We start from the raw sequence: 57,671 nt of genomic DNA, 5'->3' as shown, positions 1-57,671 counted from the left end.
GATAAAATGGCAGGACGTCACGGTAACAAAGGTATTGTTGCCCGTATAGTTCGCCAGGAAGATATGCCGTTCCTTGAAGATGGTACACCTGTTGATATCGTATTGAACCCACTTGGGGTACCTTCACGTATGAACATTGGGCAGATCTATGAGACTGTACTTGGATGGGCCGGACAAAAATTGGGTAGAAAATATGCTACTCCAATCTTTGATGGTGCGACTATTGATCAGATCAATGAACTGACAGATGAAGCGGGAATTCCAAGATTCGGTCATACCTATCTTTATGATGGTGGTACCGGAGATCGATTTGACCAGCCTGCAACTGTTGGGGTGATTTACATGCTTAAGTTGGGCCACATGATTGATGATAAGATGCACGCTCGTTCTATTGGGCCTTACTCATTGATCACGCAGCAGCCACTTGGTGGTAAAGCCCAGTTTGGAGGTCAGCGTTTTGGAGAGATGGAAGTTTGGGCGCTTGAAGCTTATGGTGCTTCTGCAACCCTTCGTGAAATCTTAACTGTGAAGTCTGATGATGTAATAGGAAGAGCCAAAACTTATGAAGCCATTGTAAAAGGTGAGCCAATGCCAGAACCTGGACTACCTGAATCTTTCAACGTATTGATGCACGAATTGAAAGGTCTGGGATTAGATATTAGATTAGAAGAATAAAAAAAGTCACCAGTGGGCAGTAAACAGTGTCCGGTATGTTTTTGCTGAATGCTGTTTACTGAATACTGATTACTACATAAAAAGTATTATGGCTAGAAATAATGATAAGAATACAGTACAGAGGTTTAACAAGATCTCTATAGGTTTAGCTTCTCCTGAGTCGATTCTTGCCGAATCACGCGGGGAGGTCCTAAAGCCTGAAACTATCAATTATCGTACGCACAAACCCGAGAGGGATGGGCTTTTCTGTGAGCGTATTTTTGGTCCTGTAAAGGATTATGAGTGTGCCTGCGGAAAGTACAAAAGGATTCGCTACAAAGGGATCGTGTGTGATAGATGTGGTGTAGAGGTGACTGAAAAGAAAGTGCGTAGAGATCGCGTGGGGCATATCAACCTTGTGGTTCCTGTGGCACACATCTGGTACTTCCGTTCTTTACCAAACAAAATTGGTTACCTGTTAGGTCTTCCTTCCAAGAAGTTAGACATGATTATTTACTACGAGAGATACGTGGTAATTCAGCCGGGTATTGCCAAGAATGAAGATGGATCGCCGTTGAAGAAGATGGATTTCCTTACCGAAGAAGAGTACTTGAACATTCTCGATACCCTTCCGCAGGAAAACCTTTACCTGGATGAAAGCGACCCGAATAAATTTATCGCTAAAATGGGTGCAGAATGTCTTATCGATATCCTGCAGCGCATTGACCTTGATTCCCTTTCTTATGAGTTGAGGCATAAAGCGAACAACGAAACTTCCAAGCAGCGTAAAACTGAAGCTCTTAAGAGACTTCAGGTGGTGGAAGCACTTCGTGATGCAAATAAGAACCGCGAAAACCGTCCTGAGTGGATGATCATGAAAGTAATTCCAATTATTCCGCCGGAATTGCGTCCGTTGGTGCCGCTTGATGGAGGGCGTTTCGCGACTTCAGATCTTAACGACCTTTATCGTCGTGTGATTATCCGTAACAACCGTTTGAAGAGATTGATGGAGATCAAAGCTCCTGAAGTGATCCTTCGTAACGAGAAGCGTATGCTTCAGGAATCTGTAGATTCTTTGTTTGATAACACCCGTAAATCTTCCGCAGTAAAAACTGATTCCAACAGGCCGTTGAAATCCCTTTCTGATTCCTTAAAAGGAAAACAGGGGCGTTTCCGTCAAAACCTGCTTGGTAAGCGTGTAGATTATTCGGCACGTTCGGTAATTGTTGTGGGGCCTGAACTAAAGTTCTACGAATGTGGTCTTCCAAAAGACATGGCAGCCGAGCTGTACAAACCTTTTGTGATTAGAAAACTGATCGAAAGAGGTATTGTTAAGACCGTAAAGTCTGCCAAGAAAATTATAGATAAGAAAGAACCTGTTGTTTGGGATATTCTTGAGAACGTGTTGAAAGGGCACCCTGTGTTGCTAAACCGGGCCCCAACCCTTCACAGGCTTGGTATCCAGGCATTCCAGCCTAAACTTATTGAAGGTAAGGCGATCCAGTTACACCCATTGGCGTGTACTGCATTCAACGCCGACTTTGATGGGGATCAAATGGCGGTTCACCTTCCGCTAGGCCCAGAGGCTATCCTCGAGGCTCAGCTGTTAATGTTAGGTTCTCACAACATCCTTAACCCGGCTAACGGTTCTCCTGTAACTGTTCCTTCTCAGGATATGGTGCTTGGTCTTTATTATATGACCAAGTCAAGGAAATCTACCGAAGAAAGGCCGGTAAAAGGGGAAGGCCTTACTTTCTATTCTCCCGAAGAGGTGGTTATTGCTTACAACCAGAAAATGGTTGAACTTAATGCCATTATCAAGATAAGGACAAAAGATTTCAATGAAGCCGGAGAACTTGTGTACCAGATCATTGAAACAACCGTGGGAAGAGTATTGTTTAACCAGGCAGTACCCGAAAAAGCCGGATATATCAATGAAGTACTTACTAAAAAGTCGCTTCGTGATATCATCGGAAACATCCTGAAAGTGACAAGTGTTCCTGAAACTGCCGAATTCCTTGATGCTATTAAGGAAATGGGTTATGGTTACGCTTATCGCGGTGGTCTTTCCTTCAGCCTTGGAGATATCATCATTCCTGCAGAGAAGCAGAGCATGATCGATGAAGCCAACCAGCAGGTAGAAGGTATTATTGGCAACTATAACATGGGTCTTATCACAAACAACGAACGTTATAACCAGGTTATTGATATCTGGACTTCAACGAACGCCGGCTTAACGGAATTGGCCATGAAGCGTATTCGTGAAGACCAGCAGGGATTTAACTCTGTGTTTATGATGCTTGACTCCGGTGCGAGGGGATCTAAAGAACAGATCCGTCAGTTAACCGGTATGCGTGGATTGATGGCCAAGCCTAAAAAATCTACTTCAGGAGGTGGTGAAATTATCGAGAACCCTATTCTTTCTAACTTTAAGGAAGGTCTTTCGATTCTTGAATACTTTATCTCTACTCACGGTGCCCGTAAAGGTCTTGCCGATACGGCTCTTAAAACTGCCGATGCAGGTTACCTAACCCGTCGTTTGGTTGACGTGTCTCAGGATGTGATCATTAACGAAGAAGATTGTGGTACTTTAAGGGGTGTAGACGTAGCACCATTGAAGAAGAACGAAGAGATTGTAGAATCACTTGGAGAGCGTATTCTTGGTAGAACAGCACTTCACGATGTGTACAATCCTTTAACCAACGAATTGCTTGTAGCTTCGGGGGTTGAGATTGACGAAGAGATCGTGAAGAAGATCACCGATGCGCCAATTGAAAGCGTAGAAGTGAGGTCTGCACTTACCTGTGAGGCCAAAAAAGGTATTTGTGTGAAATGTTACGGCCGTAACCTGGCTACCAATAAAACGGTACAAAAAGGTGAAGCGGTTGGAGTTGTAGCTGCCCAGTCTATTGGAGAGCCGGGTACCCAGCTTACCCTTCGTACCTTCCACGTGGGTGGTATTGCAGGAAACATTTCTGAAGAGAATAAATTGATCGCGAAGTTCCCCGGTATTGCAGAGATCGAAGACCTTAAAACTGTTACAGGAGAAGCTCCTGATGGTAGTGAGGCCGAGATCGTGATCTCCAGAACTTCAGAATTGAAATTAAAAGATGAGAAATCCGGAATCGTACTTAGTACAAGTAACATTCCTTATGGATCTCAAATTTTCATAAAGAACGGAGACAAAGTTTCCAAAGACGATATAGTTTGCCAGTGGGATCCTTATAACGGGGTGATCATTTCAGAATTTGCCGGTAAGATCAAGTATGAGAATATCGAGCAGGGGGTGACTTACCAGGTAGAGATCGATGAGCAGACCGGATTCCAGGAAAAAGTAATTTCTGAAAGCCGTAACAAAAAGCTCATCCCAACGCTACAGATCCTTGGAAAGAAAGACGAGGTAATTCGTTCTTACAACCTTCCTGTTGGAGCCCACCTTATGGTAGACAACGATGAGAAAATTGGTGTAGGTAAGATTCTTGTGAAAATTCCACGTAAATCTTCCAAGTCTGGGGATATTACGGGAGGTCTTCCAAGGGTAACCGAGCTTTTCGAAGCCCGTAACCCATCGAACCCTGCCGTTGTAAGTGAGATTGACGGAGTTGTTTCCTTCGGAAAGATCAAACGTGGTAACCGCGAGATCATTATCGAATCTAAACTTGGAGAAGTTAAGAAGTATCTTGTGAAGCTTTCTAACCAGATCCTTGTTCAGGAGAATGACTACGTACGTGCCGGAATGCCACTTTCTGACGGATCTGTAACTCCTGAAGACATTCTTGCAATTAAAGGCCCAAGTGCTGTACAACAGTACCTTGTGAACGAAGTTCAGGAAGTTTATAGACTACAGGGAGTGAAGATCAACGATAAGCACTTTGAGGTAGTTGTAAGACAGATGATGCGTAAAGTAAGAATCGTAGATCCGGGTGATACTATCTTCCTTGAAAACCAATTGGTGCACAAGGATGACTTCACCGAGGAGAACGATGAGATCTTTGGAATGAAAGTGGTTGAAGACGCCGGAGATTCAGAGAACCTGAAACCGGGGCAACTTGTTACTCCACGTGAGTTGAGGGATGAGAATTCTATCCTTAGAAGAGAGGACAAGAATCTTGTTACTGCAAGGGAAGTAATTCCTGCAACAGCAACTCCGGTACTACAGGGTATTACCCGTGCGTCACTGCAAACCAAGTCATTTATTTCTGCGGCATCCTTCCAGGAAACTACGAAAGTACTTAACGAAGCAGCTGTAAGTGGTAAGGTTGATGAACTCGAAGGACTAAAAGAAAATGTTATTGTTGGTCACAGAATCCCTGCCGGTACAGGTCTTCGTGAGTACGAACATATCATTGTTGGTTCTAAAGAAGAATTTGACGAAATGCTTGAGAAAAAGCAGGAAGTAAATTATAACTAAGAAAAAGGCCGCGAAAGCGGCCTTTTTTTATATAAAAGAGTGGGCCTCACAGGTTTTTAAAAACTGTGAGGTCTTTTTATTTTCCTTACTTTTATACTGAACTAAAAAAGAACCGATGAGCGACGAAAACAACAATCCTAAAAAGCCCAAGAAAGGGCAGATCAACATAGAACTTGATGAAAAAGTAGCCGAAGGCACTTACTCCAATCTTGCCATAATCAACCACTCTGTTTCTGAATTTGTGGTCGATTTTGTGAGTATCATGCCCGGTACCCCAAAGAGTAAGGTGAAATCACGAATTATTTTGACTCCGCAGCACGCAAAGAGATTGCTAAAGGCCTTGGCCGATAACGTGCAGCGTTTTGAAAATGCCCACGGCGAAATTAAAGATTACGACCAGCCAAATATCCCGCTGAATTTTGGTCCTACCGGGCAGGCGTAAAACCTCAACAACATTTAATGCGGGTGCATCCTGTTCAGGTTCACCCGCATATCCTCTGCTGTACTTACCGTTTCTTGACGGGCTGTGTCCTTCCTTTTCTGCCTTGCCCAACTTCCATTTTTTTAATTAACAGCTTTAAAGATGTGCTTTTGTGATTAAATTTTTATAGATTCATTCTGTATCTACAATAAAGTCTTCATTTTGATGTTAAATTATTATGGAAAACCTCAAAAGTCTTCATATTAAACCTGGAAATTTAAATGGCAGATCGTATTAAAACTTATTCAGAATTTTATCAGTTTTACCTTACAGAACATCAAAACAAAACCAGCCGCATTTTACATTTTACAGGTACTTTCCTGGTCTTTGTACTGCTCCTTCTTGCTGTTCTTAACGGCTGGGGCTGGGAATGGCTCTTTCTTCCCCTGGTAGGTTACGGTTTTGCCTGGGTGGGCCATGCCTTTTTTGAGAAGAACAAACCGGCAACCTTTAAATACCCTTTTTGGAGCCTTATATCCGATTTTAAATTGTTTTTCGAAATTCTCTTCGGAAGTAAAAGTTTTGACTCCCGAAAAGATTAACATGAACAAAACTATTCTGTTCATCATCCTGTTGTTGCTCACTTTTTGTGCCTATGGGCAGGAAAGATCCCTGCTGAAGGGCAGAATATTAATCCCCGATGCCGAAATTTCTTCCATCAACATTATCAACCTCACCAGTAAACAGGGAACAACAAACAAAGCCAATGGTACATTTGAAATAGAAGTAAAAACCGGCGATACCCTGTTGTTTTCTTCGGTTCAGTATGAAGTACTGGAAATGCTAATCACAGAAGAGCTGCTGAAAATGGCATTTTTGACAGTGCATCTGGAGGAGAAAATCGATGAACTGGCCGAAGTCAATATCAGTAACATTAGTCTTAGTGGCAATCTTGCGACCGATCTCAAAGATATTCCCACGCTAACCCAGGCCGATATAGGTTTCCCAATGAATGATGTTTTGCCGCCTACCTCCATCGAAAGAAAACTAATTACGGCTTCCTCAGGCTTTGATGGATTTTTGAATACCCTGAATGGAAAGATAAAAATGCTGAAAAAGGCTGCAGCCTGGGAAGATCTTGAGCAAATGGTGACTGCCGGGGCAAACGCACTCCCGGTTTCCTTTTTTAAGGAGCTTTCAATTCCAGAAAATCGCATTCGCGATTTCGTTTATTTCTGTGCAGAAGATCCAGATTTTGAGTCCTACCTCCCCGGAGATATGCGACTGGAACTTATGCAGTTTTATAAGCAAAAGGCACCGAAATTTATAGAAGAAAAGCTGCTTGATAATTCAAATATAATGGGTGATTAGATGAGGACTTTGCTATTTCTGGTGTTGGCTACTGTCTGTTTTTCCGTTTCGGGGCAGGAAAGATCCCTGCTGAAGGGCAGAATATTAATTCCCGATGCCGAAATTTCTTCCATCAACATCATCAACCTCACCAGTAAACAGGGAACAACAAACAAAGCCGATGGTACATTTGAAATAGAAGTAAAAACCGGCGATACCCTATTGTTTTCTTCGGTTCAGTATGAAGTACTGGAAATGATAATCACAGAAGAGGTGCTGAAAATGGCATTTTTGACAGTGCATCTGGAGGAGAAAGTAGACGAGCTTTCCGAAGTGAACATCAGCGATATCGACCTTAGCGGAAACCTCTCTACAGATCTGGCAAATATCCCAACCCTCACGCAGGCCGATCTTGGTTTTCCCATGAGCGATACCCCGCGTCCCACATCTATTGAACGGAAGTTGAAAACAGCCTCAAACGTGAGCACCACTTCAAAATATAATCCCCCCGGAAATATCAACGTGAGTCTCGACGGAATAATAAACCGGTTGAATGGAAAAATGCGGAAACTTGAGATGGCCGCTGCGAATGAAGACCTTTCCCAGCTGGTAGATGCCGGAGTGGCTGCCATGCCTGCATCCTTTTTTACCTACCTTTCTATTCCTGAAGATCACATCAGGGACTTTGTATATTTTTGTGCTGAAGATGCCGGTTTTAGCACCTATTTGCCAGAACACATGAGACTGGAACTAACGGCTTTTTATCAGAAGAAAGCACCGCAATACCTGAAGGAGCGGATGGCTAAATAAAAAATACCTTCCGAAAATGCCATTTTCGGAAGGTATTTTGTCAGACTAAATATTCAATACTAAATTAGAATTCCGAAGTAAAATGGAATTTCACATTAGGGTATTTTTGCTGTGCCATTTGTAGTGAAAAGGCAGAATCGGCAAGAAAAACGAGCTGTCCCTGTTTATCCTGGGCCAGGAATTTTTGTTTTACCCTTTTAAAATCTTTGAATTCTTCACTTTTAGGGTCTTTTGGTTCTACCCAGCAGGCCTTGTGTACATTCAGGTTCTCATAAGTACATTTTGCTCCGTACTCGTGCTCAAGGCGGTACTGAATCACTTCAAACTGCAGGGCTCCCACGGTACCAATCACTTTTCGGCCATTGAGCTCCAGCGTAAATAGCTGGGCCACCCCTTCGTCCATAAGCTGGTCAATTCCCTTTTCCAGTTGCTTGGATTTCATAGGATCGGCGTTGTTGATGTAGCGGAAATGTTCCGGGGAAAAACTCGGAATGCCTTTATATTGTAGTTCTTCGCCTTCAGTTAAAGTGTCACCAATCTTAAAGTTCCCGGTGTCGTGAAGCCCCACAATATCCCCGGGATATGAAACATCTACAATTTCTTTTCTTTCAGCAAAAAAGGCATTTGGGCTCGAGAATTTCAGCTTTTTGTTGTGGCGCACGTGCAGGTATGGCGTGTTTCTTTCAAACTTTCCCGATACGATCTTCACAAAGGCCAGCCTGTCGCGGTGTTTGGGATCCATATTCGCATGGATCTTAAAAACGAATCCTGTGAAATTATCTTCGGAAGGTTCCACTTTTCTAATATCGCTGTCCTTTGGGCGGGGAGGAGGGGCTATGCTTATAAAACAATCCAGCAGCTCGCGCACTCCAAAGTTGTTCAACGCCGACCCAAAGAAAACAGGCTGAAGGTTACCCGCCAGGTAAGCTTCTTTGTCAAAATCGGGGTAAACACCATGTACAAGTTCAAGCTCATCCCTTAAAGTGCCGGCGGCCTTTTCGCCAATCAGGTTATCAAGTTCGCTGGATTCGAGGTCCGAAATCTCAACGGTTTCTTCAATATCCCTTCTGGGGTCGCCCGTAAACAGATTGACGTTTTGCTCCCAAATGTTGTAAATACCTTTAAAATCGTAACCCATCCCAATTGGGAAACTCAGTGGAGTTACGGTAAGGTTGAGTTTTTGCTCAATTTCATCGAGAAGTTCAAAAGCATCTTTTCCTTCCCGGTCTAGTTTGTTGATGAACACGATCATGGGGATGTTGCGCATTCGGCAAACTTCCACAAGTTTTTCGGTTTGTTCCTCGACACCTTTTGCAACGTCAATAACAACAATTACACTGTCTACGGCAGTAAGGGTGCGAAAAGTATCTTCAGCAAAATCTTTGTGCCCCGGCGTATCGAGTATGTTGATCTTGTTCTTTTTGTATTCAAAAGCAAGTACCGAAGTGGCCACCGAAATTCCTCTTTGCCGTTCAATCTCCATAAAATCGCTGGTTGCCCCTTTCTTGATCTTATTCGATTTTACTGCACCCGCTTCCTGTATCGCGCCTCCAAACAGCAACAGTTTTTCGGTTAGGGTGGTTTTACCAGCATCGGGGTGGGAAATGATCCCAAAGGTCCTTCTTCTCTTGATTTCTTCTGAAAATTTCATACTTGTATTTAAGACTGCAAAGATAATTATTTGATCGTGAAATTAATGCTCTCGGCTATCTCTCGTTTTACTTCTTTTCTGAAGGCTGAAAAAAGGGATTTCCCGACTGATTTTGTACATTTGAAGCTCAAATTTTGCAATGAAAGAAGAACAAGTTATCCTGGTGAATGAAAAAGATGAGCAAATTGGGCTCATGCCGAAGATGGAAGCCCATGAAAAGGCTTTGCTGCACCGGGCTTTTTCTGTCTTTGTATTTAATGACAAGAACGAGCTCATGATACAGCAACGCGCACTGGGAAAATATCATTCCCCCGGGTTGTGGACGAACACCTGTTGCAGTCACCAGCGCGAAGGAGAATCTAATATTGAAGCAGGGAAGCGGCGTTTACAGGAAGAAATGGGGTTTTCAACAGAATTGAAGGATACCATCTCCTTTATCTATAAAGCTCCTTTTGACAACGGGCTTACCGAACATGAATTTGACCATATTCTGGTAGGGCATTACAACGGGGAACCCGATTTAAACCCTGAAGAAGCTCATGCTTACAAGTGGGTTTCTCTTGAAGATCTGAAGCGGGATATGAAGGAACATCCTGAGATTTATACGGCCTGGTTCAAGATCATCTTTGACAAATACTACAAGCACATCCAGCAATGAGGGTAACTGTAAACAGGAAGGCACATTTTAATGCGGCGCACAGGCTGCATAGAAAAGACTGGGATGATGAGAAGAACCGCCGTGTCTTTGGGAAGTGCAGTAATCCGCATTACCATGGGCATAATTATGAACTGGTGGTGGCTGTTACAGGGGAGATCAATCAGGAAACAGGATTTGTTATGGATCTCAAAAACCTGAAGCAGCTTATCTACGAGAAAATTGAAGTGCCTTTTGATCATAAGAACCTGAATATTGAAGTTCCGGAATTCAAAGACTTAAACCCCACTGCCGAAAATATTGCTATTGTAATATGGAAGAAGCTGCGCTTGGAGCTGGAGCCACACCTGGATCTTGAGGTCACTTTGTATGAAACCCCCAGGAACTACGTTACTTACAGGGGGGAATAATTTTTTTCAAAAAACTGTGTTTTGAATTGAGAAATAGTGTAAATTCGCAGCTGAAAATTACGCGAAAGATGGCGAATAGAAGAACATTAAAAAGGGATATGAATTATGTTTTTGGTGACATAATTGAGGCAGCTTACCTGCACCAGATCACTCATCCCGAAGAAGATCCTGCAAACTCTGAAAAAATTGTTGATGAAGCAATTTCAGATTTTGACCAATTGATAGGGAAAATGAACCAAAAAAATGTTGAGAACAAAAAACAACATTTTAGAGGAATTGAAAAGGAATTTGAGGCTAAGGCCAAAATCCTTGTTGAAAAAATAAACGCTTTATAATAATAAGGCACTCGCCGATGTAGCTCAGCTGGCTAGAGCAGCTGATTTGTAATCAGCAGGTCGTGGGTTCGAGTCCCTCCATCGGCTCTAAAACCTCCCTTTTCGGGAGGTTTTTTTATTTTATGGAAAAAGGGCCCGCGAAGTTTGTCAGGGGCGCGCCGTCTATAGCAGTCGCTCACCGGCCCAGGCTCCTTCGGGAAGGAAGGAGATTTTTTGAATTTCAGTTAATTAAATCTGCTAAACCAGAATTGCTTCAGCAAAAAAACTCTTCAAAAAGGCATTTTTGAAGCCTGCCGGTATCTTTTCAGTTAAAACCATAGCATACCTTTACATCCACCTCACTGGAGAGGCGGATATAAAGGTATAGTTTTTAAATTGCCTGATTGGCGGGAAAGTAGCGGAATTACTTTCTGTATTGTTCGGCAGTGAGTTGGGCAATCTGAACAATTACTTCCACCGCTTTTTGCATGCTTTCTACGGGAACATATTCGTATTTTCCGTGGAAATTATGTCCGCCGGCAAAGATGTTGGGGCAGGGCAGGCCTTTGAAGCTAAGCTGTGCGCCGTCTGTTCCCCCGCGAATTGGCTTTATAATGGGAGTAACATCTACCCGTTTCATGGCTTCTTCAGCAATATCCACAATATGCATTACGGGTTCTACTTTTTCCCTCATATTGTAGTACTGGTCTTTGATCTCCACGGTTACACAATCCCTTTCGTACTGGCTGCAAATTTCTGTGGCTAGGTCTTTCATCATCTCCTTGCGGGCTTCAAAATGCTCCCGGTCGTGATCGCGAATAATGTAGTGAAGCGTGGTTTCTTCCACATCTCCTTCCATCCCGTTGAGGTGGAAAAATCCCTGCCTGTCTTCGGTATGTTCGGGAGTTTCAAGGCGCGGCAGGGAGTTGATAAAATCCATGGCAATGTACATGCTGTTGATCAGCTTGTCTTTGGCGTAGCCCGGGTGTACACTTTTTCCGCTTATTTTAACCACAGCGCCGGCTGCGTTGAAATTCTCGAATTCAAGTTCCCCAACCTGGCTGCCGTCCATGGTGTATGCCCATTCGGCTCCAAATTTATCAACATCAAATTTATGGGCGCCCCGACCAATCTCTTCATCGGGCGTAAAACAAACACGGATCTTTCCATGCTTCACCTGCGGATTGTTAAGGAGGTATTTCATAGCTTCCATGATCTCGGTGATCCCGGCCTTGTCATCGGCTCCCAATAGGGTGGTGCCATCGGTAGTGATGAGAGTTTGCCCCTCATACTGCAACAGGTCGCTAAAATATTCGGGGGAGAGGATGATGTTCTTCTCTTTATTCAGCACAATGTCCTTTCCATCGTAATTTTCGATGATCTGCGGATTCACATTGGTTCCGGAGAAATCGGGCGTGGTATCAAAATGAGCCACAAAGCCTACTACCGGCACCTCATGTTCAAGGTTTGAAGGAAGGCTGGCCATTACGTAGGCGTGTTCATCTATACTCACTTCCTGCATTCCCATAGCCTCCAACTCTTCTTTCAGTTTATTGGCCAAATCCCACTGTTTTTTGGTACTGGGAGTTGCCTCACTGGTTTCGTCACTCTGGGTATCTATCTTTACATAGCTTAAAAAGCGGTCAATAATTTCCTGCTTATTTGTCATTTTTGAGGTAGTTTTCCCAAAAATAGCGATATAAAAAGTAGGTTCAAAACCTTTTCTCTTTTCAGGCTTTTTTATGCAGCTTTGTGTTAATTTTGTCTAAAACCCACTTCATGTATCAAAAGATCATTCGGCCGCTGCTTTTTAATATTGATCCTGAAAAAATCCATTATTTCACTTTTTCAACACTTCGGAAGTTATTTCTTCTTCCGGGGAGCCAGAAGCTGGTGCGCAAAAAATTTGTGGTTGAAGATAAGAGGCTGGAGCGGGAAGTTTTCGGTATTAAATTCCCGAATCCGGTGGGGCTGGCTGCCGGGTTTGATAAGGATGCAAAGCTCTATAAGGAGCTGAGTAATTTTGGTTTCGGATTTATTGAAATTGGAACCCTAACCCCTAAACCCCAGCCTGGAAATGAGAAGAAAAGGCTTTTCAGGTTAAAAGAAGACAAAGCCATTATCAATAGAATGGGCTTCAATAACGGCGGAGTAGCAGAAGCGGTGGAAAGACTGAAAAAGAACAAGGGTGTTCTTATTGGCGGAAATATTGGCAAAAATAAAGTGACGCCAAACGAGAAAGCTGTGGATGATTATTTGATCTGCTATAATGCCCTTTTTGAGCATGTAGATTATTTCGTGGTCAACGTAAGTTCTCCAAACACGCCAAACTTAAGGGAGCTGCAGGATAAGGAACCACTAACTAAGTTGCTCAACAGCCTGCAGCAGGAAAGTTTAAGGCGGCCTGTGCAAAAACCTATCCTGCTTAAAATTGCACCCGATCTTACCGATTCACAATTGCTGGATATCATAGATATTGTCAGGGATACCGGAATTGCGGGAGTAATAGCTACAAATACTACCATTTCCAGGGAAGGACTTACTTCTTCAGAAAAGGACGAGACCGGAGGCTTAAGCGGAAAACCTCTTACAAAACGTGCAACAGAGGTGATTCGCTTCTTATCTGAAAAAAGTAAAAAAGCTTTTCCGATTATTGGCGTTGGAGGAATTATGTCTCCCGAAGATGCGATTGAAAAACTTGAAGCCGGGGCCTCTTTGGTGCAGCTTTATACCGGATTTATTTATGAAGGCCCTCAGTTGGTGAAGGAGATCAACGAAGAAATTCTAAACCGCAGTAAGTGACGGCCCAATTAATCCCTTTTCTTACTGCCTCAATCCTGCTCACCCTGTCGCCAGGCCCCGATATTATTTACGTACTGGTGCAGGGCATGACCAACGGAAAAAAACACGGAATTGTCACTGCCCTGGGGCTTGTAAGCGGAATTATAATTCATACCAGTCTCGTTGCCTTCGGGGTTTCAGCAATTATTAAGCAGTCAGAAAATCTGTTTCTTCTAATTAAAATTTTGGGTGCGGCTTACTTGTTTTATCTGGCCTGGCAGGTGTATAAAAGTGAAGCTGCGATTAGCCTGAAGGAAGGTGCAAACCTGCCAAAAAAGAAATTTGCTTCCCTCTTTAAAAAGGGATTTTTAATGAATGTTTTAAACCCGAAAGTCGCAATCTTCTTTCTTGCTTTTTTTCCCGGCTTTCTTTGGGACCCCAATACAAATACCCTGCTGCAGTTTTACATTCTTGGTTTTCTATTTATGCTGCAGGCATTCCTCATCTTCTCAGCCGTGGCTATTCTCGCAGGAAAAATTTCTGTCTATCTTCAAAAGCATCCTGCCTCAGCCCATATTTTTAAATGGGTGCAGGTAATAGTTTTTGTGGGGATTGGTGTTTTTATATTAGTTTAGAGTAAAGAGTGCTTAGTATTGAATATTGAATATTTAAAATTGGGAAAGGGCTTTAGCCTTTAGCCGTTGGTAATTAGCTTTTTTGGGATAGATGGCGCAGATGTGTAACTGTGCCGGGGAATAGGACATTTTGGATCATTACAAATATTTCCATCGAACTACTTCTAATTTCGTAATTCTAAAATCTAACTTCTATATTTGACTCATGGGGAAATTAAAGATCATTGAATGTCCGCGAGACGCGATGCAGGGAATAAAAGACTTTATTCCTACAGACAAAAAAGTTCAGTACATCCAGTCTTTGCTGCGTTGCGGATTCGACACTATTGACTTCGGAAGTTTTGTTTCTCCCAAAGCCATCCCTCAAATGGCCGATACTGCCGAGGTTCTTTCCAAACTCGACCTTTCGAGAACACAAAGTAAACTGCTGGCCATAGTGGCAAATACCCGGGGCGCCCAGGATGCTTCTCAATATTCTGAAATAGACTATTTAGGCTATCCTTTTTCAATTTCTGAAAACTTCCAGATGCGAAATACCCATAAGACCATAGCCGAATCTGTTGAAACCCTGCAGGAGATCCTCAATATTGCCGATGCTTCGGGTAAAGAAGTGGTCGCATACCTTTCTATGGGTTTCGGAAATCCGTATGGGGATCCGTGGAATGTGGAAATTGTGGGCGAGTGGACCGAAAAACTTTCAGCTATGGGGGTGAAAATCCTCTCCCTGTCTGATACCATTGGTAGTTCTACGCCCGATATTATCACTTATCTTTTTTCAAATTTGATTCCGAAGTATCCAAAAATAGAATTTGGGGCACACCTTCATACCACTCCTGCAAAATGGTTTGAGAAGGTTGATGCGGCTTATAAATCGGGTTGCAAAAGGTTTGATGGTGCCATACAGGGCTTTGGTGGCTGCCCAATGGCAAAAGACGAGCTTACAGGAAACATGCCTACAGAAAAATTACTGTCTTACTTCACATCTAAAAAAGACGACACCGATATTAGGATGATGAGCTTTGAATCATCTCATAATGAAGCCACCAAAATATTTTCTGCTTATCATTAAGGGGAGTGGTTTTTCAAAATTTATCTCTATAATTGCAGTCTAAAATGCCATTTTTGAAGCGTAATTTTAGTTGCATTTTCATTGCCCTTTTGTCTTTCCTGAACGTTCATTCTTCGGTTTATGCTGAATGGCAACAGGAAAAGGATTCTGTTGCAATATACGTGGAGAAGGGGTTTGCTTTGCTTAATAATGATTTATCAAAAGCTCTAAAAATCCTTGATAGAGCAGATGCTTTGGCGGCAGCATCCAATGATCCTGGAGACAGGGCAGATGTAGCTTATGCTTACAGCTATGCGTACTATGTTAAGGGAACGTATGACCTTTCTCTTCAGCAGTATCTTAAAGCTTGGGAAATCTACCGTAAAACCGGGAATAAACTGGGAGAGGCAAAAAGCCTGGTGGGACAGGGGCTTATTCAGCAGGGGATCGACAGGAATGAAGAAGCCATAAAAATTTTTACTGAAGCCATTGAAGCTTACAAACAATCGGGAAATGCAGCCAGGGCTAATCCTGCCTATCTCAATATTGCCATTTCACAAATTGAAGTAAAGGAATATGAAAAAGCGCTGGCCAACCTTCAAACGGCGCTGGAACTTTCGAGAAAGACAGGGCGCATAGATGTAGAACATCTCGCTTTAAACCGCATGGCGCAAATAAATTTTTTCCGCGGAAAATATGACACTGCGAAAGAATTATATTTTAGGATCCTCAATCATGAAAACCCACCGAGTAACTGGGAAAGGTCTTTTGCTTATGCCGGCCTGGCTGAGGTCTATTCAGCAAAGGGAAATTATGTGCAGGCAGAAGAGGCGGGTATAAAGGCGCTGGGTTTTTCAAAAGACTTGGAATCTTTATGGGACCTGGAAAGGAATACCGGCATTTTATCACAGGTTTATAAAAATCAGGGGAAGACCAACGAAGCTCTTGAATACCTGGAGCTCAATCAAAAATACCGGGATTCACTTTACAATCAGACAAAATTACGGGCCATAAATTTGCTCCAGCTGGAGAGTAAAGAAGCCGAAAATCTAGTGCTTCAGTCTGAAAAAGCAGCTGTAGAAAAACAGCTTTTTACCAACAGGATATTTCTTGGTATCCTCGTACTGGCAGTTTTATTGTTATTGATCGTGGCTTTTATGTTTAGGAAGAACATAAGGCAAAAGGAGCAGTTTAATACCCAGTTGCAAAACAAGAACCAGACAATTTCTGAACAAAACCAGCTTATTTCCCGCCAAAATGAAGGGCTTTCGGAAATGAACGAGGCCAAAAACCGCCTTTTTTCAATCCTTTCTCATGACCTGCGTTCTCCATTGGCTTCTCTAGAGCAATTGCTGGGGCTTATTAAATCGGGTGATTTTACACCCGAGGAGCAGGCATCGCTACTCGATGAGATGCTAATGCAGGTTTCTGGAACTTCAGTCATGCTTCAAAATCTTCTGAATTGGGCCAATTCACAGCTGGAAGGCAGTAAGGTGAATCTCGAAGAGGTAGACCTTCCGCAGAAAGCCACAAAAATCGTCAAGGCCTATTATCTAATTGCGAAGCGTAAAAATATTGAGATCGTTCAGCAGCAAACAAAAAACCTGCCTCCTGTACTGGTAGACCGCGGCCATATTTCAATTGTTATGCACAACCTGTTGTCTAATGCTATAAAATTTACCCGGGAAGGGAGTAGAATTTACATCAGCTTTGAGGAGAGGGAAGAAACCGTACTTATGAAGATCCTTGACGGAGGAGAGGGTATAGCTCCTGAAAAGATTGAAGAGATCAAAAAATTCAACCAGCGCATGATTTCTGAAATTGGTACCAGAATGGAAACCGGTACCGGGATTGGACTTATGCTCGTAAAACATTTTTTGGCTATCAACCAGGCTTGTCTCGATATTAAAAGCTATCCCGGTAAGGGTGCAGAATTTATTGTAGCCTTCCGTAAGGCCTGAAAATGAATTAATCAAATATATTTCTCACATCTGTAGAAAAGAATGTATATTTGCACGCAATTAAATCTTAATTGCCATGATCGCACACACCTCCAGGATCCTGGGCGAAGGACTCACCTACGATGACGTACTCTTAGTCCCTGCCTTTTCAGAAATCCTTCCCCGCGAAGTTAGTATTCAATCCAAGTTTACCCGTAATATCGGGCTCAATGTGCCTATAGTTTCCGCAGCCATGGATACTGTGACCGAATCTCGTATGGCCATTGCCATTGCACGGGAAGGGGGAATTGGTGTTTTGCACAAAAATATGACAGCCGAAGAGCAGGCGCTTAAGGTTAGAAAAGTGAAGCGGGCCGAGAGCGGGATGATAATAGACCCTATCACACTTCCAATTACGGCCAGCGTAAAGGATGCCAAAGATAATATGCGCGAGCACAGCATTGGCGGGATTCCTATAGTTGATGAAAACGGAAAACTGATTGGGATCGTGACCAACAGGGATCTGCGGTTTGAAAAGAACAACAACAGGCCAATTTCTGAAGTAATGACTTCTGAAAACCTGGTGACTGTGGCCGAAGGTACTTCCCTTGAAGATGCCGAAGAGATCCTGCAGGAAAACAAGATCGAGAAACTTCCTGTTGTAAATGCCGACAATAAACTGGTTGGATTGATCACTTTCCGTGATATTACCAAGCTCACCCAAAAGCCCATTGCCAATAAAGATTCCTTCGGAAGGCTTCGCGTAGCCGCTGCCATAGGCGTTACCGGAGATGCAGTTGAAAGGGCCGAAGCTTTGGTGAAAGCAGGAGTGGATGCGATAGTGATTGACACGGCACACGGTCACACCAAAGGAGTGGTAACGGTACTTAAGGAGGTGAAAAAGAAATTCCCCGAGCTGGAAGTAGTGGTTGGGAACATTGCTACCGCCGAAGCTGCCAAATACCTTGTAGAGGCAGGCGCCGATGCGGTGAAAGTAGGAATTGGCCCGGGTTCTATCTGTACAACGCGGGTAGTTGCGGGGGTTGGTTTTCCACAATTCTCGGCCGTACTGGAAGTTGCAGCAGCCATTAAAGGCAGCGGGGTGCCTGTAATTGCCGATGGTGGAATTCGATATACCGGAGACATTCCCAAAGCTATAGCCGCCGGAGCCGATTGCGTGATGCTGGGCTCACTTTTGGCAGGTACCAAAGAATCGCCGGGAGAAACTATTATCTACGAAGGAAGAAAATTCAAGTCTTACCGCGGAATGGGTTCTGTAGAAGCTATGAAACAAGGCTCTAAAGACCGTTATTTCCAGGATGTGGAAGATGATATTAAAAAGCTGGTGCCGGAAGGTATTGTAGGCCGCGTGCCTTATAAAGGGGATCTCTATGAAAGTATCCACCAGTTTGTGGGAGGTTTGCGTGCCGGGATGGGCTACTGCGGGGCAAAAGATGTAGCCACCCTAAAGGAATCGGCTAAATTTATTAAGATCACGGCTTCGGGAATCAACGAAAGCCACCCGCATAACGTTACGATCACTAAAGAATCTCCTAATTACAGCAGATAATTCATAACTTCAGGAGTTTGTAGTTAAGAGTAAATAGCGGCAAAGCCAAAAAAAGGAGGGTCTCAAAAATGCCATTTTTGAGACCCTCCTTTTTTTAGTTGTGTCAATAACTGCAATGATTTCTTCAGTAATTAGCCTGCACGGCATTTACTTCTACACACAGGCCACTGAGCGCTGACCACGAAATTTATTCCTTCACTTCAATTCCTAAGATATTGATCACTTTTGTGGTGATGTCAAATTCTTCCGCAGAATAGGCCAGGTTATTTCCGCCTGCATGGAAGATCTGGGTATAATTTTCTGCCTGAATTACCTGTAACATGGCTGCATTTATCTTTTCGTAGAGCGGCTGTGTAAGTTCGTTCCTCTTGATCTGCATCATCACACCGGCTTTTTGACGGAAGCCTTTAATGTCATTTTCAAGGCTGATGATTTCAGTTTCTTTGGCTTTTTTATCTTCTTCAGAAAAAGTTGCGCTGTTTGCCTGGTAGTCTTTTACAAGAGTTTCGTACTTGGCGACATTAGATTCCAGGTCTTTTTGAAGATCGGCGTTGTAGGTTTTAAGGCCTTCGTTCACCTGGGTCATTTCGGGCATCTGATTTAAGATATAATCGGCATCTATGGTCCCTATTTTTGACTGGGCGAAGCCTGAAAGGCTAAGGAATGTAAAGCTTAAAACTAAAAGGTATTTTTTCATGATGTTGTTTTGGTTTTCGCAAATATAAAGGTGCAGAGGCATTTATGAAGATTTTAAGAAAATTATTTTTACTCAATCCTCATAAAGCTGTCCGCGATGAGGTTTTAAAGCGTCCCGAACAGGCGGCATTTCAGCCTTAGTCACCACCATAAAAGCAATGGCGTGAGTGTTAGATAATTTTTCGCTGCCCGAAATATCGAGGCTTAAGGTGTTTTTGTTAAGGAATTCCCGTAAATGCACTGCGTGGTGTTTAGCGGTAATTTCGGCATCAGGGCCGTGAAAATCCCAGATAAGTTTCAGTTTTTGGTCTTTAGACATGAGATGACATTTGGCTTCTTTGACTTTAGCATAGCGAAAGCCGGGCCAAAAGTAAAATTTTTGTGAATTTCTTTCGTTTTATCTGCAGGTTGGTATACTGTTTGGAATTCGTATTTTTGCGGACTCATAATATTTCAGATTAATTTGATTGTCAAAAAAGGACTTTTCTTTATACTTTTTTTAGGCTTTTTAACAGGAAGCTGCAACTTCCTGAATGAGCCCGAAGAAAAGGAGGTCATTGCCCGGGTAAATGATGCATATCTGTACAAAGATGATGTAGCCACATTGATCTCAGACAATACTTCAGCCGAAGACAGTACCCTTCTTGTAAATAATTTTATTACCCGCTGGGCCACACAAAAATTACTGCTGGACAGGGCACGGGTAAATCTGAGCAGTGAACAGCAGGCAGAATTTGACCGCCTGGTACAGAACTATAAAAACGAACTTTACGCAAAAGCCTATACCGATGCTATTGTTGCCCGCGAACTCGACACCAGTATTTCGAGAGAGGCTGCCGAGGCTTACTACCAGGAAAACGGGGGAAATTTTATTCTGAATGAGAACCTTGTTAAAGTGAGGTATATCAATATCACCAAGAACAACAAGGATTTTGAAACTATCAAGAAACGCTTTATAAGGTTTGACGAAGAAGACCGGCAGGCCTTGCTTAACATGGCCATACAGTTCAATTCGTATTCCCTTAATGATTCTGTTTGGGTAAAAACTAAACAGGTTTACGATAAAATTCGACCCTTAACGCCTCAGGACAATCCTGAATTCTTAAAAAACAAAAATTTTATGCAGCTTGAAGACTCATTAGGAGTATATTTGATCTCTGTTGAGGATGTTAAGCTGCGCAATGAACAGGCGCCTTTAGAGTATTCCTTGCCGGGCATAAAGCAGATCCTGCTGAATAAAAGAAAGCTGGATCTCATTAAAAAATTAGAAAAAGATATTACACAAGATGCTATTAAAAATGACGAATTTGAGATCTATAATTAAATCTTTGGGGGTGCTGTCCCTTATTTTGGGAAGTGCCGGCTTAAAAGCTCAGGAAGTAATCGTTACCGATAGTACCGCCATTGGTATTGAATCAGAAATAAAGGAAAAGATCAAGGACAGGACTGGCCGGTTTAAGGTAGACGGAGTTGCAGCCGTAATTGGCGATTTTGTCGTGCTTGAAAGTGATATCGATAAGATGTACCTCGAACTTCAAAGTCAGGGAGTTTCTACTGAAGATGTGACCAACTGCAATCTTGCGGGCCGTCTCATGGAAAATAAATTGTATGCGCACCACGCCATTCAGGACAGTATTATTGTTTCGGATGCAGAGATCAATGCAAACATAGACCAGCAGCTGGCTTACATGACCCAGCAGGTAGGTTCGCTTGAAAAAGTACTCGAATTCTATAAAAAAGATAATGAAGCTGAATTTAGAGCCGAGCTTTTTGAAATCAACAAACAAAACAGGCTTGCTTCCGAAATGCAACGTAAAATTGTTGATGCGGTAGAGATCACTCCTGAAGAGGTAAGGTCATTTTTTACGGAAATTCCCGAAGACGAGCGCCCGGTATTTGGAGATGAGGTGGAAATTGCACAGATTGTAGTGAAGCCGGAAATTCCGCAGGAAGAAAAAGATGAAATTATAGCAAGATTGAATGAAATGCGTGCAGATGTTTTAGATAACGGGGCAAGTTTTGCAACTAAGGCTGTACTTTATTCTCAGGATCCCGGTTCAAGATCATCGGGAGGTAAAATTACCCTCACCCGCCAGGATCCTTTTGTAAAAGAATTTAAGGATGCTGCATTTTCCCTGCAGGAAGGGGAAGTGAGCAAGCCATTCCAGACAGAATTTGGTTACCACATTCTTATGGTCGACAAAATTCGCGGGCAGCAGGTAGATGTGCGCCACATCCTTTTGATTCCTGATGTTACCGAAGAGACCAAGCAAAAAGCTTTTGATGAGATCGAAAATGTTAGGGAAAGGCTGAATAATGACGAAATTACATTTGCCGATGCTGCTAAAGAAGTTTCAGACGAAAAAGAGACTCGTGAGAATGGCGGGAAATTAATCAATCCTACCACCGGAGATACCAGATTTGAACTTACCAAAATTGACCCCTTACTTTATGAGCAGGTGGTAAACCTGGAAAAGGGAGAGGTTTCCAATATCATAACCGATCAGGATAACACAGGGCGCCCCTTTTACAAGATCATTACCGTTACTAACAGGTATAAAGAACACAAGGCAGATTACGCACAGGATTTTAACAAGATCAAGGAACTCGCCCTTAGGGATAAGCAGCTTGAAGCTATTGAAAAATGGCAGGAAGAGAAGATCAAGGAGACGTATGTTAAAGTGAACGGCGAATACAGGGATTGCGAATTCTCAAGCAACTGGCTTAAGAAGTAAATGACATTTTTGACAGGTATGACAGACGTTGAAGCAGTAGAACATCTGGTTAAGAAGCATCAGCAATTAAGGCAGGAAATCGCCAAGAGAATTGTGGGGCAGCAACAAGTGATTGACCAGATCCTTTTATCTGTTTTTTCAGGAGGTCATTCCCTGCTTATTGGAGTGCCGGGTCTTGCCAAGACCTTGATGGTTGATACCATAGCCCAGGCCCTTGGACTCAATTTTAAAAGGATACAGTTTACCCCCGATCTTATGCCCAGTGATATTCTGGGTTCCGAAATACTGGATGAGAACCGGCACTTTAAATTTATCAAAGGCCCGGTTTTTGGAAATATCATTCTTGCTGATGAGATTAACCGGACACCGCCAAAGACCCAGGCAGCCTTACTCGAAGCCATGCAGGAGCGGGCGGTAACCGTTGCCGGCCAGCATTACAAACTGGACCTGCCCTATTTTGTCCTGGCTACCCAAAACCCTATAGAGCAGGAGGGGACTTATCCGTTACCCGAAGCCCAGCTTGACCGGTTTATGTTTGCCATCAAACTTGAGTACCCTTCTTTTGAAGAAGAGATTGAAGTTGTGAAGAACACTACTTCAGATGAAGTAACAGAGATAAATCCGCTTTTTACGGCGCAGGAAATAGTCGATTTTCAGCATTTGATCCGCAGGGTTCCCGTTGCCGATAACGTAGTGGAATATGCCGTTGATTTGGTTGGGAAAACCCGTCCTGCCGGAGAAAGAGCGACTCCGCTTGTAAAGGAATACGTAGATTGGGGCGCCGGACCAAGAGCCTCTCAAAACCTCATTTTAGGGGCCAAAGCAAATGCAGCCGTGAAAGGTAAATTCTCACCCGATATTGAGGATGTACAGGCAGTGGCCTTCGGAATTTTAAGGCACAGGGTGATTAAAAATTACAAGGCTGAAGCTGAAGGCATTTCGGAAGAAGAGATCATAAAAAGCCTGTTTTAGTTTTTACTGAAACACCTTCAGGAACATTGCCTAAATCTGTTTTGTATTTTACACTTCATGAGGCTCTCATCTCTTTTATGGCATATTCTGGTTTAATTGGCACTTTCCGCATAAAAAAGCCGCGCCTGTAGGCTATGTTTTTTTTCAGAAGAGAAAAAAACAGCTTCATATTTACCATATTCTTATTTTTATGCTAATTTTATAGCATTAGCTTATTTTTCTATTTGGTTTTTTTATGAACCGATAAATTATCTTCAGGTAATTTTCAGGTTTGGTTATAATTTTTTAAATCGGGTAGGAATTCGTAATTTTGCAGCACTTCAGAATATTAATAAATTCAAGATATGGCATACGATATTGATATGATCAAGAAGGTATACAGCCAGATGGGTGAGCGTGTAAACGCCGCGCGTGAAGCTGTTGGTAAACCTTTAACCCTTTCAGAAAAAATTCTTTATTCTCACCTTTGGGATGGAAAACCTACTCAAAAGTTTACCCGGGGAAAAGATTATGTGGAGTTTGCGCCAGACAGGATTGCCTGCCAGGATGCAACCGCACAAATGGCTTTGCTGCAGTTTATGCAGGCAGGGAAGAAGAACGTTTCTGTTCCTACCACCGTTCATTGTGATCACCTGATCCAGGCAAAACTTGGGGCGCAGTTTGACCTGCCAAGCGCAAAGAAATCTAGTGATGAGGTTTTTGACTTTTTGGAATCTGTTTCAAACAAATACGGAATTGGTTTCTGGAAGCCTGGAGCTGGAATTATTCACCAGGTAGTGCTGGAGAATTACGCTTTTCCTGGAGGAATGATGATTGGAACCGATTCTCACACGGTGAATGCCGGGGGTCTAGGAATGGTTGCTATTGGTGTTGGTGGTGCAGATGCCGTAGACGTGATGGCAGGAATGGCATGGGAGCTAAAATTCCCAAAGCTCATTGGGGTTAAACTTACCGGAAAACTTTCGGGATGGACCTCTTCAAAAGATGTGATCTTAAAAGTAGCGGGTATACTTACTGTTAAAGGAGGTACCGGGGCTATTATTGAATATTTTGGAGAAGGTGCCGAATCTATGTCGGCTACCGGAAAAGGTACTATCTGTAATATGGGAGCTGAGGTTGGCGCAACTACTTCTACCTTTGGATATGACGAATCTATGGCAAGATACCTGCGTGCAACAAACCGTGCCGATGTTGCCGAAGCTGCCAATGAAGTGAAGGAGCACCTTACCGGAGATCCTGAAGTGTACGCAAATCCTGAACAATATTTTGATGAGGTGATTGAGATCAATCTTTCTGAACTTAAGCCTCACTTAAACGGTCCTTTTACGCCAGACCTTGCCACGCCAATTTCAGAAATGGCTGAAAAAGCCAAGGAAAATGACTGGCCAATCAATGTTGACTGGGGCTTAATAGGTTCATGTACCAACTCTTCTTACGAAGACCTTACCCGTGCCGCTTCTATCGCCAGGCAGGCAGTAGAGAAAAAGGTAAAGGCCAAGTCTGATTTTGGGATCAATCCTGGATCTGAACAAATTCGCTTTACTGCTGAAAGGGACGGATTACTGAAAATATTTGAAGATCTTGATGCCACTATCTTTACCAATGCCTGTGGGCCATGTATTGGACAATGGGACAGAAGTGACCGTAAAGGTGAAGAAAAGAATACCATTGTACATTCGTTCAACCGAAACTTTTCAAAAAGGGCAGATGGGAACCCAAATACTCATGCCTTTGTAGGATCACCAGAAATGGTGGCTGCAATTGCCATTTCCGGGAGATTAGATTTTGACCCTTCCAGAGATTCGCTTTTAAATGAAGACGGGGAATACGTGAAGCTTGATGAACCAACAGGGCTTGAGTTACCTCCAAAAGGATTTGATGTGGAAGACCCAGGTTATTTAGCTCCTACTGAAGATGGTTCTACTGTAGAGGTAAAAGTAAACCCCAATTCTGAAAGGTTGCAATTACTTGAGCCATTTGAGCCATGGGATGGTAAAAATTTAATGGGCGCGAAGCTTCTTATTAAAGCTCACGGAAAGTGTACAACAGACCATATTTCTATGGCTGGGCCATGGTTGCGTTTTAGAGGTCATCTTGACAACATTTCAAACAACTGTTTGATTGGTGCGGTGAACGCCTTTAATATGAAGACAAATTTTGTGAAAAACCAGATCACCGGAGAATATGACGGTGTGCCTGCTACACAGAGAAAGTACAAAGCAGCGGGCATTCCTACGGTAGTAGTGGGAGATCACAACTATGGAGAAGGGTCTTCCCGGGAGCATGCTGCAATGGAGCCAAGACACCTTGGGGTTAAGGTGGTGCTGGTGAAGTCTTTTGCACGAATTCACGAAACAAACCTGAAAAAACAGGGTATGTTGGGGATCACTTTTGCTAATGAAAGCGATTACGATCTTATCCAGGAAGATGATACTTTTAACTTCGTAGACCTTGAAAGTTTCGCGCCAGATAAGCAGCTTACAATTGAGATTGTGCATGCCGACGGTTCTAAGGATACTATTAAGGCAAACCACACCTATAACCTGCCTCAAATTGAGTGGTACAAGGAAGGTTCGGCACTTAACTTAATAAAAAAGCAGAACGCTGCTTAAGTAAAGGTTTTCAGATAAAAATAAAAACTCCCGCAGCGCGGGAGTTTTTTGTTTGGGTAAAGATTAAAAATAGAAGAAGCAATTGTGTAATACAATTGCTTCTTCCTAGAAAGTAGATGAGAACTCCGGAGGTTTATTTCCGGAGTATTTCCCAAGTAATTTTTGCCCCCCAGTAAAAATTACTATTGTTCTCATCTATTTATGGCAGGGATTCCAGCTTTTTCTTGTGCTTGAACAGTACATCAAGAGTAGCAGATGGAATATCCTGGTTATAAAGTGTTTGGTAATACAATTTAATGTTTTTTTTCTCTTTTTCATAGCAAACCTTCAAATTTAAATTATTAAAGGTATTTCGAGCTAAGTAATCCAGCTTGAGAAAAACCGGCAAGAAGTTTAGTACTGCTGCCCCAACTGCAGAAGTCTGGATAGAATTTTTGATATTGAACAGCAGTTTCCTTAACTCAATTTTAGCTTTTTCACGAATCTCTATGAGTCTGGCAATGTTATCTGCCATGTCTTTATCTTCCTCTTTTAAGTCATAATAAAGCACATAATACATTTGAAGGAGATCGTCGTTGGAGAGATCTAATTTTAAAAGCTGAGAGTATAACTGGAACTGCATCTTCTGGTAAATGAAAAATTACTAAAATAAATGTAACATTTATTTTCTCTCAAGAAGATGCTAAAAAATTGATTAACATAATTTTAGGCTTTTTTGTACGAAGTGTTGTAAGAAAAGTAAAAATTCTGAAGAACTAAAATGAAATGAATTGGAGTAGGTAGGGAAGTATAATCTACTAAAAGTGCCCAGAGCGGGACTCGAACCCGCACGCTCTAATGAACACATGGCCCTCAACCATGCCTGTCTACCAGTTCCAGCACCTGGGCTTCCTTTAAGATTTCTTTAACGAATTGGGTTCTTCGTCTTAAGAAGAGATCTAAGAGATGATGTTATCTCTGTAAATCCTAAAAAGTGACCTGGCTGGGACTCGAACCCAGGACCCTCTCCTTAAAAGGGAGATGCTCTACCAACTGAGCTACCAGGTCAATATTTAAATGAACTTTTTTTGTTGTGATCTGGCTGGGGCTCGAACCCAGGACCCTCTCCTTAAAAGGGAGATGCTCTACCAACTGAGCTACCAGATCTTATTGCTTACATTTTTGCTAATGCGGGTGCAAATATACCCACATTAATTTATTTTTCAAGAACAAATTGATATAAATTTGACCAACATTTTAAAGTTGGGGTAAAACTCCTTAAAAATCATATATTTAAGCATGAAATTAATTCTGATAGGTTACATGGGATCTGGTAAAAGTTCAGTTGGAAAGGTCCTTGCCGGTCAATTATCTGTTAATTTTTTGGATCTGGATGCCGAAATTTCCGCAGAAGAAAATAAATCTATCCCTCAAATTTTTTCCGATCATGGGGAGGTATATTTCCGTAGAAAAGAAGCAGAGGTACTAAAAAAACTCCTGGAGAAAGATGAGGGCTGCGTGCTTTCATTAGGAGGGGGTACTCCCTGCTATGGAAAAAACATGGAGTTGATCAAAGCGGCGCCCAAGGCTACTTCAATATATCTGAAGACCGGATTGCTGCAACTAACAGAACGCCTGATGGTAGAAAAGGAGCACCGGCCTTTAATAAAAGATCTGGATTCTTCGGAAGCCCTGGAAGATTATATCAGGAAGCACCTGTTTGAGCGCACGTTCTTTTACAATCAAAGCGACCTTATAGTTTCAACCGATGGAAAATCTGTAGATGAGGTGGTGGCTGCTATAGCTGAAGAACTAGATTAGCTCCACGCTGTCGGCTCCCGGCTTAAAATGGACCTTTACGGTCTCATGAATGGAGGTGGAAAGGGAGATGCCCTTAAAATCGGCTTTTACAGGGTATTTTTTATGGCTCCTGTCAACCAGAACAGCAGTTTTGAACCTCTTTAAGGGTACGTCAAGAAAATGCTTTATTCCGTAGATCAATGTGGTGCCCGAATTTAGAACGTCATCTATTAAAACAAGGGCCTTATTTTGATAATCCTGGGGAGACAGGCTGGTAGTGATAATGTCGAGAGGGTTCTTCTTATTTACTTTTACCTCACATAGCTGCACATCCAGGTCGGAAATTTGCCGGAGTTCTGCCTGCAATTTTTGTGCGAGCTGAAAGCCACTTTTCGCGATCCCGGCCAGGATGATCTGTTTTTCTTCCAGGTTGCTTTCATAAATCTGGTAGGCAATCCTTCTTATTTTATGATTGATCTGCTCGTGGTTTAAGATCAGGACAGAATTTTTCTCCATGGGGATGTTTTTTCCAAAGATACTAATTGGGAGGCTAAAATTTAATTAATCTTCGTCAGCTTCAGGGTCAAACCACTCATCGAGTTCCCGTCGGTCTTTTTTGGTAGGCCGGCCGGTGCCTTTTTTTCGGTAATAATCCTGGGAGTACTTTAGTAATTCTCTTTTTTCAAGCTCTTCCTGCGGCGTAATGTCATTGATGTACAGGTTAACCAGTTTGGCACCTAGCCTGCTTTTGGGGATATCCAGCACTTCTATCTGGTAATTGATCTGGTTTTTTCTCACCTGGATCTTATCCGTTGCAAAGACTTCTCTTGACGGTTTGACAACAGCATCGTTCATTCGTACCTTTCCCTGTTTGCATGCTTCGGTGGCCAGGCTTCGGGTTTTAAAATATCTCACGCACCATAAAAACTTGTCTACTCTCATCTTTGTACAGTAAAATTCCTTCGATCTTCAGCAAAAATACAAGAATATTGTATCTTGCGGCCCTAAATTACCTATTGATGAAACTGAATAAATTTTTGTTTTTATACCTGCTTGCCGGTATCTCTTTAATGTCTTGTGACAAGGATGATGATAGTCCAGAAGTTGTACCGCCAAGAGACAGGGGAGAACAGGAGTTGACAGACCAGGCTGCACTTGATGCTTACCTGGACACACACTTCTACAACTACGAAGAATTTGAAGCTGCTCCTGAAGGTTTCGACTTTCAAATTGAAATTGATACTATCAATGCCGATAATGCCGGTAAAACACCACTTAGTGAGTCACCTTTACTGGAGAAAAAGAACTTTAACTATGAAGGGGTAAATTATACGTACTATGTTTTAAAGGTTCGCGAAGGAGCAGGCGAGATGCCGCAACCAAAATTTAGCGACTCGGTATTTGTTTCCTATAAAGGTACTCTTTTGAACCGCAGCACTTTTGATTCTTCACAAAACCCCGTTTGGTTTGATCTTGTGCAAACCATACCCGGCTTTGGTCTTGGAATTACGAAATTTCGTGGAGCTTCTGGGTTTGAAGTGCGAGAAGACAATACCATAGAATGGAACAACGATTATGGGGTGGGCGCGGTATTCCTGCCTTCTGGCCTTGCTTATTTCAACGCTTTTAGAGGAACCATTCCATCTTACAGTCCGCTTGTTTTTGCCTTTCATTTATACGGAGTAAACGAGGCAGATCACGACCGTGACGGAATTCCCTCGTGGAGAGAAGACCTAAACGAAGATAAAATTCTAGGGAACGATGATACCGACGGAGATTTAGTACCGAATTACGCTGATAGCGATGACGATGGCGATTTTATTCCTACCCGGGAAGAAATATCTGATGAAGACGGGAATATCATTTTCCCGTATCCCCATTCCAATGATGATGGAACGCCAGATTATCTGGATCCAAATATCTAGACATAAAAAAGCCCCGAAAAGGGGCTTTATTGATATACATAACGGGTTCCTTTACAAGCTTAGTGAAATCCCGAATATAATCTGGCTGGGTCTTGAATCTATTCGCTGCGGGCCGGTTGTACTACCATCAAGTTGTGCGAATTCGGCTTCATTTTCTTTCAGGGCTCTTTCATATCTTACATCCAGACCTATTCTCCCTAATTGGACCCCGGCACCCAGTTGTGCACCAATGGTGAATTCTTCCTCTACATCGCCAAGGTCAAAACCTTCAAAATCGTTATCTAACATATATTGCAGGCTGGGCCCGGCAAATATCTGCACAGGGCCAAAGATCTTTGTACCCACTAAAATGGGCAGGTCCAGTTTTGAAACATTGTATTCCGCTTCCTGTTGATTAAATTGATAGGTGCTTTTGGTGGTGGTGTAGACCAGCTCGGGCCTTAAAAAGAAACCCAGGAGGTTTGCCTGGTAATAAAGGCCAAAATGATATCCCATTTTGCTGTCTCCCCCTTCCAACACATCTGCACCGGCATTGGAGAAGTCGCTGTAGGTAAGTTCTCCGTTATCGGCATAATTTATTCCGCCTTTTATCCCAAACCCGTTTTGTGCAATTGCTGCGGAAGTGGTTACGAACATCAAAATAAAAAGGTATTTTTTCATAAAAGTTCAGTTTTGTGGTTAGGTTTAGAACGACAAATAAATATTTTTATTTGCTCCAAAAGAATAAAGCCTCTCTAAAAATGGCATTTTAGAGAGGCTTTTGTGCTGTTTATCCTGAAAAAATTACTTTCTCTTGATAACTTTTTCTGAAGCCTTTACAATAGCAGCAGCATTCAATCCATATTTCTCCATGAGCTGCTCGGGGGTACCACTTTCACCAAAGGTGTCCATAGTAGCAACAAATTCCTGTGGCGCAGGTTGGTTTAATGTAAGGGTGCGGGCAACGCTTTCCCCAAGGCCGCCCAGGAAGTTGTGTTCTTCGGCAGTGACCACGCATCCGGTTTTTTCTACGGAAGCAAGGATTGCAGCTTCATCTAAAGGTTTTATTGTATGAATATCGATCACTTCAGCTGAAATGCCACGCTCTTCAAGTTGTTCCGCAGCTTGCAGGGCCTCCCAAACCAAATGCCCGGTTGCAATGATGGTAACATCAGTTCCTTCATTCAGCAAAACTGCTTTTCCAATTTCAAATTTCTGGTCTTCCGGAGTAAAATTTGCCACTTTTGGACGTCCAAAGCGCAGGTAAACAGGGCCGTCATGTTGGGCAATGGCTATGGTAGCCGCTTTGGTCTGGTTGTAATCACAAGGATTGATCACAGTCATTCCCGGCAACATTTTCATAAGCCCGATGTCTTCGAGGATCTGGTGGGTAGCACCGTCTTCTCCCAGGGTAAGCCCGGCGTGAGAAGCACATATCTTCACGTTCTTGCCCGAATAGGCAATAGACTGCCTTATCTGGTCATAAACCCGGCCGGTTGAGAAATTGGCGAAAGTTCCTGTAAAAGGGATTTTTCCACCTATGGTCAATCCGGCGGCGATCCCCATCATATTGGCTTCAGCAATACCAACCTGAAAGAACCTTTCGGGGTTTTCATCGATGAAATCCTGCATTTTTAGAGAACCTACCAAATCTGCGCAAAGGGCAACCACATCAGGGTTGGTTCGGCCAAGTTCGGTGAGTCCCGCTCCAAAACCTGAGCGTGTATCTTTTTTGCCTGTATCTGTATATTTTTTCATAAGCCTCTCCCGACCCCTCCAGAGAAGGGGAGTTAGGGCATTTATTTAAGTGTTAATATTTTTTCATTTTTTGAGATCCAGTTCCTCCCTTTTGGAGAGCTGGGTGGGCTAGTAGTCTCCTAAAGTTTCGGGGTTTTGTGCAAGGGCTTTTTCCAGTTGCTCATCATTTGGAGCAACTCCGTGCCATTTGTGGCTTCCCATCATAAAATCTACGCCGTGACCCATTTCGGTATTTAACATAATAGCTACGGGTTTTCCCTTGCCGGTGCGGCTTTTCGCCTCTTTAAGACCCTTAAGGATTTCCCCTATGTCATTCCCTTTTTCTATTTCCAGGACGTCCCAACCAAAAGCTTCAAATTTTTGAACCAGGTTCCCCATTGGCAATACATCATCTGTACACCCATCAATTTGCTGATAATTTCTGTCTACGGTCGCAATGAGGTTATCCACTTTTTTTGCAGCCGCATACATTATCGCTTCCCAGTTTTGGCCCTCCTGCAATTCGCCGTCGCCGTGAAGGGAATACACAAGATGCTTATCGCCGTTGAGTTTTTTGGCATTTGCGGCGCCTATGGATACCGAAAGTCCCTGGCCAAGAGAGCCCGAAGCCACTCTAACCCCAGGGAGGCCTTCATGAGTAGTGGGGTGCCCCTGGAGGCGGGAATCAATTAATCTAAAGGTATTGAGCTCTTCCACCGGAAAATATCCGCTACGCGCAAGAACACTGTAGAAAACCGGTGAAATATGGCCGTTGGAAAGAAAGAACAGGTCTTCGTTAATCCCGTCCATATCAAATCCTTCCTTGCGCTGCATTACTTCCTGGTAAAGGACGCTTAAGAATTCGGCGCAGCCCAAAGAACCTCCGGGGTGACCCGAATTTACCTTGTGAACCTGCCTTACAATGTCCCGTCTCACCTGGGTGACAAAATCTTCTAGTTGTTGTGTGTTTGACATCTGGTTTTTATTAAATGTCCTGCAAAAATACTATTTTATCAATGCTTTGGAAATCAACCCGGCTCAATTCTTTTAAAAGCTTTGAACAATTACTGGGATGTTTAATGAGAATTTAAATCTATCAGATTTCTACGGAAGTTATATGCAGGCGGTGCATATTTGCAATATGATAAGTGGGAAAAGCTACCCATGAAACCAGCCACGAATTTCCGAATGCTTTCTTCCGAAGCAATTGTTTGTTCTGATGTACTTGATCAGACCTGTTTGTCTGGTATTTCCGAAAAAGCTTCTGAAAATGCCATTTTTGAAAGGAAATTAGTTTGCTGCGAATTCGCGAATGCTTTCTTCCGAAGCAATTGTTTGCTCTAATGTATTCGCCAAACCTGTTAAACTGGTTTTGTCCGAAAAAGCTCCTGAAAATGCCATTTTTGAATGGGAAATATTCTGCCACAGATGTATTGATGATCTTTTTTCTGAAAGCTTTTATTCTTCACGGATTTGCAGTACAAGCCGGGAAATTACTTTTTTGGAATTTGGTACTTGGAATTTGGTGCCTGGAATTTGGTATTTAGATCATCCTTCTAACTTTTCTACCTGTTTTGCCCTGCGCACTGACCACTAAAAATACCTATCTTTGCGCCCATTAAAATTGTTTATGAAATTTGAATTAGCAGTTACCGATTCAGGCAGCAGTGCCAGGGCAGGAGTGATAACTACAGACCACGGAACCATTGAAACCCCCATCTTTATGCCGGTGGGCACAGTGGCTTCTGTAAAGGGGATAAGCCAGAAAGACCTTAAAGAACAGGTGAACCCCGATATTATCCTGGGAAATACTTACCACCTGTACCTGCGCCCGCAAACCGAAATCCTGAAAAAAGCCGGCGGGCTCCACAAGTTTATGAACTGGGACAGGAATATTCTCACCGACAGTGGCGGTTACCAGGTTTATTCGCTGGCCGACAGGAGGAAGATCAAAGAGGAAGGCGTGCGGTTCAAATCTCATATTGATGGTTCTTACCACAATTTTACGCCAGAGAACGTGATGGAAATTCAGCGGCTCATTGGGGCAGATATTATTATGGCTTTTGACGAATGTACTCCCTATCCCTGCGACTACCGCTACGCCAAGAATTCGATGCACCGCACCCACAGGTGGTTAGACAGGTGTATTGCTCATCTTGATAAGACTCCGCCAGAGTACGGGTATTCTCAGGCACTTTTCCCAATAGTTCAGGGAAGTACTTATAAAGACCTTCGGAAAGAATCGGCTGAGTACATTGCTTCAGCAGGAGCAGAGGGCAATGCCATAGGCGGACTTTCAGTAGGGGAGCCGGCAGAAGAAATGTATGTCATGACCGAGGTCGTAACAAACATTCTTCCGAAGGAAAAACCCCGATACCTCATGGGGGTGGGAACCCCAATCAATATTCTCGAGAATATAGCTTTGGGAGTAGATATGTTCGACTGTGTGATGCCTACCAGAAATGCCAGAAACGGAATGCTCTTTACTGCTCATGGGACCATCAATATCAAGAATAAAAAGTGGGAAGATGATTTTAGCCCCATAGATGAATCTGGCGCCACGTACGTAGATACGTTTTATACAAAAGCTTACCTGCGCCACCTTTTTACTGTGAACGAAATGCTTGGCAAGCAAATTGCTACCATGCACAACCTTGGCTTTTACCTTTGGTTGGTTCGGGAGGCAAGAAAACATATCTTAGCCGGGGATTTTGCTTCCTGGAAGAATAAAATGGTACAGCAAATGAACAAACGCCTGTAATTTGAAGATCCTAGACTGGTATATATTAAAAAGGTACCTGGGCACATTCGTGTTAATGTTGCTCCTCTTCATTCCTATTGGCATCACCGTAAATCTTGCTGAAAAGATCGACAAGATCCTGGAGAATGAGGTGCCTTTTCTTGAAGTGGTGTACTATTATATAGACTTTACCATCTACTTCGCCAATTTACTTTTTCCATTATTCCTGTTCCTTTCGGTGATTTGGTTCACGTCTAAGCTTGCCCAGAATACCGAAATTGTGGCATTTTTGAGTAGTGGGGTTTCCTTTTGGCGTTTTCTTCGTCCGTATATTATTGGTTCTACCATAGTTTGTTTCGCTGCACTTATTTTGGGGATGTATCTTGCTCCCAGTGCCAGTAAGGGGTTTAATGAATTTAAATACACTTACCTCAAAAGGAGTAGCGATGTACAGGAGACCAGTGATGTGTACCGGCAGATTAACGACAATGAATTTATTTATGCGTCTCACTTTCAACCCCGGATCAATTCGGCTCAAAATTTTACTCTTGAGCATTTTGAAGGGAACAAACTTAAATTTAAAATAAGTGCGTCGCGACTGAAGCTGAATGAAGAAGATTCTACTTACACCCTTACCAATTACCATAAAAGGATTATTGGAGAAGAAGGAGATAAGTTGATCTCTGAAATGACAAAAGACACCATCCTGCCCTTCGATTTTGATGAGCTTACCCCTGTTTCCTATATGGCAGAGACACTCAACTACAATGAACTCGAAGCTTTTATTGAGCAGGAAAAAGGACGTGGTTCGGGGAATATAAACAGGTATAAGGTTGTGGCTTATAAACGCTGGAGCCTTCCGGTTTCAGCATATATACTTACCATTATTGCAGTTGCGGTTTCTTCAATGAAACGCCGAGGCGGAATGGGGGTTAACCTCGCTCTGGGAATTACCCTGGCCTTTATTTTCATTTTTATGGACAAGGTCTTTGGTACCATTGCCGAGCAAAGTACCTTCTCACCTTTGATTGCCGTGTGGTTCCCCAATATTTTCTTCGGAATTTTAGCTGTTTACCTGCTCTGGAATGCTAAGCGATAAAGTTAAGGCTTACCTGCATTTTCACTTCATTGTGTTTATCTGGGGGTTCACTGCGGTTTTAGGTGCATTAATAACACTAGATGCCGTGCCTTTGGTATGGTACCGTATGCTATTGGCCAGTGGCTTTATTTTTCTCTGGATCAAATGGAAGAAAAAAAACCTGAAACTTTCAGCGGGGCGAATAAAGCTGATGCTTGTCGCCGGGCTGGTCATCGCCCTGCACTGGTTAACATTTTTTGGGGCAATTAAGGTCTCTAACGTTTCCATTACCCTGGCCCTGCTCTCTACAGGTGCTTTTTTTACCTCTATTCTCGAACCTGTTTTTTACAAACGCAGGGTGATTTGGTATGAGATACTTTTAGGTATAGTGGTAATTTGCGGGCTCTACATCATATTTCAGGTAGAGACCGAATATGTTCTGGGAATCCTGCTTGCCCTCATCTCGGCTTTTCTTTCTTCGGTTTTCTCTCTAATAAACGGGAAGTTGGCAAAGCAGGAAGACGCCGCTGTAATCTCATTTTACGAACTCCTTACCGGTACCGCTGCCATTAGTGTTTACCTTCTTGTTCTTACTTTCTTCGGAAGTAGCAGTAGCACTGGTTTTAGCAGCGGGTTCTTTAATGTTTCAATGACAGATTGGGCTTACCTCTTCATTCTGGCTTCCATTTGTACCGCCTATGCCTTTATAGCTTCGGTAGCAGTTATGCGGCATTTAAGCCCTTATACCGTAATGCTCACCATCAACCTGGAGCCGGTCTACGGGATTCTTCTTGCTTTTTGGGTCTTCGGAAGTGATGAGGCCATGGATCCCGGCTTTTATTACGGGGCGGCAATTATTCTAATTACCGTGTTCCTCAACGGCTTTTTGAAGACGAGGAGAAAATTCAAAAAACTGCCAAAAGCTACCTCTTAAGTTTCTTATATTTGTAAGCTAATTAAAAACAACCCATAACTCATTATGGAATATTTAGATTTTGAATTACCTATAAAAGAGTTGGAAGAGCAGTACCAGAAAGCTTGTGCCATTGGTAAGGAAAGTGATGTTGATGTTTCAGCTACATGTCGTCAAATCGAAAAGAGACTCACCGAAACCAAGAAAGAAATATACAAGAATCTCACTGCCTGGCAACGGGTGCAGCTTTCACGCCATCCAAACCGGCCTTATACCTTAGACTATATTAATGCCATTTGTGGTGAGACTTTCCTCGAGCTTCATGGAGACCGAAATGTAAAAGATGATAAAGCCATGATTGGCGGCCTTGGAAAAATTGGTGATCAGAGTTACATGTTCGTGGGGCAGCAAAAAGGTTATAATACTAAGACCCGGCAGTACCGCAATTTTGGAATGGCAAATCCCGAAGGTTACCGCAAGGCCCTTCGTTTAATGAAATCTGCAGAAAAATTTGGGATCCCTGTAGTGACTTTTGTAGATACTCCCGGGGCTTATCCCGGTCTTGAAGCAGAAGAGCGCGGCCAGGGAGAGGCAATTGCCCGAAATATCCTCGAAATGACCAGGCTCAAAGTTCCTATTATTGTGGTGATTATTGGGGAAGGAGCCAGTGGTGGCGCCCTGGGTATTGGAGTAGGAGATAAAGTTCTTATGCTCGAAAATACCTGGTATTCTGTGATCTCCCCCGAATCATGTTCGTCAATTCTGTGGCGAAGCTGGGAGTACAAGGAAAGAGCAGCCGATGCACTTAAACTTACTGCCCGCGATATGAAAAAACAAAAGCTCATTGACGAGATCGTGAAAGAGCCGGTGGGCGGTGCCCATAGTAACAGGGAAATGACATTCTCTATAGTCAGGGATGCCATTTCTGAAGCTTATGGCGAGTTTAAAAACTTATCACCAGATGAATTGGTGAAAAAACGAATGGACAAATATTCCCAAATGGGGGTGTTTAAAGGTTAAATCCTTAATACATAAGACAGGAAAAAATCCGGAGAGCTTCTCTTCGGATTTTTTTGGCCTTATCAACAAAATAAACTAAGTTGTTAACAGTTAAAATGTTCATAACCTGTGAACTAAGTAAGGCCGTTTACGGCCAAATTCTATACTCTATTTCTCTACTTTCGTAACATGGAAAAAGTCAAAGCCCCTAAAAATTTTAATTTCAATCCCGGGAATGTGATCAATCTCGAGAAAGGGAAGCTTCCGCCTCAAGCTGTTGATTTAGAAGAAGTTGTGCTTGGTGCAATGATGATCGATAAAAGAGGAGTTGACGAGATCATCGATATTTTGCATCCCGATGTTTTCTATAAATCTGCCCACCAGTATATCTTTGAAGCCATTTTTAAGTTGTTCGAGAATTCTGAACCGGTCGACTTATTAACGGTTTCCAATCAATTGCGAAAAGATCAGAAACTGGAGCAGGTGGGAGGTGATTTTTACCTTGTTCAACTCACTCAAAAAGTGTCTTCTTCGGCACATATTGAGTTTCATGCAAGGATCATTCTTCAGAAATATATTCAGCGTAGCCTTATAAAGATCTCAAACGAGATCATTGAAGAATCTTACGATGAAACCACCGACGTTTTTGACCTTTTAGACACCGCAGAATCCAAACTCTATGAGGTAACCCAGGGGAATATCAAAAGATCTTCGGAAACTGCGCAGGACCTTGTGATGCAGGCAAAGAAAAAAATTCAGGAAATCTCCAATAAATCGGGTCTTTCTGGGATTCCTTCAGGCTTTGAAAAGCTCGATAAGCTCACTTCCGGCTGGCAGCCCAGTGATTTGATTATTGTCGCGGCCCGTCCCGGTATGGGTAAAACGGCCTTAACGCTGTCTATGGCCCGAAATATTTCGGTAGGGCAAAATATCCCCGTGGCTTTTTTCTCCCTGGAAATGTCTTCGGTACAGTTGATCACCCGTTTGATCTCTTCTGAAACTGGCCTGTCTTCAGAAAAACTCCGTACCGGAAATCTTGAAAAACACGAGTGGGAACAGCTTAACGTCAAGGTAAAAGGCCTTGAAAAAGCACCGCTTTTTATTGATGATACGCCCTCCCTTTCCATTTTTGACCTTAGGGCAAAAGCGCGGAGACTGGCTTCTCAACACGGGATCAAACTAATTGTGATTGATTACCTGCAGCTCATGACGGCCGGTGGTAGCCAGAAAGGCGGAAACAGGGAACAGGAGATCTCGACAATTTCGCGAAACCTGAAAGCTCTGGCAAAAGAACTTAACGTTCCGGTAATTGCGCTATCGCAGTTATCGCGGGCAGTGGAAACAAGAGGGGGCTCAAAAAGGCCACTTTTGAGTGACCTTCGGGAATCGGGTGCGATTGAGCAGGATGCCGATATCGTGTCGTTCATTTACCGTCCCGAATACTATAAAATTGAGGAATGGGATGATGAAGAACGCTCCCCAACCGAAGGCCAGGCAGAATTTATTGTCGCCAAGCACAGGAATGGTGGGCTAGAGAATATTAGGCTTAAATTCCTTGGACATTTAGGTAAATTCGATAACTTAGATGACTTTGATTCCCCTTCTGAATTTCATTCCAAGATGAATGACAATGACTCGGGAGATTTTGGATTTAATACCAGCCATTTCCCAAGCGCCAATGAAGCCTTCGGAAGCTCGATGAATGATGATTTAAATGATGACGACAGCGACGTGCCTTTTTAACAATATATTTTCTCCTCTCCGGAATTCTTCCGAAGAGCCTTTTACTAAAGTCAAATCTCAAAAAGCCGGAAAGAGTTTATCTTTTTCCGGCTTTTGCATGCTGTTGATTTTCTTTCTTTTTTCGGCATCAGCTTTTGCATCGCAAATTCTCATCCCTATGGATGCCGAGAGTCAGCGCAACCACCTAAAAGCCTATGGCATTACCTACTGGATGCTCAACAAAGACCTCAAAGTGCAGTGGCTGCTCAACTATCGTGGCGGTTCCTTTTTGCTGCCCGATTCCGAAGAACTCCGCAGGGAATGTAAAATTCGTGGTGTCTCGTATGAGGTGATTAGCGACCAGAAAACTTCCGATATTCTTGAAGAAATATCGAGTCCTTCCAGAAATATGCAGGCAGTTCTGCTTGAAAAAGCGCCCAAAATTGCAGTTTATTCCCCGCAGGGCAACAAACCCTGGGATGATGCCGTGACTATGGTGCTCACTTATGCAGAAATCCCTTACGAGACCATTTATGACGAGGAGGTTTTAAATGATGCCCTGCTGCTGTTTGACTGGCTGCACCTGCACCACGAAGATTTTACCGGCCAGTATGGGAAATTTTACCGCAGTTACCGCACTGCGCCCTGGTATATTGAAGATAAAAAACAGGCTGAAGCCCTGGCCGTTAAACTTGGTTATGAGAAAGTTTCAGAAGAAAAACTCGCCGTGGCATTGAAAATCAGGGATTATGTGGTTGGCGGCGGATTCATGTTTGCCATGTGCAGCGCGACCGATAGTTTCGATATCGCTCTTTCTGCCGAGGGAGTAGATATTGCCGAACCTATGTTTGACGGAGATCCCAGTGACGCCGATTACCAGAATAAGCTGAATTTTGAAAAGAGTTTTGCTTTTGAAAATTTTATTCTGGAAAGAAATCCAATGGTATATGAATTTTCTTCAATAGACATGACCGGGAAACGGCAGGTGCCCATGGATGTAGATTATTTCAGCCTCATGGAATATTCGGCAAAATGGGATCCGGTGCCAACCATGCTCACCCAAAACCACACAACTTTAATTAAAGGTTTTATGGGGCAAACCACGGCTTATGACCCCGAAAACATTAAACCTACCGTACTGGTTATGGGGCAGAGCAAGATCAACGGCGAGGCCAAATATATCCACGGAATTAAAGGCAACGGATTTTTCACCTTTTACGGGGGGCATGATCCCGAAGATTACCAGCACATGGTAGGAGATCCTAAGACCGAACTGGAACTGCATCCCACTTCTCCGGGGTACCGCCTTATTTTGAACAACGTGTTGTTTCCGGCTGCCAAAAAACAAAAACAAAAAACTTAAGAGACCTTCCTTGCTACGCCTTTATGGAAAAAACAACTAGCTACAACAAGAAGATTACCAAAACCGTTTTTATAGCATTGCTGATGCTGTCAGCCCTGGCACTACTTATCTTTCACGCCAATTTCTTCCTGTTGGTTTTTGCCGGGATCTTCTTTTCCACCTTGTTGAATTTTTCTTCCAACTGGATAGTGAGCAAATCCAAAATGCCCTATTGGCTGGCGTTATTGCTGGTGCTGCTGTCCATGACGGGAATCCTGGTGTTGATCATTGTGCTCATAGGCCCTTCTATGGTACAACAGGTGAAGGAAATGACAAACACGTTACCGCAATCTCTTAACAATTTGAGGGAGGAGATAAGGCAGACTTCCGTGGGGCGTAGTTTATTTGAAGAATTACCTTCAGATCTTGGGGCTTTAATTGAAAATCGGGAAAAAGTAGTGTCGAGAATTGTGGGGTCTTTTTCAACCACTGTGGGGGCGATTGCGAACTTTTTTATCATCATCGTAACCGGGATCTTTCTGGCTTCCAGTCCAAAAATTTACACCCACGGATTTATAAGGTTGTTTCCAATAAATTTCCGTCCGCGTTTAAGTGAGGTGATGGACAAAACCCAGCGTTCCCTCAGCCTTTGGATGATGGCCAAGCTCATTTCCATGCTGGTAGTTGGAGTATTTACAGCCATAGGCCTGGAAATTCTTGGCATGCCCATGCCTTACGCCCTCGCGTTGATAGCAGCCTTGTTTTCTTTCATTCCCAATATTGGGCCTTACCTGGCGCTTGCGCCGGCCGTGTTGATCGCACTCATGCAGGGTGGCAACATGTATATCTATGTGCTAATCTTATATTTTAGTATTCAAATCGTAGAGAGTTATTTGATCACCCCTATGATTGAAAAGAAAATGGTGCACCTGCCGCCCGCACTTACCCTGTTTTGGATGGTGCTGTTAGGAATTATTACCGGGATTCTCGGGCTTATCATGGCTACGCCTATTCTTGCCGCCCTTATTGTTATTATTGAAGAGCTGTATGTAAAAGACCATCTTGAAGCTTCCAATAATCAGGAAGATGAGGCTGTTAAAAAGCAGGATGCAATAGAAAGAAATCCTGAAAGTGCCGATTCTAAATAAATTTTCCCCATGAAAATCGATGCGCACCAACATTTCTGGCAGTATGATGCCGAAAAATATTCCTGGATTTCTGAAGAAATGTCGGCTATCAGAAAAGATTTTACGCCGGAAGACCTTCTGCCTTTCCTGTCAAAAAAGGGATTTTCAGGCTGTGTTGCCGTACAGGCCGATCAATCGGAAGCAGAGACAGAAGTCCTGCTGAAAATGGCAAAAAATCACGACTTCATAAAAGGAGTGGTAGGCTGGGTAGATTTAGCTTCCCCTGAAGTTGAAAAGCGGCTGAAATTTTATTCAAAAAGCCCATTTTTGAAGGGTATTCGCCATACAGTTTGGGACGAAAAAGGGGAGTTTATGACGTCTCCTGAATTTCAGCAGGGAATATCATTTTTGGCAAACCTGGGTCTTACTTATGATATTCTGGCATTTGATTATCAGCTTGGCGGTGCTGTAGAACTGGTAAAAGCCTTTCCCCGGCAGAAATTTGTGCTTGATCACATGGGAAAACCACAAATTTCAGGAAAACCCGATAAGCAGTGGGTAGATCATATTCAGCAACTGGCCGCCTTTCCCAACCTGTGGTGCAAAATTTCAGGATTGGTCACTCAAACGCCCCACTTCAGCTGGAAAACTTCAGATTTTTCCCCTTATCTAAAGGTAGTTGCCGATGCTTTTGGCGTAGATCGTTTGATTTTTGGATCAGACTGGCCGGTGTGCCTTTCCGCAGCAACCTATTCTGAAGTAACTGGGGCTGCGGAAGATTTCTTCAGCAGTTATTCAAAAGCAGATAAAGAAAAGATCTTCGGAAGAAATGCTGCTGAATTTTATAACTTGAAGTAGAATTAACTAAGGTGTCAAAAATGGCAAAAATGGATTACATTTTTCAGAAGGAAATAAAACTCAAAGCCAAACCCAGGGGCTTTCATCTGGTGACCGATGAGCTGCTTCAGCAAATCCCCGAAATAAAAGAAGTTTCGGTAGGATTTTTACAGATCTTCATCAAACACACTTCCGCCGGACTTACCATCAATGAAAATGCCGATCCTACCGTAAGAGCCGATTTTGAAAGTCACTTCAATAAGATGGTGCCCGAAGATCAGCCGTATTATAAACACACTTTAGAGGGGAGTGACGATATGCCTGCGCATATAAAAGCTTCTCTGCTGGGGTCTTCGCTTCAAATCCCCGTGACAAACGGCCGTTTGAATCTTGGCACCTGGCAGGGTATTTACCTGTGTGAACATCGCGACCACGGGGGGAGCAGGAAACTGGTGCTTACTATTTATGGTGAAAAAAGATAAGTCCAGGAATATATAAATTATTACAAAATTAGTAACCGCTTCTACCCATATCTTCTTAACAAAAATCCGGTGGGTCATGATGGGACGCGTAGAAAAGATTAGACCTGCAAGGTTTTTAAAAACCTTGCAGGTCAGAGAAAAATTCAGTGGGGGAATGTGTCTTAAATTATTTGTGTATTTGTGGCAAAAAGATCAAAGGCAGGCTTCAACAAAAAAAAATCCCGCTCTTTCGAGCGGGATTTTATAAGTGAGATAACAGTTTAATTTATTTTACTTTTTTGACGATAGCTTCAAACGCATCTGGGTGGTTCATCGCCAGGTCGGCAAGAACCTTACGGTTCAATTCGATTCCTGAAGCTTTTACTTTCCCCATGAATTGTGAATAAGACATTCCGTGCATACGGGCTCCAGCGTTGATACGCATGATCCAAAGTGAGCGGAAGTTTCTTTTCTTGGTTTTACGGTCTCTGTAAGCATATAGCATTGCTTTGTCAACCGCGTTTTTCGCTACTGTCCAAACGTTTTTACGACGTCCAAAGTAACCTTTTGCTTGCTTAAGAACCTTTTTTCTTCTGGCTCTCTTCGCAACTGAATTTACTGATCTTGGCATATTTTAAAATTTTTTTGTAGCAGGCGGTCGTTCTCGACACTTTTAACTTTCTGTTCTAAAATCTAACTTTTAAAATCTAACTTTAAGTTGCCTGACTCCAGGGTTATTAAATTTGGTAAACCATCAAAGGTTCAATTACAACATTCGCAATTGAAGTTTGATATTCTTTTCGTCTGCTTCATGTACTAAAGTACTGTGAGTCAGCGCGAGCTTTTGTTTTTTAGTCTTCTTTGTCAAGATGTGACTTTTAAACGCATGCTTTCTTTTGATCTTTCCGGTACCGGTAAGCTTGAAACGCTTCTTGGCACTGGATTTTGTTTTCATCTTAGGCATTCTGTCCTTCTTTTAAATTATCTCACTTATTATCTTAAATCTGCAAATTTTTAAGGCTGCAGAAATTATTTTGATTTGGTCTTCTTGGGGGAGATGAACATGGTCATACGTTTCCCTTCAAGTTTTGGCATTTGCTCTACCTTTCCAAGTTCTTCAAGATCGGTAGCAAGGCGCAGTAAAAGGATCTCTCCCTGTTCTTTAAACACAATAGAACGTCCTTTAAAGAATACGAAAGCTTTTAATTTCGCTCCGTCTTTAAGGAATTTTTCTGCGTTCCTTTTCTTAAACTCATAGTCGTGATCGTCTGTATTAGGACCAAAACGTATCTCTTTAACAACCACCTGGGTTGCTTTGGCCTTTAATGCCTTGTCACGCTTTTTCTGTTCGTAGAGAAACTTTTTATAGTCCATTACTTTAGCAACGGGAGGATTGGCATTGGGAGAGATCTCCACCAGGTCAAGCTCCTGTTCTTCGGCAATGGCTAATGCTTTACGGGTAGGGTACACACCCATTTCCACGTTGTCGCCTACAAGGCGAACTTCTTCCGCGCGAATCTTTCCGTTAATTCGGTGCGGATCTTCTTTGATTTCTCTAAGAGGTCTTTTGGTTCTTTTTCTACGTATTGCTATGGCTCAAAAATTTTGGTTAAACTTCAAATGATTGTAAAGTACTATTTACTTCCTTTTTTATTAGTTCGGCGAATTCTTCAACAGTCATACTGCCAAGATCGCCTTCCCCGTGTTTACGTACAGAAACCGTTCCGTTTTCTGCCTCCTGTTCTCCAACAATCAGCATATACGGAATCTTGCTCACTTCTGCTCCCCGGATTTTCTTACCAATGGTCTCATTCCGGTTGTCTACAAGGGCGCGAATTTCGTGATTTTCCAGCGAATTTAAAACTTTTTGGCTGTATTTTTCGTATTTCTCGCTGAGGGAGAGTATAATAGCCTGCTCTGGCATCAACCACAGCGGGAAGTTTCCGCCCGTATTTTCCAGTAGCACAGCCACAAAGCGTTCCATACTGCCAAAAGGAGCACGGTGGATCATCACCGGCCGGTGCATTTCATTGTCACTTCCTTTATAGGTAAGGTCAAATCTTTCAGGTAAATTATAATCTACCTGAATAGTACCAAGCTGCCATTGTCTGCCAAGAGCATCTTTCACCATGAAGTCGAGCTTGGGGCCATAAAATGCGGCTTCGCCGGTTTCCACAACATAGTTAAGCCCTTTCTCCTTGGCTGCATTGACGATGGCATTTTCAGCCTTGTCCCAGTTTTCGTCAGATCCTATATATTTTTCTTTATTTTCAGGATCTCTTAAAGAAACCTGGGCAGTGAAATCTTCAAATCCGAGGGAACTGAATACATATAATGTAAGGTCGATCACTTTTTTGAATTCAGAATCCAATTGGTCCGGGGTACAAAAAATGTGGGCGTCATCCTGGGTAAATCCGCGTACGCGGGTAAGTCCGTGTAATTCTCCACTCTGCTCGTAACGATAAACAGTTCCGAATTCGGCAAACCGCTTCGGAAGATCCTTGTAGCTCCAGTGTCCGTGGTTGTAAATCTCGCAGTGGTGCGGGCAGTTCATGGGCTTCAGCAAAAATTCCTCTCCTTCATTCGGAGTTTTTATAGGCTGAAAGCTGTCTTCCCCATATTTTGCATAGTGACCGGAAGTAACATAAAGTTCTTTTTGCCCAATATGCGGAGTGACCACCATCTCGTAGCCGGCTTTCTTCTGGGCTTTTTTCAAAAAGTTTTCAAGACGCTCTCTCAAAGCAGCACCTTTTGGGAGCCATAAAGGTAACCCCTGTCCAACCTTTTGTGAAAAAGTAAAAAGTTCCAGCTCACGACCTAATTTACGGTGATCCCTCTTTTTAGCTTCCTCCAGCATTTCGAGATATTCCTTGAGGTCTTTTTGCTTTGGAAATGAAATTCCGTAGACTCTGGTAAGCTGCGGATTCTTTTCATTGCCTCTCCAGTATGCACCTGCAACACTCATCAGTTTCACTGCTTTTATCACGCCGGTGTTGGGAAGGTGGCCGCCGCGGCAAAGATCTGTAAAGGTGTCATGGTCGCAGAAGGTGATTGTTCCGTCTTCAAGGTTTTCAATAAGTTCAACCTTGAACGGGTTATTTTCTTTTTTATAGAAATCAAGAGCTTCCTGCTTGGAAACCTCTCTCATCTGGAAGTCGTGCTTCCCCCTGGAAATTTCCAGCATGCGGTCTTCAATCTTTTTGAAGTCGTTTTCAGAGATCTTTTGCTCTCCAAAATCCACGTCATAATAGAAGCCATTTTCAATAGCCGGTCCTATGGTAAGTTTTGCCCCCGGATAAAGATCCTGGATTGCCTGTGCCATCACGTGGGAAGAAGAGTGCCAAAAAGCCTTTTTTCCCTCGGGGTCGTTCCAGGTATATAAAGTAAGGCTGCCGTCGGTATTTAAAGGAGTGGATGTTTCAACCACTGTATTGTTGAACTTTGCCGAAATCACATTGCGGGCCAGGCCTTCGCTAATGCTTTTTGCCACCTCCATTGGGGTAGTGCCGTTTTCAAACTCTTTGATACTGCCATCGGGCAACGTAATCTTTATCATAAAACTCTAATTAGGTCTGCAAAGATAACAGGTTAGCATTTGCTTTACAATACTATACTATATAAGTAGTATATTTTCTTGGGCGTTCCTCCACCATAGCCTTCGGCAAAGGTGGAGTCGCGTGTTCCGCTGTAGCCCCGATAGCTATCGGGGGCTGCCGCTTCACCCGCTAACGCAAAATGTTGGGAAGTACGAAAGTAGATGTGCGACTTTAGAATTTTTTGGATGTACTATTAGGAGCAATACCTTTTCTGACACCCAATCTTAGTTTTTACTTCTAAATTCTACCTTCGTACCTCTACCTTCAAAAATATCATTTTCAGCACCTTAGTTTCCGGGAGGTTTAAAATGTCAAAAAAAGCTTAAAATATTTTTGGTTGAGGCTTGCGGGATTGAAATTCGGTTGTATATTTGCAGCCGCTTTGAGAGGGAGTGACGGAGTAGGGGGAGCAATGGCTGAGCCTAGATGTAGCAAAGGATCAAAGCAAATAAGTTCTCTGAAATTTTTTTGAATTTTATCTTGGATTGTAAAGGAAATTGGTTTTATCTTTGCATCCGCTTTTAGAGGCAACCTTGAGTTGTAAGAAAGTCGAAAAAGTTCTCTAAAAAACATTTTGAAGTTGGGGTAAAAAGGTTGTAAGTTTGCATCCTCTTTTGCGAAAAGTTAACTTCAGGGGTGCTGAAAAAAAATAAAATTTTTTTCTTGCCAGTTTTAAAAAAGCTTGTACATTTGCAGCCGCTTTGAGAGAGAGCGAAAGTTCAGAAAAAATATTGAAAAGGAATCCCGGGTTAGGGTAATAATAGAAAAGGTTCAACTCCTTTTATTTCACAAGACGATCCTTCCAATTATACGGAATGATCCTCCCCTTTCTAAGGGGAGGTGCCGAAAGGCGGAGGGGTCCGAGTTCATTGACATATTGAATTGACAGCGCGTATGTTGTTTTAATTAGCAACAAATGCAAAATAAGAATTAAGACTAGAAGAACGTTTTGAGCTTTGATAGATCATTAATGGTCTTGAAAAAGAGGAATTCCTTTAGTAGTTGTTAAAGTATATAAGATTTAACGATGAAGAGTTTGATCCTGGCTCAGGATGAACGCTAGCGGCAGGCTTAACACATGCAAGTCGAGGGGCAGCACGTCTTCGGATGGTGGCGACCGGCGCACGGGTGCGTAACGCGTATACAATCTACCTTTTACAGGGGCATAGCCCGGGGAAACCCGGATTAATATCCCATAGTATCATTTAGTGGCATCACTTGAATGATTAAAGTTTCGGCGGTAAAAGATGAGTATGCGTTCTATTAGCTAGATGGTAAGGTAACGGCTTACCATGGCTACGATAGATAGGGGTCCTGAGAGGGAGATCCCCCACACTGGTACTGAGACACGGACCAGACTCCTACGGGAGGCAGCAGTGAGGAATATTGGACAATGGGCGAGAGCCTGATCCAGCCATGCCGCGTGCAGGAAGACTGCCCTATGGGTTGTAAACTGCTTTTATACGGGAAGAAACACCTCTTCGTGAAGAGGCTTGACGGTACCGTATGAATAAGGATCGGCTAACTCCGTGCCAGCAGCCGCGGTAATACGGAGGATCCAAGCGTTATCCGGAATCATTGGGTTTAAAGGGTCCGTAGGCGGGTTTGTAAGTCAGTGGTGAAAGTCTGCAGCTCAACTGTAGAACTGCCATTGATACTGCATACCTTGAGTAATTATGAAGTGGTTAGAATATGTAGTGTAGCGGTGAAATGCATAGATATTACATAGAATACCGATTGCGAAGGCAGATCACTAATAATTTACTGACGCTGATGGACGAAAGCGTAGGTAGCGAACAGGATTAGATACCCTGGTAGTCTACGCCGTAAACGATGGTTACTAGCTGTTTGACCTAATTGAGGGTTGAGTGGCTAAGCGAAAGTGATAAGTAACCCACCTGGGGAGTACGTTCGCAAGAATGAAACTCAAAGGAATTGACGGGGGCCCGCACAAGCGGTGGAGCATGTGGTTTAATTCGATGATACGCGAGGAACCTTACCAGGGCTTAAATGTAGCTTGACAGGGGTGGAAACACCTTTTCCTTCGGGCAAGTTACAAGGTGCTGCATGGTTGTCGTCAGCTCGTGCCGTGAGGTGTCAGGTTAAGTCCTATAACGAGCGCAACCCCTGTGGTTAGTTGCCAGCGAGTCATGTCGGGAACTCTAGCCAGACTGCCGGTGCAAACCGTGAGGAAGGTGGGGATGACGTCAAATCATCACGGCCCTTACGTCCTGGGCCACACACGTGCTACAATGGTAAGGACAGAGAGCAGCCACTGGGTGACCAGGAGCGAATCTATAAACCTTATCACAGTTCGGATCGGAGTCTGCAACTCGACTCCGTGAAGCTGGAATCGCTAGTAATCGCATATCAGCCATGATGCGGTGAATACGTTCCCGGGCCTTGTACACACCGCCCGTCAAGCCATGGAAGCTGGGGGTACCTGAAGTCGGTCACCGCAAGGAGCCGCCTAGGGTAAAACTGGTAACTGGGGCTAAGTCGTAACAAGGTAGCCGTACCGGAAGGTGCGGCTGGAACACCTCCTTTCTAGAGTTTTTGCCTCTTATAAGGCAAAACACAATTACGACATAAGGAGCCTTTTTACAAATGAAGTAAAAGACTTCTTTTGGTCTTAATTCACTGTCAATTTAATTTTTTACTGTATAATGTATTTTGTAGAATGTATAATGTAAAGGGATCTTGTAAAGGTCATTTCAATATACAATAGACAGTATACACTATACAATAAAATTGCAGTCTCATAGCTCAGCTGGTTAGAGCGCTACACTGATAATGTAGAGGTCGGCAGTTCGAGTCTGCCTGAGACTACGAATCGCGCAGAGCGCGATAGTTAAGAGTTAAAAGTTCTGAGTTCAGAGTTTTGGCTTGAGGCAAAAAGTTCATTAAAAAGTATTGAAAAGGAAATTCTAGGAGCGAGTTATTGCGGGTTATCAACTCATAACTCACAACTCATCACTCACAACTGGGAAATGGGGGATTAGCTCAGCTGGCTAGAGCGCCTGCCTTGCACGCAGGAGGTCATCGGTTCGACTCCGATATTCTCCACAAGGCAATGCCTTGAGATGAAAATCTTAAGAGTATTGCATGCGAAGTGATAGATAATTTATTGTCTGTCGCGACTCGCGACAACGTTCATTGACATATTGGAAAATAAGAATACGAGAAACATAAAAATTTCTATAGTTGTAAGATTATAGATAGAGCAAATTATATTTTTAAGTTTTGAGGGATTGGGAAGGGAGTTTTATAACTCTGCACTCATAACTCATAACTTGCAAGAGCATATTAGGTAAAAGCACCTAAGCTAAATAAGGGCGTATGGGGAATGCCTAGGCTCTCAGAGGCGATGAAGGACGTGATAAGCTGCGAAAAGCTGCGGGGACTGGCACATACAGGTTGATCCGCAGATATCCGAATGGGGCAACCCAGCATACTGAAGGTATGTTACTCCGCAAGGAGGGCGAACCCGGAGAACTGAAACATCTAAGTACCCGGAGGAGAAGAAAACAATAGTGATTGCGCTAGTAGTGGCGAGCGAACGCGCATTAGCCCAAACCAGTAGGCTTACGGGCCTGCTGGGGTTGTAGGACCACGACATTGGTTGTGTAATGAACTAGAACGCTTTGGAAAGAGCGGCCATAGACGGTGATAGCCCGGTATAGGTAAAGATCATAAACCATAGTGGTATCCTGAGTAGTGCGGGGCACGAGAAACCCTGTATGAATTTGGCGGGACCATCCGCTAAGGCTAAATACTCCTGAGAGACCGATAGTGAACCAGTACCGTGAGGGAAAGGTGAAAAGAACCGTGAATAACGGAGTGAAATAGATCCTGAAACCATACGCTTACAAGCGGTCGGAGCCCTTTTGGGTGACGGCGTGCCTTTTGCATAATGAGCCTACGAGTTAACGTTGCCAGCGAGGTTAAGGGTTTAAGACCTGGAGCCGTAGCGAAAGCGAGTCTGAACAGGGCGCTTTAGTTGGTAGTGTTAGACGCGAAACCGTGTGATCTACCCTTGGGCAGGTTGAAGCTGTGGTAACACATAGTGGAGGACCGAACCCGTTGACGTTGAAAAGTCTTGGGATGACCTGAGGGTAGGGGTGAAAGGCCAATCAAACTCGGAAATAGCTCGTACTCCCCGAAATGCATTTAGGTGCAGCGATTAATTAGTTTTATAGAGGTAGAGCTACTGATTGGATGCGGGGGCTTCACCGCCTACCAATTCCTGACAAACTCCGAATGCTATAAAATGTTGTTAATCAGTGAGGGCATGGGTGCTAAGGTCCATGTCCGAGAGGGAAAGAACCCAGACCATCAGCTAAGGTCCCCAAATGTATGTTAAGTTGAAAAAACGCGGTTGAACTGCTTAGACAGCTAGGATGTTGGCTTGGAAGCAGCCATTCATTTAAAGAGTGCGTAACAGCTCACTAGTCGAGCGGTTCGGCATGGATAATAATCGGGCATAAACATACTACCGAAGCTATGGATTTACAACATAAGTTGTGAGTGGTAGGGGAGCATTGTAACAGCGTAGAAGGTGATCTGCGAGGGTTGCTGGAGCGGTTACAAAAGAAAATGTAGGCATAAGTAACGATAATGCGGGCGAGAAACCCGCACACCGAAAGACTAAGGTTTCCTCAGCTATGCTAATCAGCTGAGGGTTAGTCGGGGCCTAAGGCGAACCCGAAAGGGGTAGTCGATGGACAACCAGTTAATATTCTGGTACCTGCTTTGCGTTAAAAGTGACGGAGGCGAGAATTAGGTGCGCACTGACGGAATAGTGCGTTGAAGGGAGTGGTAACACCCCGATAGTACACCCAAGCTTCGGCGGCGGTGATAATCCTGAATATCGACTTCCAAGAAAAGCGAGCAAAGCAGCCCGTACCGCAAACCGACACAGGTAGTTGGGATGAGAATTCTAAGGTGCTCGAGAGATTCATGGCTAAGGAACTAGGCAAAATTGACCTGTAACTTCGGGAGAAAGGTCGCCCACAGAGATGTGGGCCGCAGTGAAAAGGTCCAGGCGACTGTTTATCAAAAACACAGGACTCTGCTAAATCGAAAGATGACGTATAGGGTCTGACACCTGCCCGGTGCTGGAAGGTTAAGAGGAGATGTTAGCTTTTGCGAAGCATTGAATTGAAGCCCCAGTAAACGGCGGCCGTAACTATAACGGTCCTAAGGTAGCGAAATTCCTTGTCGGGTAAGTTCCGACCTGCACGAATGGTGCAACGATCTGGACACTGTCTCAGCCATGAGCTCGGTGAAATTGTAGTATCGGTGAAGATGCCGATTACCCGCTGTGGGACGAAAAGACCCCGTGAACCTTTACTATAGCTTAGTATTGACTTTGGACAAGTGATGTGTAGGATAGGTGGGAGACGTTGAAGCAGCCTCGCCAGGGGTTGTGGAGTCATTGTTGAAATACCACCCTTTACTTGTTTGAAGCCTAACTTCCATTGGAAGGACAGTGCTTGGTGGGTAGTTTGACTGGGGTGGTCGCCTCCAAAAGAGTAACGGAGGCTTCTAAAGGTTCCCTCAGCACGCTTGGTAACCGTGCGTAGAGTGCAATGGCATAAGGGAGCTTGACTGAGAGACATACAGGTCGATCAGGTACGAAAGTAGAGCATAGTGATCCGGTGGTTCCGCATGGAAGGGCCATCGCTCAAAGGATAAAAGGTACTCCGGGGATAACAGGCTGATCTCCCCCAAGAGCTCACATCGACGGGGGGGTTTGGCACCTCGATGTCGGCTCGTCACATCCTGGGGCTGGAGAAGGTCCCAAGGGTTGGGCTGTTCGCCCATTAAAGTGGCACGCGAGCTGGGTTCAGAACGTCGTGAGACAGTTCGGTCTCTATCTACAGTGGGCGTTAGAAATTTGAGTGGATCTGACTCTAGTACGAGAGGACCGAGTTGGACCAACCTCTGGTGTACCAGTTGTTCCGCCAGGAGCACTGCTGGGTAGCTACGTTGGGAAGGGATAAGCGCTGAAAGCATATAAGCGCGAAACCCACCACAAGATGAGATTTCTTTAAAGGATCGTGGGAGACCACCACGTTGATAGGTCACAGGTGTAAAGGCAGTAATGTCACAGCCGAGTGATACTAATAATCCGTATAGCTTAGTGCACTTTCCGGCTCGCAAGGGCCGGAAAGGAAAACCTAAAGCTTTAAATGACCTTTGCTCAAAAGACATGTTAATCTCAATTTTTATTTTCCAATTATGTCAACTCATTAGGTATGACATCCAGTAAGTAATCAAAAGGCTACTGCCAACTGATCACTGAACACTGCCATACTAACGATTTAAGGTGGTTATAGCAACGGGGCTCACCTCTTCCCATTCCGAACAGAGAAGTTAAGCCCGTTAGCGCAGATGGTACTGCTATCTTGTGGGAGAGTATGTCGCCGCCTTTCTTTAGAAGACCCTTACAGAAATGTAAGGGTCTTTTTTTTTATCTTAATACTTCGTACTGTGCATCTCGTGGGAGCCCTGATACCGGATCAAGAACATTTTTATCTTTGGTATAAACCAAATTTTAGCCTCCCTGTCTTCAAAAATGCTAAAGTTTAACGAACCTTAAATTTTGAATTTTGAATCATTGTCTTCCGGAGAAGAGTCTTGAAATGCATCCGGGAATCACAGCAGAACACGAAATTAAAGGCATTGCAGGTTTAATCCTGTTATAGAGATGATAATGGTAAAAGCTCTACCTCTGTGGAGGATGTTGTTGTAGTAATTGGCGATGAAGTTGGCACACCTAGATGCCATCAAATTCTATAGCAGCTTATTAAAACACAGGTTAAATCAAATTAAATAGAACAAAGAAAACGGGACTTTAGGCCATTGTCTTTTTAGGTTAATGTTTTAAATTCTGGGTCACCTATCCTAAGCTATTAGTGAGATTTTAAATCTGCTATTTCTTATCTGTGCCTAATTTACTTCATAGGAGAGGGTATCGACTTCTGAAAGGCGGAAGTATCCAAAGGGGAAATTTTCGGGATTTGTCTGGTTTATAATGTTGCCTCTCACTATGCTGGGCTGGGTTTGAAAAGGACCGCCGTTGGAGTTACCAGCCTGAGATCGCAAAATAAACATATAGTCGTAAAATCCTTCAGAAATTCCCTGAATTTCAAAAAGTACCAAATCGCCTTCTTCGGCATCTTCATCGCTAAAAAATGCGAATGTCTGGTTGCCGTTTGTAAATTCATCATTATAGATCTGGAGTGAATATTGCTCGTTCAGGTATCTAAAAAAGTAAAAATTCACTGCATCTTCTGGATCTTCATAAAATACCTTAAACTCATACTCATCGCCCGAAAAACCTCCTAGTTCCTGTTCTACGAACAATAGGTCGGGAGTTGTATAGTATTCTTCCGTGGCAGTGTAGACTTCGTTTTCATAGAGCACCTCAAGCTGGTAAGTGATGTTTTCTTCAGGAGTAATGTCATCGTTCTGGTAAATACCTTCGCCTACCTCTTCAAAAAGGTATACCTGCCCTGTTTCCGAAGTAACCTTAACTCTAGCGCCGGTTACCGGTGGTACTTCATTATCAAAATAAGGGGCTGTGGTGGTAAGTTTAACGCTTTGTATGCTGGTTTCCTCTTCATCATTCCACACCAAAGATGCTTCAATGACCAGCCTGGGTTCAGATTCTTCCAACTCAACATCTATCACATCTTCGCATGAGGTGAACATTATAAGCAGCAGTATAAAACTAATCTTTTTCATCTTCAAAATTTAAAATTGTAGGTCACAGAAGGCACAATTCCAAAGAGCGAAAGCCGTACAGCTTCATTCATTGAAGTGTCGTCATTTTCCCTAAAATTAATGGAGAGCGCATTTTTGCGGGCATACACGTTATACAGGCCAAAGTTCCAGGAAGAACTGTAGCTTTTCCCCGGTCTCTTTTTAGGAGTATAAGTAGCCGAAATATCGAGCCGGTGATAGTCTGGTAGCCTGTTGCTGTTTCGGCTGGAATACACCGGGATGGTCATGTTTTCAAAAAGATATTGTCCGGTAGGATAGGTGGTTGGCAAACCGGTTTGATAAATAAAATTGGCGCTAAAATCCCATTTTTGACTCAGTTCATAAGTGGCAGTCAGCGATACGTCATGGGTTTTGTCATAAGCCGTGGCATACCATTCCGAATTGTTTATTCCGGGTTCAGACGGGGTTCTCCCGGGGGTGCGCTGTTCAGACTTTGACAGGGTATAGGCGAGCCAGCCGGTAAATTTTCCCTTATTCTTTTTCAGCAGTAATTCTGCACCATAAGCCCTGGCTTCCCCCGATAAAATCACCTGCTCTATGGCATCGTTGGCAATAAGGTTTGCGCCGTCTATATAATCTAGCCGGTTTCTCAGTTCTTTGTAATAGCCTTCTAGCTCCAGTGAATATTCCTCATTGGCAAAATTGCGGTAATATCCTGCCGCTACCTGGTCCAGAGACTGGGGTTCAATGTATTTGCCACTGGGCGTCCACACATCAAGTGGGGTTGGTGAACTGGTATTGGTAATGAGGTGCAGGTATTGGGTCATCCGGTTGTAGCTCAGCTTTACACTTTGATTTTCGGCAAAAGAATAGGCCAGGGCAAGCCGGGGTTCAAGGTTCCCGAATGAGCGTTCCACTTTTCCTTTATTAGAAGTCTTGACGCTTACGGGATCTGCCTCCTGGTAAATGCCGAATCTCTCATTGTAAACCACAGGTTCTTCAGCATAAAGATTGAGCCCGTCCTGTCCCATTCTCAAAAAGTTGCTGTACCTAAGGCCGTATTCTGCGGAAAGCTTTTTTGTAATTGTATGCTCTACCGATAAATATACCGCCGATTCCAGGGCGTATTTCTTGATAAGTTCTCTCGGAATGATTCCTGAAGCAGGCGAGTTGGGTTCTATTTCCCCCGGATTGAACTCATACCAGGTAGAGTGAATTCCATAATCCAGGCTTAAGCTCCTGTTGAGATAATGGTCAAGGTCGTACTTTAAATTGAAATTTTTAATCCCGCTGTTCCAGTTGAATCCCACAAAATCCAAGGTGAGTCCGTAGTAGTAATCGCTGTAAATTAAAGAGAGGTTGCTAAAAATATTATCCCTTAGCACATGGTTCCACCTCAGGTTAAAAACGGAATTCCCATAAATGTTATTAAAACTGTCGCTTAAATTAAACACGTCTCTTCCAAAGTAGCCGGAGAACAAAATGCTGTTATTCTGATCAAGCCTGAAAGTAAGTTTGGTATTCAGGTCGTAGAAGTAAGCAGAATTCTCATTGTCTGTAAGTTTAAGAAAGAGGTGGGCATAACTGCTTCGGCCCCCTATCAAAAATGAGCTTTTGTCCTTCTCAATTGGCCCCTGCGCCAGCAGCCTGCTTGAAATGAGGCCAATTCCGCCGTTAGCCTCAAATTCACGGCTGTTGCCGTCTTTTTGGTAAATATCAAGTACAGAAGATACCCTGCCGCCATAGTTGGCCGGTATGCCCCCCTTATAGAGCTTCAGGTTTTTTATGGCATCGGGGTTAAATACTGAAAATAGCCCGAAGAGGTGACTGGAGTTATAAATTGTGGCTTCATCAAGCAATATAAGATTTTGATCTGCTGCACCGCCACGCACGTTGAAACCTGAAGAACCCTCGCCGGCATTTGAAACTCCCGGCAGCAAAAGCAGCGATTTTACAATATCTACCTCTCCAAAAACCACCGGTTGTTTCTGAATAGTAGCGATTTCAAGCTTATTCACACTCATTTCCGGTTTTCTGATGTTGAGCCGCTCACTGTCACCGGTGATCACCACCTCTTCCAGGTCTTGCGCCGCCGTACTTAGCTGAAAGTTCAGGTTCATGTCTTTTTGCACATCTATCCTTTGTGAAACCGACTGGTATCCCAGGTAAGACACCTCCATATTATGGCGGCCTGCAGGAACCTTAATGGAGTAAAATCCGTAGTCATTGGTTACGGTTCCCGTTTGTAGTTCAGGAAAAAGGATATTTACCCCTGCCAGCGTCTCGTTATTTTGGGCGTCTTTTACCACGCCATTGATCACAAGGGTTTCCTGTGCCCACAGCGGAATGCAGGAGAGGAGCAAAGAGAAGAAGAGTAATTTTTTCAAGAAAGTATTTTTAAATTGTCATTTTTGACACCTAATCAAACAGCGCTTTCATTACGGTGTTTATTCCCTTAAACATGAGGTAAATGGCTGCGGCCATAGCGATCAATGCGAAAAAAAGAACCGGGAGAAACCAGGGGTTATCTGTGTTTTTAAAGGAACTAAAGAGTACTACAGGCCCCAAAAAGCTTAGAGGTAGTGCGCCGGCGAGAAATTTAAGCCCTTTTAGCAACAGGCTTTTGTTCGTGTGTTTCATATTTCTCAAAGATAATTATTCCTTTACAAAATTTCTTTTGATAAGTCTGTTCCTTTCAAAAGTCTTATTTTCATATATTTAGATCGGTACAGGTATCGGGGATATCCGGGTGTACAAATATTTTTCGGTAATATTAATCCAGAATTAACATATATCAAAACATTTTATGTTTAATTTTGGGTTAAAATATTTAAACAATGGATCAGTTCTCCATAAGTCAGCTTTCCCAGTTTTCAGGAATAAAACCTCATACCATCCGTATTTGGGAGAAGCGCTATAATGCGCTTAAGCCTCACCGATCTGAAGGGAATACGCGCTACTATGACGGCGAGCAGTTGCGAAGGCTACTTAATATAGTTGCTTTACTGCCTACCGGAAATAAAATTTCCAAACTCTGTGCACTTAGTGATGAAGAACTCTACCGGATGAGAATGGAGTATGAAAAAAAAGCCGGGGTAGAGAATGATTATCAGTATTTCATCAACCAGCTTATTGCTGCCGGAATGGACTATGACGAAGCTAATTTTGAAAAGGTCTTTTCTCACTGCCTTTTAAAGTTTGGCCTTGAAAAGATGTATATGGAAATTATTTGCCCCATGTTAGATCGAATTGGCCTTATGTGGTCTGTAGATGATATTCCTCCTTCCCAGGAGCATTTTATTTCCAATCTTTTGCGACAAAAAATGTTTACCGCAATAGATTCCATGCCGGCAACTACAGAAGGGGGAGAACCCTGGTTGCTGTTCTTACCCGAAGATGAATTTCATGAACTTGGGCTTCTGTTTTCCAACTTTTTATTGAGGAGCAGGGGCAGAAACGTGATTTACCTGGGGGCAAATGTGCCTTTGGCTTCAGTAGAGAAATGCCTTAATGATCTCCATATTGAGAACCTGTTACTCTTCATGGTGCGCTGTAATTTACCCGAATATATTGAAGCATACCTAAAGCAGCTTAAGCAGGTGGCAGGGCAAAGAAAGATTTTTGTGGCAGGCAGGGCGACAGATTCCGAAGAAATTTCGACCAGTGAGAACCTGGTGAAAATTGCAAAAGTAGAAGACCTGCAACGTGAACTAAAACAAATCAAAGTAGCCTAAAGATGTCAAAAATAGCAATTATAGGAGCAGGTTTTTCAGGCTTGAGTGCAGCTTCTTATCTGGGGGCAGCAGGGCACGAGGTGCACCTGTTTGAAAAAAATGGCAGTGCAGGCGGAAGGGCCAGGCAGCTAAAAACCTCCAGCGGTTATACTTTCGACATGGGCCCAAGCTGGTACTGGATGCCCGATGTTTTTGAAAAATTCTTTGGCGACTTTGGGTACAAAGTGCAGGATCTTTATAAACTCGACCTTCTAAATCCTTCTTTTGAGGTTGTTTTTCCGCAGAATGAAAAATTGAGCATACCCG

The 57,671-nt window shown here is 43.3% G+C and carries 48 protein-coding genes, 6 tRNA genes and 3 rRNA genes (2 of these 57 cut by a window edge); 37 read left to right on the top strand and 20 right to left on the bottom strand.

What is annotated here, in order from left to right:
- From rpoB to JRG66_RS03760, 6 genes are all read left to right on the top strand, one after another.
- Positions 1 to 675, top strand: the final stretch of a protein-coding gene (gene rpoB / locus JRG66_RS03785; protein WP_265164409.1) for a DNA-directed RNA polymerase subunit beta. It extends 3,138 nt beyond the left edge of the window; only the last 675 of its 3,813 coding nucleotides appear in the window; its start codon lies beyond the left edge, outside the window; the stop codon is at positions 673 to 675.
- 88 nt (positions 676 to 763) lie between these two features.
- Entirely contained in the window at positions 764 to 5,065 is a 4,302-nt protein-coding gene (rpoC, locus tag JRG66_RS03780; protein WP_265164408.1) for a DNA-directed RNA polymerase subunit beta', read from the top strand.
- A 115-nt stretch (positions 5,066 to 5,180) separates the two neighbouring features.
- Positions 5,181 to 5,507, top strand: coding sequence for a DUF3467 domain-containing protein (locus JRG66_RS03775; RefSeq protein WP_265164407.1), 327 nt, complete (start codon positions 5,181 to 5,183; stop codon positions 5,505 to 5,507).
- Between the two features lie 260 nt (positions 5,508 to 5,767).
- Positions 5,768 to 6,088, top strand: a complete 321-nt coding sequence (locus JRG66_RS03770) for an Mpo1-like protein (RefSeq protein WP_265164406.1) — start codon at positions 5,768 to 5,770, stop codon at positions 6,086 to 6,088.
- A 1-nt stretch (position 6,089) separates the two neighbouring features.
- Positions 6,090 to 6,857 carry a BamP family beta-assembly machinery protein gene (locus tag JRG66_RS03765; protein ID WP_265164405.1) on the top strand — a complete coding sequence of 256 codons (768 nt, stop codon included), beginning with the start codon at positions 6,090 to 6,092 and terminating at the stop codon, positions 6,855 to 6,857.
- Positions 6,858 to 7,646, top strand: a complete 789-nt coding sequence (locus JRG66_RS03760; protein ID WP_265164404.1) for a BamP family beta-assembly machinery protein — start codon at positions 6,858 to 6,860, stop codon at positions 7,644 to 7,646.
- Positions 7,647 to 7,710: 64 nt separating this feature from the next.
- On the opposite strand, the gene JRG66_RS03755 is transcribed toward JRG66_RS03760, so the two are convergent.
- Complete coding sequence (locus tag JRG66_RS03755; protein WP_265164403.1) at positions 7,711 to 9,297, bottom strand: peptide chain release factor 3; 1,587 nt, start codon at positions 9,295 to 9,297, stop codon at positions 7,711 to 7,713.
- Between the two features lie 139 nt (positions 9,298 to 9,436).
- On the opposite strand from JRG66_RS03755, the gene idi reads away from it, so the two are divergent.
- The 4 genes from idi to JRG66_RS03735 all read left to right on the top strand — a co-directional run bounded on the left by idi (position 9,437) and on the right by JRG66_RS03735 (position 10,784).
- Positions 9,437 to 9,955: an isopentenyl-diphosphate Delta-isomerase gene (gene idi, locus JRG66_RS03750; protein WP_265164402.1), complete on the top strand. Its 519-nt coding sequence runs from the start codon at positions 9,437 to 9,439 to the stop codon at positions 9,953 to 9,955.
- Positions 9,952 to 10,362, top strand: a complete 411-nt coding sequence (locus tag JRG66_RS03745; protein WP_265164401.1) for a 6-pyruvoyl trahydropterin synthase family protein — start codon at positions 9,952 to 9,954, stop codon at positions 10,360 to 10,362. Before idi ends, JRG66_RS03745 begins: the two co-directional genes overlap by 4 nt.
- Before the next feature lie 68 nt (positions 10,363 to 10,430).
- Positions 10,431 to 10,697 (top strand): hypothetical protein, encoded by a 267-nt coding sequence (locus JRG66_RS03740; protein WP_265164400.1) that lies wholly within the window; start codon positions 10,431 to 10,433, stop codon positions 10,695 to 10,697.
- 13 nt (positions 10,698 to 10,710) lie between these two features.
- Positions 10,711 to 10,784 (top strand) — tRNA-Thr (locus JRG66_RS03735).
- A gap of 316 nt (positions 10,785 to 11,100) precedes the next feature.
- On the opposite strand, the gene pepT is transcribed toward JRG66_RS03735, so the two are convergent.
- A complete protein-coding gene (gene pepT / locus JRG66_RS03730; protein ID WP_265164399.1) occupies positions 11,101 to 12,345 on the bottom strand; it encodes a peptidase T in 1,245 nt (414 codons plus the stop codon).
- Positions 12,346 to 12,455: 110 nt separating this feature from the next.
- Between pepT and JRG66_RS03725 the strand changes: the two genes are divergently transcribed.
- The 5 genes from JRG66_RS03725 (at position 12,456) to guaB (ending at position 18,650) form a co-directional block, all read left to right on the top strand.
- Positions 12,456 to 13,478, top strand: a complete 1,023-nt coding sequence (locus tag JRG66_RS03725; RefSeq protein ID WP_265164398.1) for a quinone-dependent dihydroorotate dehydrogenase — start codon at positions 12,456 to 12,458, stop codon at positions 13,476 to 13,478.
- Positions 13,475 to 14,092: a LysE family translocator gene (locus tag JRG66_RS03720; protein WP_265164397.1), complete on the top strand. Its 618-nt coding sequence runs from the start codon at positions 13,475 to 13,477 to the stop codon at positions 14,090 to 14,092. Before JRG66_RS03725 ends, JRG66_RS03720 begins: the two co-directional genes overlap by 4 nt.
- Before the next feature lie 205 nt (positions 14,093 to 14,297).
- Entirely contained in the window at positions 14,298 to 15,161 is an 864-nt protein-coding gene (locus JRG66_RS03715; RefSeq protein ID WP_265164396.1) for a hydroxymethylglutaryl-CoA lyase, read from the top strand.
- Between the two features lie 53 nt (positions 15,162 to 15,214).
- Positions 15,215 to 17,101, top strand: a complete 1,887-nt coding sequence (locus JRG66_RS03710) for a tetratricopeptide repeat-containing sensor histidine kinase (protein WP_265164395.1) — start codon at positions 15,215 to 15,217, stop codon at positions 17,099 to 17,101.
- Positions 17,102 to 17,177: 76 nt separating this feature from the next.
- Positions 17,178 to 18,650 carry an IMP dehydrogenase gene (gene guaB / locus JRG66_RS03705; protein WP_265164394.1) on the top strand — a complete coding sequence of 491 codons (1,473 nt, stop codon included), beginning with the start codon at positions 17,178 to 17,180 and terminating at the stop codon, positions 18,648 to 18,650.
- A 187-nt stretch (positions 18,651 to 18,837) separates the two neighbouring features.
- Here guaB and JRG66_RS03700 read toward each other — a convergent pair whose 3' ends face one another.
- Positions 18,838 to 19,347 carry an OmpH/Skp family outer membrane protein gene (locus tag JRG66_RS03700; protein WP_265164393.1) on the bottom strand — a complete coding sequence of 170 codons (510 nt, stop codon included), beginning with the start codon at positions 19,345 to 19,347 and terminating at the stop codon, positions 18,838 to 18,840.
- A gap of 72 nt (positions 19,348 to 19,419) precedes the next feature.
- Positions 19,420 to 19,665, bottom strand: a complete 246-nt coding sequence (locus tag JRG66_RS03695; protein WP_265164392.1) for a hypothetical protein — start codon at positions 19,663 to 19,665, stop codon at positions 19,420 to 19,422.
- A gap of 144 nt (positions 19,666 to 19,809) precedes the next feature.
- Here JRG66_RS03695 and JRG66_RS03690 point away from each other — a divergent pair, with 144 nt between their 5' ends.
- From JRG66_RS03690 to JRG66_RS03675, 4 genes are all read left to right on the top strand, one after another.
- Positions 19,810 to 20,670 (top strand): peptidyl-prolyl cis-trans isomerase, encoded by an 861-nt coding sequence (locus JRG66_RS03690; protein WP_265164391.1) that lies wholly within the window; start codon positions 19,810 to 19,812, stop codon positions 20,668 to 20,670.
- The gene (locus JRG66_RS03685; protein ID WP_265164390.1) at positions 20,633 to 22,081 is read left to right on the top strand and encodes a peptidylprolyl isomerase; all 1,449 of its coding nucleotides are present in this window, start codon (positions 20,633 to 20,635) and stop codon (positions 22,079 to 22,081) included. Before JRG66_RS03690 ends, JRG66_RS03685 begins: the two co-directional genes overlap by 38 nt.
- A gap of 18 nt (positions 22,082 to 22,099) precedes the next feature.
- Positions 22,100 to 23,053, top strand: coding sequence for an AAA family ATPase (locus JRG66_RS03680; RefSeq protein ID WP_265165401.1), 954 nt, complete (start codon positions 22,100 to 22,102; stop codon positions 23,051 to 23,053).
- A gap of 344 nt (positions 23,054 to 23,397) precedes the next feature.
- Positions 23,398 to 25,665, top strand: a complete 2,268-nt coding sequence (locus tag JRG66_RS03675; protein ID WP_265164389.1) for an aconitate hydratase — start codon at positions 23,398 to 23,400, stop codon at positions 25,663 to 25,665.
- 199 nt (positions 25,666 to 25,864) lie between these two features.
- Here the strand turns inward: JRG66_RS03675 and JRG66_RS03670 are convergent, their stop codons facing one another.
- The 4 genes from JRG66_RS03670 to JRG66_RS03655 all read right to left on the bottom strand — a co-directional run bounded on the left by JRG66_RS03670 (position 25,865) and on the right by JRG66_RS03655 (position 26,811).
- Entirely contained in the window at positions 25,865 to 26,287 is a 423-nt protein-coding gene (locus JRG66_RS03670; RefSeq protein ID WP_265164388.1) for a hypothetical protein, read from the bottom strand.
- A gap of 182 nt (positions 26,288 to 26,469) precedes the next feature.
- Positions 26,470 to 26,553 (bottom strand) — tRNA-Leu (locus JRG66_RS03665).
- Between the two features lie 86 nt (positions 26,554 to 26,639).
- Positions 26,640 to 26,712, bottom strand: a tRNA-Lys gene (locus JRG66_RS03660).
- Between the two features lie 26 nt (positions 26,713 to 26,738).
- Positions 26,739 to 26,811, bottom strand: a tRNA-Lys gene (locus JRG66_RS03655).
- 132 nt (positions 26,812 to 26,943) lie between these two features.
- Here JRG66_RS03655 and JRG66_RS03650 point away from each other — a divergent pair.
- On the top strand, positions 26,944 to 27,465 hold the full coding sequence (locus JRG66_RS03650; protein WP_265164387.1) for a shikimate kinase: 522 nt from the start codon (positions 26,944 to 26,946) through the stop codon (positions 27,463 to 27,465).
- On the opposite strand, the gene JRG66_RS03645 is transcribed toward JRG66_RS03650, so the two are convergent.
- Both JRG66_RS03645 and JRG66_RS03640 read right to left on the bottom strand, forming a co-directional pair.
- The gene (locus JRG66_RS03645; RefSeq protein ID WP_265164386.1) at positions 27,457 to 27,960 is read right to left on the bottom strand and encodes a phosphoribosyltransferase family protein; all 504 of its coding nucleotides are present in this window, start codon (positions 27,958 to 27,960) and stop codon (positions 27,457 to 27,459) included. The genes JRG66_RS03650 and JRG66_RS03645 overlap by 9 nt on opposite strands.
- A gap of 45 nt (positions 27,961 to 28,005) precedes the next feature.
- On the bottom strand, positions 28,006 to 28,386 hold the full coding sequence (locus tag JRG66_RS03640; RefSeq protein WP_265164385.1) for an RNA-binding S4 domain-containing protein: 381 nt from the start codon (positions 28,384 to 28,386) through the stop codon (positions 28,006 to 28,008).
- Between the two features lie 77 nt (positions 28,387 to 28,463).
- Here JRG66_RS03640 and JRG66_RS03635 point away from each other — a divergent pair, with 77 nt between their 5' ends.
- Entirely contained in the window at positions 28,464 to 29,369 is a 906-nt protein-coding gene (locus JRG66_RS03635; protein WP_265164384.1) for an FKBP-type peptidyl-prolyl cis-trans isomerase, read from the top strand.
- A gap of 51 nt (positions 29,370 to 29,420) precedes the next feature.
- Here JRG66_RS03635 and JRG66_RS03630 read toward each other — a convergent pair whose 3' ends face one another.
- From JRG66_RS03630 to JRG66_RS03620, 3 genes are all read right to left on the bottom strand, one after another.
- On the bottom strand, positions 29,421 to 30,029 hold the full coding sequence (locus JRG66_RS03630) for a porin family protein (RefSeq protein WP_265164383.1): 609 nt from the start codon (positions 30,027 to 30,029) through the stop codon (positions 29,421 to 29,423).
- A 123-nt stretch (positions 30,030 to 30,152) separates the two neighbouring features.
- Positions 30,153 to 31,106 (bottom strand): transketolase family protein, encoded by a 954-nt coding sequence (locus tag JRG66_RS03625; RefSeq protein ID WP_265164382.1) that lies wholly within the window; start codon positions 31,104 to 31,106, stop codon positions 30,153 to 30,155.
- A gap of 108 nt (positions 31,107 to 31,214) precedes the next feature.
- The gene (locus JRG66_RS03620; RefSeq protein WP_265164381.1) at positions 31,215 to 32,060 is read right to left on the bottom strand and encodes a transketolase; all 846 of its coding nucleotides are present in this window, start codon (positions 32,058 to 32,060) and stop codon (positions 31,215 to 31,217) included.
- A 655-nt stretch (positions 32,061 to 32,715) separates the two neighbouring features.
- Between JRG66_RS03620 and tgt the strand changes: the two genes are divergently transcribed.
- The 9 genes from tgt (at position 32,716) to JRG66_RS03575 (ending at position 42,325) form a co-directional block, all read left to right on the top strand.
- A complete protein-coding gene (gene tgt, locus JRG66_RS03615; RefSeq protein WP_265164380.1) occupies positions 32,716 to 33,846 on the top strand; it encodes a tRNA guanosine(34) transglycosylase Tgt in 1,131 nt (376 codons plus the stop codon).
- A 1-nt stretch (position 33,847) separates the two neighbouring features.
- Positions 33,848 to 34,924, top strand: coding sequence for an LptF/LptG family permease (locus JRG66_RS03610; RefSeq protein ID WP_265164379.1), 1,077 nt, complete (start codon positions 33,848 to 33,850; stop codon positions 34,922 to 34,924).
- On the top strand, positions 34,911 to 35,837 hold the full coding sequence (locus JRG66_RS03605; RefSeq protein WP_265164378.1) for a DMT family transporter: 927 nt from the start codon (positions 34,911 to 34,913) through the stop codon (positions 35,835 to 35,837). Before JRG66_RS03610 ends, JRG66_RS03605 begins: the two co-directional genes overlap by 14 nt.
- Positions 35,838 to 35,882: 45 nt before the next feature.
- Complete coding sequence (locus JRG66_RS03600; protein WP_265164377.1) at positions 35,883 to 36,836, top strand: acetyl-CoA carboxylase carboxyltransferase subunit alpha; 954 nt, start codon at positions 35,883 to 35,885, stop codon at positions 36,834 to 36,836.
- Between the two features lie 168 nt (positions 36,837 to 37,004).
- A complete protein-coding gene (gene dnaB, locus JRG66_RS03595; RefSeq protein ID WP_265164376.1) occupies positions 37,005 to 38,558 on the top strand; it encodes a replicative DNA helicase in 1,554 nt (517 codons plus the stop codon).
- 97 nt (positions 38,559 to 38,655) lie between these two features.
- Complete coding sequence (locus tag JRG66_RS03590; RefSeq protein ID WP_265164375.1) at positions 38,656 to 39,900, top strand: asparagine synthetase B; 1,245 nt, start codon at positions 38,656 to 38,658, stop codon at positions 39,898 to 39,900.
- 23 nt (positions 39,901 to 39,923) lie between these two features.
- Positions 39,924 to 41,027, top strand: coding sequence for an AI-2E family transporter (locus tag JRG66_RS03585; RefSeq protein WP_265164374.1), 1,104 nt, complete (start codon positions 39,924 to 39,926; stop codon positions 41,025 to 41,027).
- A 9-nt stretch (positions 41,028 to 41,036) separates the two neighbouring features.
- Positions 41,037 to 41,864, top strand: a complete 828-nt coding sequence (locus tag JRG66_RS03580; RefSeq protein ID WP_265164373.1) for an amidohydrolase family protein — start codon at positions 41,037 to 41,039, stop codon at positions 41,862 to 41,864.
- A gap of 29 nt (positions 41,865 to 41,893) precedes the next feature.
- On the top strand, positions 41,894 to 42,325 hold the full coding sequence (locus JRG66_RS03575) for a secondary thiamine-phosphate synthase enzyme YjbQ (protein ID WP_265164372.1): 432 nt from the start codon (positions 41,894 to 41,896) through the stop codon (positions 42,323 to 42,325).
- Positions 42,326 to 42,590: 265 nt separating this feature from the next.
- Here the strand turns inward: JRG66_RS03575 and rplT are convergent, their stop codons facing one another.
- The 4 genes from rplT to thrS form a co-directional block, all read right to left on the bottom strand.
- Entirely contained in the window at positions 42,591 to 42,935 is a 345-nt protein-coding gene (rplT, locus tag JRG66_RS03570) for a 50S ribosomal protein L20 (protein WP_265164371.1), read from the bottom strand.
- A gap of 135 nt (positions 42,936 to 43,070) precedes the next feature.
- A complete protein-coding gene (gene rpmI, locus JRG66_RS03565) occupies positions 43,071 to 43,268 on the bottom strand; it encodes a 50S ribosomal protein L35 (RefSeq protein WP_265164370.1) in 198 nt (65 codons plus the stop codon).
- Positions 43,269 to 43,333: 65 nt separating this feature from the next.
- A complete protein-coding gene (infC, locus tag JRG66_RS03560; protein ID WP_265165400.1) occupies positions 43,334 to 43,855 on the bottom strand; it encodes a translation initiation factor IF-3 in 522 nt (173 codons plus the stop codon).
- Between the two features lie 58 nt (positions 43,856 to 43,913).
- Positions 43,914 to 45,860, bottom strand: coding sequence for a threonine--tRNA ligase (thrS, locus tag JRG66_RS03555; RefSeq protein ID WP_265164369.1), 1,947 nt, complete (start codon positions 45,858 to 45,860; stop codon positions 43,914 to 43,916).
- Between the two features lie 1,064 nt (positions 45,861 to 46,924).
- Between thrS and JRG66_RS03550 the strand changes: the two genes are divergently transcribed.
- The 5 genes from JRG66_RS03550 (at position 46,925) to rrf (ending at position 52,337) form a co-directional block, all read left to right on the top strand.
- Positions 46,925 to 48,447 (top strand): 16S ribosomal RNA (locus tag JRG66_RS03550).
- Positions 48,448 to 48,655: 208 nt separating this feature from the next.
- A tRNA-Ile gene (locus tag JRG66_RS03545) sits at positions 48,656 to 48,729 on the top strand.
- 163 nt (positions 48,730 to 48,892) lie between these two features.
- A tRNA-Ala gene (locus JRG66_RS03540) sits at positions 48,893 to 48,966 on the top strand.
- Between the two features lie 253 nt (positions 48,967 to 49,219).
- A 23S ribosomal RNA gene (locus JRG66_RS03535) occupies positions 49,220 to 52,049 on the top strand.
- Positions 52,050 to 52,227: 178 nt separating this feature from the next.
- A 5S ribosomal RNA gene (gene rrf, locus JRG66_RS03530) occupies positions 52,228 to 52,337 on the top strand.
- The 16S, 23S and 5S rRNA genes sit together here with 2 tRNA genes alongside, the layout of an rRNA operon.
- 517 nt (positions 52,338 to 52,854) lie before the next feature.
- Here the strand turns inward: rrf and JRG66_RS03525 are convergent.
- Genes JRG66_RS03525 through JRG66_RS03515 form a run of 3 tightly spaced genes read right to left on the bottom strand, consistent with a single transcriptional unit; the run spans position 52,855 to position 56,271 of the window.
- Complete coding sequence (locus JRG66_RS03525; protein ID WP_265164368.1) at positions 52,855 to 53,652, bottom strand: DUF4249 domain-containing protein; 798 nt, start codon at positions 53,650 to 53,652, stop codon at positions 52,855 to 52,857.
- A 2-nt stretch (positions 53,653 to 53,654) separates the two neighbouring features.
- The gene (locus JRG66_RS03520) at positions 53,655 to 56,018 is read right to left on the bottom strand and encodes a TonB-dependent receptor (RefSeq protein ID WP_265164367.1); all 2,364 of its coding nucleotides are present in this window, start codon (positions 56,016 to 56,018) and stop codon (positions 53,655 to 53,657) included.
- Positions 56,019 to 56,049: 31 nt separating this feature from the next.
- Positions 56,050 to 56,271, bottom strand: coding sequence for a DUF6095 family protein (locus tag JRG66_RS03515; RefSeq protein WP_265164366.1), 222 nt, complete (start codon positions 56,269 to 56,271; stop codon positions 56,050 to 56,052).
- 197 nt (positions 56,272 to 56,468) lie between these two features.
- Between JRG66_RS03515 and JRG66_RS03510 the strand changes: the two genes are divergently transcribed.
- Positions 56,469 to 57,365, top strand: a complete 897-nt coding sequence (locus tag JRG66_RS03510) for a MerR family transcriptional regulator (protein WP_265164365.1) — start codon at positions 56,469 to 56,471, stop codon at positions 57,363 to 57,365.
- Positions 57,366 to 57,367: 2 nt separating this feature from the next.
- Positions 57,368 to 57,671: the 5' portion of a bifunctional phytoene desaturase/3,4-desaturase gene (crtID, locus tag JRG66_RS03505; RefSeq protein WP_265164364.1), read on the top strand. 1,193 nt of this gene lie beyond the right edge of the window; the window shows 304 of its 1,497 coding nt (coding positions 1-304); its start codon is at positions 57,368 to 57,370; its stop codon lies beyond the right edge, outside the window.

It is taken from the genome of Salinimicrobium tongyeongense (assembly GCF_026109735.1).
GTDB classification, from domain to species: Bacteria; Bacteroidota; Bacteroidia; order Flavobacteriales; family Flavobacteriaceae; genus Salinimicrobium; species Salinimicrobium tongyeongense.
This window is presented reverse-complemented; position numbering and strand designations above follow the sequence as displayed.

Coding starts and splice junctions, on each gene's coding strand:
- rpoC (WP_265164408.1), top strand. CDS start 764: ATGGCTAGAAATAATGATAAGAATACAGTACAGAGGTTTAACAAGATC.
- JRG66_RS03775 (WP_265164407.1), top strand. CDS start 5,181: ATGAGCGACGAAAACAACAATCCTAAAAAGCCCAAGAAAGGGCAGATC.
- JRG66_RS03770 (WP_265164406.1), top strand. CDS start 5,768: ATGGCAGATCGTATTAAAACTTATTCAGAATTTTATCAGTTTTACCTT.
- JRG66_RS03765 (WP_265164405.1), top strand. CDS start 6,090: ATGAACAAAACTATTCTGTTCATCATCCTGTTGTTGCTCACTTTTTGT.
- JRG66_RS03760 (WP_265164404.1), top strand. CDS start 6,858: ATGAGGACTTTGCTATTTCTGGTGTTGGCTACTGTCTGTTTTTCCGTT.
- JRG66_RS03755 (WP_265164403.1), bottom strand. CDS start 9,297: ATGAAATTTTCAGAAGAAATCAAGAGAAGAAGGACCTTTGGGATCATT.
- idi (WP_265164402.1), top strand. CDS start 9,437: ATGAAAGAAGAACAAGTTATCCTGGTGAATGAAAAAGATGAGCAAATT.
- JRG66_RS03745 (WP_265164401.1), top strand. CDS start 9,952: ATGAGGGTAACTGTAAACAGGAAGGCACATTTTAATGCGGCGCACAGG.
- JRG66_RS03740 (WP_265164400.1), top strand. CDS start 10,431: ATGGCGAATAGAAGAACATTAAAAAGGGATATGAATTATGTTTTTGGT.
- pepT (WP_265164399.1), bottom strand. CDS start 12,345: ATGACAAATAAGCAGGAAATTATTGACCGCTTTTTAAGCTATGTAAAG.
- JRG66_RS03725 (WP_265164398.1), top strand. CDS start 12,456: ATGTATCAAAAGATCATTCGGCCGCTGCTTTTTAATATTGATCCTGAA.
- JRG66_RS03715 (WP_265164396.1), top strand. CDS start 14,298: ATGGGGAAATTAAAGATCATTGAATGTCCGCGAGACGCGATGCAGGGA.
- guaB (WP_265164394.1), top strand. CDS start 17,178: ATGATCGCACACACCTCCAGGATCCTGGGCGAAGGACTCACCTACGAT.
- JRG66_RS03700 (WP_265164393.1), bottom strand. CDS start 19,347: ATGAAAAAATACCTTTTAGTTTTAAGCTTTACATTCCTTAGCCTTTCA.
- JRG66_RS03695 (WP_265164392.1), bottom strand. CDS start 19,665: ATGTCTAAAGACCAAAAACTGAAACTTATCTGGGATTTTCACGGCCCT.
- JRG66_RS03685 (WP_265164390.1), top strand. CDS start 20,633: ATGCTATTAAAAATGACGAATTTGAGATCTATAATTAAATCTTTGGGG.
- JRG66_RS03680 (WP_265165401.1), top strand. CDS start 22,100: ATGACAGACGTTGAAGCAGTAGAACATCTGGTTAAGAAGCATCAGCAA.
- JRG66_RS03675 (WP_265164389.1), top strand. CDS start 23,398: ATGGCATACGATATTGATATGATCAAGAAGGTATACAGCCAGATGGGT.
- JRG66_RS03670 (WP_265164388.1), bottom strand. CDS start 26,287: ATGCAGTTCCAGTTATACTCTCAGCTTTTAAAATTAGATCTCTCCAAC.
- JRG66_RS03650 (WP_265164387.1), top strand. CDS start 26,944: ATGAAATTAATTCTGATAGGTTACATGGGATCTGGTAAAAGTTCAGTT.
- JRG66_RS03645 (WP_265164386.1), bottom strand. CDS start 27,960: ATGGAGAAAAATTCTGTCCTGATCTTAAACCACGAGCAGATCAATCAT.
- JRG66_RS03640 (WP_265164385.1), bottom strand. CDS start 28,386: ATGAGAGTAGACAAGTTTTTATGGTGCGTGAGATATTTTAAAACCCGA.
- JRG66_RS03635 (WP_265164384.1), top strand. CDS start 28,464: ATGAAACTGAATAAATTTTTGTTTTTATACCTGCTTGCCGGTATCTCT.
- JRG66_RS03630 (WP_265164383.1), bottom strand. CDS start 30,029: ATGAAAAAATACCTTTTTATTTTGATGTTCGTAACCACTTCCGCAGCA.
- JRG66_RS03625 (WP_265164382.1), bottom strand. CDS start 31,106: ATGAAAAAATATACAGATACAGGCAAAAAAGATACACGCTCAGGTTTT.
- JRG66_RS03620 (WP_265164381.1), bottom strand. CDS start 32,060: ATGTCAAACACACAACAACTAGAAGATTTTGTCACCCAGGTGAGACGG.
- tgt (WP_265164380.1), top strand. CDS start 32,716: ATGAAATTTGAATTAGCAGTTACCGATTCAGGCAGCAGTGCCAGGGCA.
- JRG66_RS03605 (WP_265164378.1), top strand. CDS start 34,911: ATGCTAAGCGATAAAGTTAAGGCTTACCTGCATTTTCACTTCATTGTG.
- JRG66_RS03600 (WP_265164377.1), top strand. CDS start 35,883: ATGGAATATTTAGATTTTGAATTACCTATAAAAGAGTTGGAAGAGCAG.
- dnaB (WP_265164376.1), top strand. CDS start 37,005: ATGGAAAAAGTCAAAGCCCCTAAAAATTTTAATTTCAATCCCGGGAAT.
- JRG66_RS03590 (WP_265164375.1), top strand. CDS start 38,656: ATGCTGTTGATTTTCTTTCTTTTTTCGGCATCAGCTTTTGCATCGCAA.
- JRG66_RS03585 (WP_265164374.1), top strand. CDS start 39,924: ATGGAAAAAACAACTAGCTACAACAAGAAGATTACCAAAACCGTTTTT.
- JRG66_RS03580 (WP_265164373.1), top strand. CDS start 41,037: ATGAAAATCGATGCGCACCAACATTTCTGGCAGTATGATGCCGAAAAA.
- JRG66_RS03575 (WP_265164372.1), top strand. CDS start 41,894: ATGGATTACATTTTTCAGAAGGAAATAAAACTCAAAGCCAAACCCAGG.
- rplT (WP_265164371.1), bottom strand. CDS start 42,935: ATGCCAAGATCAGTAAATTCAGTTGCGAAGAGAGCCAGAAGAAAAAAG.
- rpmI (WP_265164370.1), bottom strand. CDS start 43,268: ATGCCTAAGATGAAAACAAAATCCAGTGCCAAGAAGCGTTTCAAGCTT.
- thrS (WP_265164369.1), bottom strand. CDS start 45,860: ATGATAAAGATTACGTTGCCCGATGGCAGTATCAAAGAGTTTGAAAAC.
- JRG66_RS03525 (WP_265164368.1), bottom strand. CDS start 53,652: ATGAAAAAGATTAGTTTTATACTGCTGCTTATAATGTTCACCTCATGC.
- JRG66_RS03515 (WP_265164366.1), bottom strand. CDS start 56,271: ATGAAACACACGAACAAAAGCCTGTTGCTAAAAGGGCTTAAATTTCTC.
- JRG66_RS03510 (WP_265164365.1), top strand. CDS start 56,469: ATGGATCAGTTCTCCATAAGTCAGCTTTCCCAGTTTTCAGGAATAAAA.